Origin of the sequence: Streptomyces sp. NPDC058576, assembly GCF_042718715.1 — a bacterium.
In the GTDB taxonomy this organism is placed as follows: Bacteria; Actinomycetota; Actinomycetes; order Streptomycetales; family Streptomycetaceae; genus Streptomyces.
Window position 1 is genome coordinate 1 of record NZ_JBHXPF010000039.1, and the last position, 57231, is coordinate 57231.

Below are 57231 nucleotides of genomic sequence, written 5' to 3' on the forward strand. Positions count from 1 at the left end.
GGAAGAGGCTCTCTTCCGGAACGCGGCCTTCTCGCCCTGCCGCCTACTTCGTGGCGCCGGCCAGGCCCCGCGCGTACTCCGGCCACCAGGCGCCGGCCTTCGGGCCGCCCTTGCAGTCGCCGTCGGACTCGCCGGGGCGCTTGACCCACAGGTAGGCGTCGACCAGCTCGTCACCGGTCTGCGTGGTGGGGGCCTCGCCCAGCGCGCGGCCGGGCGGATTGCACCAGTTCTCGGCCGGATCGCCGCCCGTGTAGGGGCCGTTGCCGTTGCGGCTGGTGTCGATGACGAAGGGCTTGTCGCCGATCTTCTCCGACAGCTTCCTGCCGAACTGCGTGGAGACGTCCGTCGTCTGGAAGTTGGAGACGTTGAGCGAGAAGCCGTCCGCCTCGGCGATCCCGGCCCGCTGGAGCGGCTGGAACAGCGCGTCGGGCGACTGCCAGCCCGCGTTGCCCGCGTCCAGGTAGACCTTGGTGGCGGGCTGCTGCTTCAGCCGCTGGATCGCGCCCTTGAGAAGGTCGTAGCGCTCCTCGTGGAACTCCTGGGGCGTGCAGCCGTCGACCAGGTGGAGCAGGGCGTCCGGCTCCAGGATCACGGTGGCGCCGCGGTCCCCGATGCCCTTGGCCACGCTGTCGAGCCAGGCGCGGTAGGCGTTGCCGTCGGCGGCGCCGCCCTTGGAGAACTGGCCGCAGTCGCGGTGCGGGATGTTGTAGAGGACCAGCAGGGCGTCCCGGTCGGCCGCGGCGGCGGCCTCGGTGACGCCCCTGACCTCGTTCTCGGGGTTGTCCGGGCCGATCCATTCGCCGACCGGCTGCCGCGCGATCTTCCGGATCAGCTCGGCGTTCTTGTCGTCGCCGTCCTTGCCGTACGCGGCGACCTGACGGGCCGCGTTGCCGTCGGGGTTGACCCAGTACGGATCCTTGTCCTTCGGCTGCTGCTCGACGGTCGGCGCGCTCTCCTTGTCGCCGCCGTCCCCGTCGCCGGAGCACCCCGCCAGCAGCAGGGCTGCCCCGAGCGCCGCCGCCGTACCGGTCGTCCGCAGGCCCGCCGCGCGCCTGCGCGTCCGGGACCGGCCGGTGTAACTGCCGTACATCCACTCCCCCTTGGGTGCACTGCCTGCACTGTTCGTCCTTGGTTGCACCGATGTGCTGCCGGTCCGATCCATCCTGGCACAGCGGCCGGGCGTCCACGCTTTCCCCCGTACAACGGTCACACCGGGGCACCGGTTCCGGACATCCTGTTCGAAAGCCGGTCATCCGACCGGCCGGTCCCCCTACAGTGGCGAGGGCCGGGGCCTTCCCCACCGCACCGACCTCCCGTACCGCGCCGGGCGACTCCCGCGGCCGGGCGCACGCGGTCGAGGACCGGCCCGGCGAGCACGCCCCCTGAGAGGCCGCCCGCCGGGCCGGGTTGAGGATGTTCCGAGGTGCGGCGCTCAGCCGCGGCCGCTGCCGTGGGCCACGGCCTGGGCCCGCTCCCCGCCGTCTCCGGCGTTCTCCGTCGCGCCCCGCGCGTCCCGCGCCCCGGTGAGGTAGGCGGAGACCACCACGTTCGCCGTGTACGAGCGGGTCTTCTGGTCGTACGTCCCGCCGCAGGTGATCAGCCGCAGCTCGGCCCGGCCGTCCTCGCGGGGTCCGTACGCCTGTTGCGCGTCGAAGCGTTCGCGGGTGACGAGCTGGACATCGTCCACGGTGAACTCCGCGACGCTGCCGTCTCTCCGGGCGACCTCGATCCGGGCGCCCGGCTTGACCGCGCTGAGCCCGTAGAACACCGCGGGCTTGGTGTCGGTGTCGACATGGCCGACGAACAGGGCCGTGCCCTTCGCCCCGGGCTGGGTGCCGTCGCCGTACCAGCCGGCGGTCCTCGGCATGCCGTACGGGGGCGGGTCGATGGCCCCGTCCCCGTCGAGGCCGCGGGCGACGACGGGGGCCTCGATCCCCACGGAGGGGACCTCGACCCGCTCGGGGGCCGCCCCGTCGAGCGGGTCGTGGGCCGGGGGCAGCGAGCTTCCGAAGGGGCGGCCGACCGCGGCCACGTCGCCGGTGGTGGGGCCCGACAGTCCGCCGAGCCCGCCACCGGCCTCCTTGCCCCAGAGCCACAGGCCGAGGAGCAGCACGGCCCAGGTCACTCCGGTGAGCAGTCGCCCGTTGCCTGCCGGGCGGTCCGGGGCTCCCATGTCAGCTGCCGGCCGGTTCGCGGCGCCGGCGCGAGGTGCGCAGGGCGACGGCGACGGCCGCGACGGCGGCGAGCACCAGGCCGATCACCGCGTGCCGGGTGCCGGGGCCCGCGGCCTCGGTGGACCGTTCGGCGAGGGTGGCGGTGCCTCCGCCGCCCGCCTTGACGGGTGCGGCGGGCGAGGGCCGGTTGTGGTGGACGACGGTGAGGGTGCCGGTCGCCTTGCCGTCGCTGTCCTCGCACGTCACCCAGACGTCGTAGGAGCGGGGTTCGGCGTCGGACCGGATCCGGGCCTCGGCGAAGAGGCCGTCGTCGTCGGCGGGCCGGAAGTGGGCGACCGAGGCGAAGGCGTCGGAGTTGCCCTTGGCCCGGCGGCCCTTGCCGCAGACGTCGACCCAGAGTTCCACCTGCCCGCCCGGGGCGATCGTGGACGGGGTGATCGAGACGGTGCCGGTGCGCCGGTCGTCGTCGCCGGCCGGGGCGGCCGGGGACGCCAGCGCGGCGGGTGCGGGCACGGCTATGAGCGCGGCCGCCGCTGCGGCACAGAACGTGAGGGGAAGAGAACGCATCGTGAACCTCCTACGGGAAGGTTCACGGCTGTGGCGCCGGCCCGCATCCGCAGTCCTCCGTTCGGGCGACGCCAAGGGCGCCTCCCGGGCGGCTGCGGATGCGGTTAGCGCAGGTCAGCGGCGGTCGGCGGGGGTGGGCTTGTCGGCCTGGTCCGGCAGGTCGATGAGGTCGACCAGGTCGGCGATGGACTCGACGACGTGCGAGGGACCGTAGGGGTAGCGGTCGATGTCGGCGACGGCGGTGAGCCCGGTGAGGACCAGGAAGGTCTGCATACCCGCTTCCAGGCCCGCCAGGACGTCGGTGTCCATCCGGTCGCCGATCATGGCGCTGGTCTCGGAGTGCGCGCCGATGGCGTTCAGCCCGGTCCGCATCATCAGGGGGTTGGGCTTGCCCGCGAAGTACGGGTCCTTGCCGGTGGCCTTGGTGATGAGGGCGGCGACCGAGCCGGTGGCGGGCAGCGGGCCCTCGGCGGACGGGCCCGTCTCGTCGGGGTTGGTGCAGATGAAGCGGGCGCCCGCGTTGATCAGCCGGATCGCCTTGGTGAGCGCCTCGAAGCTGTACGTCCGGGTCTCGCCGAGCACCACGTAGTCCGGGTCGTGGTCGGTGAGGACGTACCCGATGTCGTGCAGGGCGGTGGTGAGACCGGCCTCGCCGATGACGTACGCCGTGCCGCCGGGGCGCTGGTCGTCCAGGAACTGGGCGGTGGCGAGCGCGGAGGTCCAGATGTTCTTCACGGGCACGTCCAGGCCCATGCGCTTGAGCCGGGCGTGCAGGTCGCGCGCGGTGTAGATGGAGTTGTTGGTGAGGACGAGGAAGGGCAGCCCGGAATCCCGCAGCCGCTTGATGAAGGCGTCGGCACCGGGAATGGGGATGCCCTCGTGGATGAGGACGCCGTCCATGTCGGTGAGCCAGGATGAGATGGGCTTGCGCTCTGCCATGTGTCGGGACTCCTGCCGTACGCACTGCGTGCTGGGGGTGCCCGGACCACGCCGTCCCGGCACCCCCAGCATAATTAGCTCGCGGTGACCTTGACCGCGTCGATCACCCAGTACCAGTTGTTGCTGCCGGTGTAGTGGAACCGGAAGCTGACGTTGGCGGCCCCGGAGGGGACGTCCAGGGTCAGGGTCTGGGGCTGCGAGATCACGTCGGCGGTGTAGCGCTTCACCTCGACGGGCGTTCCGCCGTTCCAGGAGGCGAGGATCCGGGCGCTCTGGGCGCCCTCCTGCCGGTAGTGGGTGGTGAGGCCGAGCGTCACGGTGCGCTTGCCGCCGACGGCGTACGCCGGGGTGACGAGGGTGGAGTCGTACGGTCCGGAGGACGCCTTGTCGTCCCACTCGTCGGAGTCGGCGACGGCGGAGATCCCGCGCGAGCGGACGTTCAGCTCGCGGGACTGGTCGCGCTGGCTCCGGCTCCAGAACTCGTCGGTGGCGAAGGACCAGCCGCGCCACTCGCTCACGCCTCCGGTGCCCATCGCGGAGTTCACGACGGACCAGCCGCTGGGCGCGGTGTGGGTCCAGCCGAGGACGCCCGCCGGGATGCCGGTCTCGTCGACACGGGCCTTCAGCTGCGGGTACAGCGCCTCGAACGGGTCGGTGGAGCGCTCCTGGACCGGCTTGCCGTCCAGGCCCCAGGCGGGGTCGGGTGTGATGCCGAGCTGCTTGAAGACGGTGGCGGCGACGTCCACGAGGCGGGTGTCGGCGGGGCGGGCGCCGGCCGCGATGCCGGGGCCCTGGGCGAGGACGAAGGTGCGCCGTTCCTCGATGGCGCTGCCACCGTGGCCGCCGGAGTCGGTGTGGCCGTGGTCGGTGGTGACGATGACGGTCCAGCGTTCGGTGGCGTACGAGGGACGGGCCTTGATCGCGGTGAGGAGGCGGCCGAGGTAGCCGTCCTGGACGTCGATGGCCTGGCGGTACGCGGTACTGGCGGCACCGGAGTTGTGGCCGACGATGTCGGTCTGGCCGAAGTAGACGAAGAGCACGTCCGGGTTCTGGTTCCGGAGGATCGACTCGGTCTCGGCGGCGATGGTGGCGTCGTGGCCGGTGTAGCCGTCCCGGTCGCCGTCGAGGACGAGCTTGGCGTCGGCGCCCGGGGTGACGGTGCCCTGGGCGTCCAGGGGCTTCCAGTCGACGGCGGCGTAGGTGGAGAGCTGGGGGCGGACCTGGGCGAGGCGGGCGAGGAAGCCGGGGTACTTCGCGTAGTCCTTCCCTGCGAAGGAGTTCTCCTTGACGCCGTGCTTGTCGGGCCAGACACCGGTGGAGATGGTCGACCAGCCGGGGCCTGAGGAGGTGGCGGCCATCGGGTTGGCGTACAGCAGCGAGGTGCCGTACGTGCCGCCCGCCATCATCGACTTGAGGTGCGGGGCGTTCGCGGCGGCGATGACGTCGTGGCGCAGCCCGTCCATGCCGACGACGAGCACCTTGTCCTTGCTGGTGCCGTCGGGGAGGGTGGGCGCGGCGTGCGCGGCGGTGGCGGTGGCGAGCGGGCCGACGGCGGCGGCCGTGGCCGCGGCGGCGGTGGTGGCGAGCACGGAGCGTCGGGACAGGGACCGGGACACGTGATCCTCCAGGGAGAGGGGCGGGTCGAGCGGGGCTGGACGTGAACTGCTTTCTGGACCAGACCCGTTACCTTCGCGAGATAACCGGGCCGGGTCCAGACCTTCGCAGGAATCCGTGGCCGAAAGGTGGCCGGTCAGCTTCCGGTGGCCGACTTCCAGGCGTCGATGTACGTGTCCAGGTTGGTCCCGATGTCCGCCCAGTCGGGCTCGAAGATCTCCACGCCCTCCATCAGCCCGGCCAGTTCGACGGCGTTGGCGTCGGTGGCCTTGATGTCCTTGCGGGCGGCGAAGCCCCCGCCGACCGCGCTGACGTCGCGCTGGGCCTGCTCGGAGAGCATGAAGTCGAGCAGCTTCTTGCCGTTCTCGCTGTGCGGGGCCTTCGCGACGAGCCCGGCCGCGTACGGGAGAGCGAAGCTGGTGGGCTTCCCGTCGCCCTTGGCGGGGAACCAGATGCCGAGGTTGGGCATGTCCTTGGACTGGGCGAAGTTCATCTGCACGTCCCCGTTGGCGACGAGGAGTTCGCCCTTGTCGACCTTGGGGGCGAGCTTGCCGGTGGAGGCGGAGGGCCCGACGTTGTTGGTCTGGAGCTTCTTCAGGTACGCCATGGCCTGCTCCTGGCCGCCGAAGTCGTGCATCGCCTTGATGAGGACGGCGGTGCCGTCGCCCGCGACGCCGGGGGTGGAGTACTGGACCTTCTCCTTGTACGCGGGGTCGAGCAGGTCCTCCCAGGTCCGGGGCGGGGTCTTCAGCTCCTTCTTGTTGTGGACGAACCCGAAGTAGTTGTTCACGACGGAGGTCCACTTCCCGTCGGCCGCCCGGTCGGCCCCGTCGACCTGCTCGACGCCCTTCGGCTCGTACGCGGCGAGCAGCCCCTTCTTGTCGGCCTGCTGGATGAAGGGCGGGAGGGTGACGAGGACGTCGGCCTGGGTGTTGGACTTCTCGCGGGTGGCGCGCTGCACCATCTCGCCGGAACCGCCCTCCACGTACTTCACCTTGATGCCGGTCTTCTTCTCGAAGTCCTTGAAGACCTTGTCGTACCAGCCGTCGCCGTTCTCGCCCTTGAGGCCGTCGGCGCTGTAGACGGTGACGGACTTCTCGTCGGAGGCGGCGGAGGAGCCGCCGCAGGCGGTGAGGGTGAGGGCGGTGAGGCCGGCCAGGGGGAGGGCGAGGGTGCGGGCGGGGATGCGCATGGGATATCTCCGGAAGGTCATGGTGGGGATCAGCGGTAGGAGGCGCGGGTACGGATGCGGGAGACGGCGGCCAGGACGAGGAGCGTCGAGGCCATCAGGACCACGGCGAGGGCGGCGCCGGTGAAGAGCGAGCCCCGGTCGGTGGCGGCGAAGATCTGCACCGGCAGCGGGGTCCAGTCCGGCGGGTAGAGCATCATCGTGGCGCTCAACTCGCCCATGGACAGGGCGAAGCAGAGCCCGGCGGCCGAGGTGAGCGACGGCAGCAGGAGGGGCAGTTTCACCCGCCACAGGACCCGGGCGGGGCTTGCCCCGAGGCCGGCGGCGGCCTGTTCGTACATCGGGTCGAGGCGGCGCACGGCGGCGGCGACCGACTGGTAGGCGAAGGCGGTGACGAGGACGGTGTGGGCGAGGATCACGATCCAGCGCGTCCCGTTGAGCAGCACGGGCGGCTGGCTGTAGGCCACCAGCACCGCGAGGCCGACGACCACCGAGGGCACGGCGACCGGCAGGATGAACAGGGCGTCCAGGAACCGCTTGCCGCGCTTGCGGAGGGAGGCGGCGGCGAGGGCGGCCCAGCCGCCGAGGGTGAGGGCCAGCACGCTCGCGGCGAGGGCCGTGACGAGGCTGGTGGTCAGCGCCTGGAGGGAGTCGCCGCTGGTCGCGGCGGCGTAGCGCTCGACGGTGGGTCCGGAGGGGAAGGCCCCGGACCAGTTCGTGGCGAGGGACGCGGCGAGGATGACGAGCAGGGGCACCGCGAACAGCGGGACGAAGAGGAGCAGGAAGACGGCCCAGGTGGCCCACTTCCCGGCCCGGCTATGCACCAGCACGGCGGCTCACCACCCGGTAGAGGCTGTAAAGGCCCACGGAGATCGCGATGTTGACGACGGCGACGACGCAGGCGGCCGGGTAGTCCGACTCCAGGATCGCCTTGCTGTAGACGAGCATCGGCAGCGTCGTGACGTCCTTCGCCCCGGTGAACAGGACGATCCCGAACTCGTTGAGACACATCACCAGCACGAGGCTGCCGCCCGCCGCGAGCGCCGGGAGCGCCTCGGGCAGGATCACCTGCCGGATGATCCGGACGGGCCCGGCGCCGAGTGAGGAGGCCACTTCCAGCTGCCCGGTGTCGAGTTGGGAGAAGGCGGCGAGCAGCGGGCGCATCACGAACGGCGTGAAGTAGGTGATCTCGGCGAGCAGGACGCCCCAGGGGGTGGTCAGGAAGTGGAAGGGTCCGTCGGCCGACCCGGTCACGTCGGTCCAGAGCCCGTTGGCCATCCCGACCGAGCCGTAGATGAACAGCAGGGCGAGCGTGATGAGGAAGGACGGGAAGGAGAGGAAGACGTCGACGAACCGGGCGACCGCCTTCCCGCCGGGGAACGGGACGAACGCGATGACCAGCGCGAGGACGAACCCGAGGACGAGGCATCCCACGGTCGAGCCGACGGCGAGCCACACGGTGGTGGTGAGCGCGTCGCGGAAGACCTCGGAGGCGAAGACGTCGGCGTACGGGTCGAGCGAGACGCCGCCGCCCTCGTCCGGGGTGAAGGACTGCTGGACGACGAGGGCCAGCGGGTAGAGGAACGCGAGCGCGAGGACGGCGACGGGCGGCAGCGCCCAGACCCAGGCGGGGACGGTACGGGACCTGGCGGGGGCGGGGCTCGGTGCGGTGGGGGCCGGTTCGCCGAGAGCCCGGGGGACGGCGGTGGTGGGGGCGGTCATGGGCCGACTCCTCCCGCCTTGCTCGCTTCCGCCGGGAGCAGCACCGCGTCCTCGGGGGCGAAGTGCAGGGTGACGGGGTCGCCGATGGACGGGGGCTCGCGCAGTTCGCGGAGGTCGGCCATGACGCGGTGGCCGTCGACGTCGGCGTGCACGCGGTGGGTGGAGCCGCGCCACTGGACCTCGGTGACGCTGCCGGTCAGCGCGTTGGGCCCGTCGCCGAGGCCGACCAGGTGGGGCCGGACGCAGAGGGTGGCGGTGGCCCCGGGGCCGGCGGTGTCGGTGGGGACGCCGAGGGGGCGGTCACCGAGCCGGACGGCCCCCGCGCCCGTCACGGTGACGGGGAGCAGGTTGGCGTTGCCGACGAACGAGGCGGTGAACTCCGTACGCGGCCGGCGGTAGAGCTCCTGGGGGGTGCCGCAGTCCTGGAGCCGGGAGCGGTCCATGACGGCGATCCGGTCCGCGAGGGTCAGCGCCTCCACCTGGTCGTGGGTGACGTACAGGATGGAGACGTCCGGCAACTCACGGTGCAGCCGGGCCAGTTCGGCGAGCATCCCGGAGCGGAGCCGGGCGTCGAGAGCGGAGAGCGGCTCGTCCAGGAGCAGGACGCCGGGCCGGATGGCCAGCGCGCGGGCGATGGCGACGCGCTGCTGCTGGCCACCGGAGAGTTCGCGCGGGTGACGCTCCGCGTACGCGGCCATGCCGACGAGTTCGAGGGCCTCGGTGACCCGGCCGGGTATCTCGGCCTTGGGGGTGCGGTGGGCCTTGAGCCCGAAGGCCACGTTGTCCTTGACCTTGAGGTGCGGGAAGAGGGCGTAACTCTGGACGACCATGCCGATCCCCCGCCGGTGCGGGGGCAGGGCGGTGACGTCCCGGCCGCCGAGGAACACCCGCCCGGCGGCGGGCCGGACGAACCCGGCGACGGCGCGCAGGGCGGTGGTCTTGCCCGAGCCGGAGGGCCCGAGGAGGGCCATCACCTCGCCGGGTTCGACGGTGAGGTCGAGCCGGTCGAGGACGACGTTCCCGCCGTACGCGACGGTGACGCCCTCGAAGCGGATGCCGCTGGGGGCGGCAGGGGCGGGCCGCTCGCGGGTGGGAGCGCCGGGCACGGCGGGGGCCGGGGCGGGGGCGCTCATGCCTCGTCCCGGGCAGCGGCGGGCAGCCCGGCTGCCTCGGCCCGCGCGATGAGGTCGGGCAGTTCGGCGACGGACCCCAGGACGTGGGTCGCGCCGTGCCGGGTCAGCCGGTCCTTGTCGTGGGCCCCGGTGAGGACCCCGGCGACGATCCCGGCCCCGGAGCGTGCGCCGCTGAGCATGTCGTACGAGGTGTCCCCGGCGACCACGGTCCGCCGGACGTCGTCGACGGCCCCGGTGCGCAGGAAGGCGGCCAGCACCATGTCCGGGTAGGGCCGGCCCCGGCCGCCCGCGTCGGCGGGGCAGAGGGTGAGCGGGACGAGGTCCTGCCAGCCGAGGGCGGCGAGGATGGCGTCCTGGGTGGTGCGGGCGAAGCCGGTGGTCAGGACGACGGTACGGCCTTCGGCGGCGAGGCGTTCGACGGCTTCGCGGGCGCCGGGTATCGGGGCGATGCGGCCGCCGTCGACGAGTTCTCCGTACGCCTCCTCGAAGGCGGTGTTGGCGCGCTGCGCCTTGTCCTCGCCGCCCTCACCCGCGAAGAGGTGCCGGAAGACGGAGATCTTGGACTCCCCCATGGTGGCCCGTACGTAGGCGAGTTGCCGGGCGTGCTCGTCGGATCCGGGTCGCACGCCCAGGCGTTGGGCGGCGGCGGAGAAGGCCTGCTCGACGAGGCCGCCGTCGGCGACGGTGGTGCCGGCCATGTCGAGGACGACGAGGCCGAAGGGGTGATCGGTGGTCGGTGTCGTGGAATTCATGTGGTTCACCAGCCCAGTTGGTCGGCGGTCGTTTCGGCGATGGCGGGCGAGCAGGTCATGCCGCGCCCGCCGGGTCCGGTGACGAGCCAGACCCCGTCGCGCACCTGTTGCCGGTGGACGACGCGTGCGGTGTCGGTGCACTGGGCGTAGACGCCCGCCCAGCGGTGGCGGACGCGCGGCAGCGGCCGGCCGAGGAAGGCCTCGACGACCCGGGTGAGGTGCTCGTACGGCTCCTCGACGGTGTCGAAGGCGAAGGGGTGCTCGTACTCGTGGGTGTCGCCGATGGTCAGCCCGCCGTCGCGGCGCTGGACCATGAGGAGCTGCATGCGGTGCTCGGCGGCGACCGGGTCCTGGGCCTGTCCGGCGTTGAGGGCGTCGAGCGCCTCGCCCCGGTAGGCGGGGTAGTAGCGGAAGCTGTCGGCGTCGGCGACGGAGGTGGTGAGCGGCTCGCCGAGCGGATCGGTCTGCATCATCTGGAGGCGGACGCGGCGCACGGGCAGCTCGGGCCCGGCGAGCTCCCGGACGAGTCCGCCGAGCCAGGCGCCGGTCGCGAGGATCACGGCGTCACCGGTGTGGACGTCGCCGTGGTCGTCGCGCACCGAGGCGGCCCCGACGACCTCGCGGACCTCGCGACCGCCGAGGTAGGTGTACCGCCCGGAGGCCAGCAGCTCCTCCTTCAGGGCGAGCTGTGCGGTGCGGGGTTCGACGGCCGCGTCCCGCTCGCACCACAGGGCTGCGGTGAACGCGCCGCGCAGGGCCGGGTTGACCGCCCGGGCCTCGTCGGCGGTGAGCAGCTTGTAGCCGCGCGCCGCCGCGTCGGGCCGGGCGACGGCCGCCTCGGCGACCGCGACCTCGCGGGCGGTACGCAGCGGGGTGAGCGAACCACAGGCCCGGAAACCGAGCCCCGGCACCCGCTCCCCGATCTCCTCCCACAGCTCACGGGCGCGCAGGGCGGTCTCCAGCTCCTCGCCGCCGGCCCGGCCGCTGATCCATATCTGTCCGAAATTGCGGAGCGATGCTCCGCGCGCCTCACTCTCACGCTCGATCTGTACGACCTCGTGGCCGCGGCTTACTGCGTGCCAGGCGTGCATGGTTCCCACCACGCCGGCTCCTACGACGATGACTCTCACGACGGCCACGCTCCTCGGAGCGGGTGTCCCGGACGCGTCGGGACGCCGACGGGACGGTGAACGGCCTCCCAAACTTGGACCAGACCCGTTATTCATTCGTGACCTAAGAAACAGGGCGCGGAATGCGTCGCGAAACAGCCCGGACCTCGCCATAACGCTGCGCACAGCTGTCGGCTTGGGGTACGAATAGCGGCAGTACGCGCCGACAGTGCGGTCGGTGGGGGAAGGTGCTGCGATGGGGCGTCCCGACGGTGATTCACTACTGTGTCCGGAAATATTCGGGGAGTTCGCGGACGTGCCGATCGCTCTGCGAACGGCTGTCGGCGATCGCCTCGAACAGGTAGCGGTGGCCCGGGGCGGGCTCCTCAACGCATGCGGCGCGTTCAACGCGCTCTATTTCGACTACTCCCCTCAGCTCCGCCGCTACACCGTGGAACCCGAACCGGACACGTTCATCACCGCACCGATCGGCGGCCCACTGCCCGTGTTGCCGGCTGGGGCATACGTCAGGCTGACCCGAGGCACCCGGGAACTGTGGGGTGAAGTGGCCGGGGTGCTGGGTGCCCAGGACGACGTCGACCAGGACGGCTGGGCCGCCGGCGCCCTCTCCGGGGCTCCCGCGACGGACAAGCTCGACCAGCAGCGCATCATCATCGACACCGAGGTATTCGGGCCGCTGAGCACGGCGGAACTGGTGGAACGGGGACGCTGGCTACGTCCCGGCGGCGGTCTGGAGAACGGGCACCTCGTGGGATCCGTCCCGTCCGCCGTCCGCGATGTCTCGGCTCGCGACCAGGCAGGCTCGTTCGCAGCCCACCTCGCAGGTCCGGCGCGCCCCCTCCTCGACCTCGGGCCACTGCCCGGCTGGCTGCTGGAGGAGAACGGCGAGGCCACCGAGGTCGACATCGCCCGTGCGGTCCGGGCCGCCGTCAACTGCCTGGGGCAGATCATGGCCGACGCGACCGGGCTGCGCGTCTGGGGCCTCTACGGCAGGTCAGCCGCCGGAACCGCCGCCTTCGCCGCCTCCGCCACGGCCGCAGAAGTACGCAGTGCGGTCAGTCGGCCCGCTCCGGCCGGCCGGGCACGCTACACGGCCCTGTGGCCCCTCCTCCAAACCCTCGTGCGAAAGTCCGACCGCGCGGATCAGCTCGCCGGTGTCGCCGCTGCGACCCTGGTCATCGACGCGAACCTGACTCTCGCGGATGCCGTGGCCGACCGCACGCTGCCCGCAGACACCGATGTACGGGTCGACGACCGCTGGCAGCAAGGCGGCATATGGCGGGCGCAGCCCCTGCCGGTGGACGGGTTGCTCGCCGGTCTGGACCCGCTCAGTCCCGCCGGCCTCGGGTATGCGGAGAGCGAAGCGCCTTTCGGCGAGCCGAGCCCGGGGCCGGCCCCCGTACGGCACTCGACGGCCGAGGACGCGAGTCACGTCACCGTGGTCCACATGGACGACGAACTCGTCGTGCTGACGGCAGCGCTGAGCAAGGCTGACCTGGAGGCAGGACGGCTGGAGCTGGGTCACGCTGTGCTGGCCCTGCTGCCTCAGGGACCGCTGATTCTTCAACTACACCATGACGGAATCGCGTTACCGGGGAATCTCGCCCCGCAGCGAGTCGGCCGCGCGGGGGCCGGCGTTCGCACGGTCAACTGGCCACAGGACCTCCCGCCCGGTATCCGCCTGACCGTGGCGGCCGCTCGAGCCGGCAGGCGATTGACGGCCACCACCGTACGGCTCGCGTCTCCTGTGGAGATCGACGGCTTCGGGACCGTCTTCTGGGAGTACGACGAGTCCTTGCTCCTCGGCAGCTCGGAACGGAGCACCCTGCCTTCCGCGCTCCTCCGCCAGGCTCAGCAGGCCGGTGAGACGAGTGGGGCCGCAGAGCACACAGCAGGCCGTCCGTCCTGGCGACCGGCCGTGGCCGCCCTGGAACACCTCATCGTGGAGGCGCTCAAACGGGACGGAGAAGAGGGGCCGGCCGACAGCCGTCGACTGAACGGCCCCCGACTGACCGCGGCGCTCTTCGGGTCGGACACCCGTTCTCCCGCGCTGCTCTGGACCGTCATCCACACCTGTGAAGACCTGGCCCTGCTGGGGCTGCTGACCCAGTCTCCCGGCCCGCAGGACGGACCTGACGTGTTCACGTGGTGGCCTTCCACCCCGGAAGCGCTCGAGGCTCGCGCGAACTCCGGCTGGGAGGAGACGGACCATCCTCCGGGACAGCCACTGAGCCGACGTTGGATCAGGCCTCAACGGCGACGGCTTCCGGATGGTCAGCAGGCTTCGCCGGAGTCCCGGCGCGAGTATGCGCGGTGGCGCATCGACGTCGAAGGAGTCGACGCGGAGACCGAGTTGCCGCCCGGAACAACCTTCGTGCACGGACATCTCAAAGGAATCGGACCGGGCAAGCCGTGGCATCGGCATGTGGCCCGGCACCAGGAAAGGTGATTTGAGGACGGATGACGAGAGTCAAGATGACCGCAAAGGCGCGGTCCCGGGAGACCGAGGCGCCGTCCGGGCCCAGGACCGAGGTAGCACAGGGGCTGGACGGGCTCGGAGACCCCTTGGGCGACGTTCTTGCCCTGCTCGATCAGGAGCGGCTGGGGGACCTGCTCAACCGCATGGGCAAGACCCGCCGTACGCGGCTGCTTCAGCGGTTGCGTGTCCCGGCCATGGGGCGGCTCACACCCACCATCTGCACCCATGCGCTGGCCCAGTTGCGGTCCGCCCGGCCCACCGGGCAACGTCAGCAGGACGCGGCGGCACTGGGCGGCCCCCTGAATGAGAGTCTGGCGCAGGCACGTTCGCAATGGCTGCGCGGTGAAGGCGACAACTCCCTCGGCTCTCTCGACGACAGCCTCGCTCAGGCCCCACGCGATGAACTCCTCCTGGCGGGTTTCGCCTTCTGGGACGCCGATCCGGGGCAGGCCTATGTTCTTGCCTGGGCCCTGCGCAACCGGGCCCTGCCCTCGTGGCCTGCCGACCAGGTCGCCACCTTGTCTGAAGCATGTGACCGACTCGCACGAGAATGGGCAGATTTGTACGACGTGCCCGGGCACTCGGCAGCCGGCCACGCATCGGACACCAGCCGCCTCGGGGACCCCGGTGACGTGGACCAGCTTCCCGTCTCGCTGGACACGTCGGCCCGGTGCGACGCGGCCGCCCGGCACCTGGAGCGACTCTTCGACAGCGCGCGCGTCTCCCTGCACCGTGCGGTTGACGATCTGGACAGCGGAGTCTTCCCGGAGCCGAGCGCCTGGAATCCGGTTCAAGAGCTCCTGGAGATGTACGACGCCCTACGCTCGGCTCTGGCCTCCGCCGCAGAAAGCCACGGAGTCATGAGCCCACCGCAGTGGGCCGACCGGCTTCCTGCGGTACAGGATCTGATCCGGGCCCGCGGCAACGAGCTCAGCCTGGAAGAGGATCTGCGCGCAGGCCTTGAGCGCATCGTCGCGGGGCCGGCGCCTCGAGCCCATCAGGCTGCCGAAGCGCTGCACACGCAAGCGCAGGGGCTGCTTTCGTCCGAATCCTGGCAGGAGCACGAGGTACGTCTCGCCGTTCTCCTCGTGAACGTCGTGGAACTCGCCGATTGCGTGCGTCGGGACGATGACCTCGGTGTGGAGGTGTTGGACGCCCGCCTCCGCAGCACGCTGCCGGAAGAGTTGCGAGCGGTCGTACTCCTGGTGGTGCGGGGGAAGGTGAGCTTCCCCGAGGCTTCGCCCACGGGCCTCGTACCGCCTCCTCGCGCCACGGCACCGGACGCGTTGACTTCGCAGACTGAAACCACTGTCAGTGCGCCGGAGCAGGTAGGTGACGCGTCGATGCGGTCCCAGGCGGCCTACCGGGAGGCGACCCCTTGCGGCGAAGAAGCGGCCGGGCCGCCCGCCGTCGAGCGGACCGCCGCCGGTCCGGCGGCCGACGTGGAAGCGCCTGCGGGTCCACGGTCGGTGCCCGGCGACGTGCAGGACCGAGAGGCCACGGGACCCGGTGGGACGCACGTGAGCGCCACGAGCATGAAGCCGGACGTGGGACAGGCCCCGGAACCACGTACGGCGAAGGACACGGAACTGGGCGCAGACCCGGCCGAGACGGCGAATCCCGTAGAGCCGGCCCAGGCCACCGGACCGGAACAAGAGTCGGGCCTGAGCCCTGACGTGCTGCCGCGCGTCGACAGGCTCGCTCCTGGCCTCACCGCCGATGTGACCGCCGGGCCCACATCGGGAACTCCGGTCTCTCCGATGCGGGAGAGCACAGACCAACCGGTTCAGGCCATCGCGGAGTCGCTCCTTCGCGGAGAAGTCGCACTGGCTCACCACGCGGCTCGGGCTGCGGGGAACAAGGAACTGGCCACCACACTGGCCATGTTCGTCCTCGCGGAGGCCATGCGGACCGCCACCGGCCCGTGCGCGGATGCCTTCCGAGCCGAATCAGGCAGTCTGCCGGACAAGGCTGAGACCGTCTCCGAACGTCTGCTGCGCGCCGCCGCCCTGTTGCGGGTCTGCCTGGTCACGGGCGACCCCGGAGCCGGGGAAGCACTGAGCCGACTCAATCTCTCCCTCCACGGGATGCCTGCGCTGCGTGCCACGCTGAGCATCGTGGCCGAAGCCTGTGCCCGCGGCCAGCTCACCATTCAGGCACTGACCTCGGCGACCGTCGCGGCGGACAACAGCGCCGCCCCCGATGTCGACGTGACATCCGTGAGCGCACTGGCGAGGAAGAGCCTGGCCGAGCCGCGAACCCTCCACTTCGCACGAGCCAACGAGATCGTGCGCGCTTGGTGGGCCGAGGACGGACTGATCGGGGCGCTGCTGTTCGCTGTAGCCCGCGACGACCGAGCCAGGCTGGACTCCGTCCGGGCCCAGGTGGTCGACCTTCGCAGATCCGAGTCTCTGGGACGGAGGCTGGCCAAGGCCGATACCAGTCTCAAGGAGAAGTCAGCCGCCCGGCTGCAGGGTGCGGCGCGGCGACGGATTCTGCAGTACGCACAGGAGTCCCTGGAGATCGTGCACGAGTGGCTGACCGCCGTGCAAAATCTGGCACCGTTCACCCCGCCGCCGGTGTTCGCCCACCTTTCCACCCGGCTGGCTCCATACAGCACGGACCTCGCCACCGAACTCAGGGCGCAGAGCATGACGTCGGACACCTCGTCCGATCCGCTTCTCCAGGCGGCCGCGACCCACGCCCTGGAATCGATGCGCGCCAGCGCGGCGGTGCTCGACAGCGGCAGGATCCCGGGGCCGGAGAGCACACCGAACGTCGCTCTCAATGTCGACCTGCTCCGTTGCTGCACGCTGGAATTCGACGCTGACATCAACCCGTTGCGTCCGATCACTGTGGAGGAGGTTGTGCAGGCTCAGCACACCGGCTGGGAGGCGGCGGCACGGGCGCATGCCGCCGCGGCCAACTACGCGACTGCCCGTGTCTCCCTGGAAATGTTCGAATTGCAGGGCGGGAGTGTCGATATCATCGGCAAACTCCGGGAGGAGCACCATCGGCTCCGCGCGAAGAGCCGTCAAGAAGTCACTGCCCTGCTCCAAAAGGTCGCACACCAGGCGGAGCGCGCTGCACGACTGGGGCGGCTGCCCGAACCCGGGCGATCGCGGGTGACTGCACGGTTGGAATCCGCCAAGCAAACGTTCGACGGTGACAATCTGGGGACCATCCGCCGTGAGTGCGAGGAAGTCTTCGAGCAACTCACGCAGTACGGTGAACAGGCCCGCAACAGTTTTCAGACGGTGGCCCGCACGCAGCTCAACAATTCCAGTGCGTCTGCCTCTGTGGCCGACAGGATTTTCGCGCTGATATCCCAGGGAGACCTGGCGACGGCTGAGGAATTCCTCATTGCGGCGCGAGAGGGAGCCGAGCCGCCGAGTGTTGAACCGGCCATGGAGTTCGACGCGTTCTTCCCCGAGGTCTGCCAATCGCTTCAGTCCGGGATCACGCCCGAGCTGATCCGCGAGGCCGCGAACGGCGGAGTCCACCGTGGCCTGGACTTCTCCGCCTTGGCCCCGGCTCAGCGGTCCCAGGCCGCGGAAGCCCTCAGCGCGCTCCAGCAGCTTCACAGCCAGTGGAACACCCTGCGTTCCAAGGAACGCCTCCTGAAGCTGGCCCTGAGGCTGGCGGGCATCGAATACGCGGCGGGTTCTCCGGCCGGACTGACCGCTCCCGCTACGCGGCTGTGGCTCGATGTCGCGGACGTCAAGCTGGTCGGGCCGTGTCGGCTGCCCCAGTTCGGCTCCGGAGCGGGAGGCCGGCTCCGCGTCATGGCGGTCAGGGCCGTCTCGGACGTCAGGACCCTTTTCGGCTGGATCGAACAGGACGTCAGCCAGCTACCGGTGCTGGTGGTGGTCGCCGGAGCGATGAGCGTGGCACAGCGCCGCGCGCTTGCCAGGGAATGTGTGTCACGCCGGGACAAGCCCATTCTGGTGCTCGACGCATCAGCGCTCGCGTTCCTCGCGGCCAGGGGAACGGGCCTGTTCGCGACGACCGAACGCGTCCTCGCACCGTTCAGCGCCGTCACACCGTACTTCCCTGAAGCAAGTGACACCTTGCCCTCGGAGATGTTCTACGGCCGGAGCGACGAACTGTCGGCCGTCCTCGACCCTCAAGGGTCGAGCATCCTCTACGGCGGCCGGCGACTTGGCAAGTCCGCACTTCTCAAAGCGGCGGCCGCACGCTATCGCCGAACACGGCACCACGAGAGCCTCTACATCCCGCTGCCGTCAGGAATGGGACTCACACCGGGCGATATCTGGGATCTTCTCTCCCGCGGTCTGGAGCAGAAAGGCATCGCGGAACGGCGCCGCAGCCGCGCGAACACGATGCACCAGGTCGAGGAGGACATCAGCAACTGGTTGCAGCAGGACCGGGCGCGAAAGCTGCTCATCCTCTTCGACGAGTGCGACGAGTTCTTCGACGGGGACGCCCGTGAGGGCTTCGTGCACACCACTGCCCTGCGCAATCTGATGAGCTCGAACGAGCGGCGGTTCAAGCCGGTCTTCGCGGGTCTGCACCAGGTTCAGCGTTTCGCTTCGCTTCCCAACCAGCCGCTCGCCGGTGCGCACTTCGGCGAACCGCTCGTCATCGGCCCGCTCAGTCCCGGCGCCGCCTACCGGCTGCTGCATGACCCCATGCAGGCCCTGGGCATCAGGTTCCAGAGCGACACCCTGATCCATCGCGCCCTCACGTACGCCAATTACCACCCGAAGATCATTCAGCACATCGGGCTGGCTCTCGTACTGGAGACCCACAGCCATCGCGTCCAGGCCGACGGGCCTCCCTGGACCATCGACGAGGACACGCTTGAGAGGGTGATCGGCTCGGCAACCCTCGACAAGAGCATCCGGGACACCGTCCGGCTGACCCTGCATCTCGACCCTCGCTACAAGCTCATCGCGCTCGTCCTGGCTCTGTACGCCCTACGCCTCGGCGTGGACCAGCCCATCGCAGGACGCGAGTTGCGCTCGGAATGCTGCGAGTGGTGGCCAAAGACGCTGTCCGCCACACCGCCCGACGAGTACCGAGCGCTGCTGGAGGAGATGGTCGGTCTGGGGGTACTGGCAGCCGATGACGCAGGGTGGCGTCTGCGCTCCTCGAATGTGCTGCGCCTTCTCGGGACTCCATCGAGCATTGAGGAAGAACTGTCCTCCCAGGAGAGCGAAGCCGTCACGGCCCTGTCCGTCGCGCACACGCGCAGACCTCTTCCCAACGGTCGCATCAGTCCGCTCACGGAAGCACAGATCGCCGACCTGACGAAACGGCGCAACGGTCTCCGGATCGTGATCGGAACGCCGGCCGCCGGGCTCGACGACGTTCTGACGGCGCTGGCCGGGCAACAAGAGCGCGTACCGGGCAGGATCGATCCCCTCATCATCCCTGGCTCGGCCAGCAACTACCGCAAGGAATTGCAGATCGGGCGTCCCGGCCCCAGTCACCGCATCATCGTCAGTGACACGAGGGAGTTCGGCCCGGGCGCCCTGCGGACCTCACTGGACCAGGCCTTCTCCCTGCAGCCGCCCGAGGGGGTCAGCAGATGTGTGGTGGCGCTGCTGGATCCCTCCCGGATCGAGCATCTGCGCCAACTGACGCCGGCTGACGAGGAAAACACGGTCTATCTCCAACTGGCCACGGCGGACGGCCTGCTCAGCTGGACGTCGAGCCAGGACGCGATGACGCCGTATTCCGACCCGGCACGACGGTCAGAGCTGATGAAGGTCACCGGCGGCTGGCCGAGCACCCTGGGCCGTCTGCTGGAGCTGGCCGTCAAGGGGCTGGCCCCGCGAAAGGCCCTCGCCCAGCTCGCCGACGAGATCGGAAACGCAGAGGGCTCCCGCCTGCTCGCCTCGACCGGACTGGAGGACGCCGTTGAACTCCACCCGGTCGTTCATCAGCTGGTGGACGAGTTCGACGCGGCTCTGCCTCTTGAAGACCTGACCGAGCTGCTCCACCCCGAGCATCCGAACATCCACCTGCTCCTCACCTCCCTGCAACAGATGAACGCCCTCGTCAATCTGGGCCCGCAGGGCCTCGCTGTGGAACCCGTCTTGGCCGCAGCCTGGCGCCGGCACGGTCCACGTTGACACACGGCAAGCGATAGGTGCCGCGCCCCGTCTCCCCTTTCCACCGTGAGGACGGAGGAGACGGGGCGCTCATGCCAGTTGGCCACCCTCTGCGGACGGGGTCACTCCGAAGGCGGAAGGACCTTCAGGAACGGGGAGCGCACCCTTCAACGTTCCTATGTCAAAAAGCTCTTGCGGCCTGGACGGGCCGAGACGAGGTCCGGGCGGGGAACTGGCGGTACGCTCCGCCTACCCCCGCCCCTCACCCCGCAGATGCGCGGAGAAGGAGAACCGGTCCCCCCGGAACAGCGTCCGCACCCGCTCCAGCGGCCGGCCCTCGGTGTCCCGGGAGAGGCGGTGGATCAGGAGCATGGGCAGGGCGGGCGGGGTGCCGATGAGCAGGGCCTCGCGGGGGGTAGCGAGGACGGTCTCGATGCGTTCGTCGGCGTCGCCGAAGGCGATGCCGAGGCGGTCGCGGAGGTGGGCGTAGAAGGAGGAGTCCGGGTCGAACTCCGTGTCCAGGTCCGGGACGCGGGCGACGCCGACGTAGGTGCTCTCCAGGCCGACGCGCTCGTCGTCGGCGAGCAGCACCCGCTCCAGGTGCCAGACGGGCTCGCCCCGCTCGACCCCGACCTCGGCGGCGAGCACCTCGGGGCAGGGGAAGCGGTCCAGCCCGATGAGGTTGCGGCCCGGCCGCCGGCCCTGGCGCCGGACGCCTTCGGTGTAGCTGGCCAGCGAGAGCGGCTGCTCCAGTTTGGGCCCGGCGACGACGGTGCCGCGCCCCTGCCGGCGCAGCCGCCCCTCCAGGAGGAGTTCGCGCAGGGCCTGGCGGACGGTCTCGCGCGAGACCTCGTGCAGTTGGGCGAGCTCCCGCTCGGTGGGCAGGAGTCCTCCCTCGCCCAACTCGTCCAGCAGGACGGCGATTCGGGCCTTCACCGCGTAGTACTTCGGGATGCGGCCGTGCTCGGGAATGCCGGAGCGGATGGGTGCGCCAGGTGCCTGGTCGTTCGGGTAGTCCACCGCCCGATGGTGGCAGACGCGGGTGAACGACCGGTACGGGTCCCGCTCCGGCTGCCGCCGGGGGGCGGGACCCGTGGCGAGGTGCCCCGCCGGGGCGGGGCACCGAACCACGGTGGTGGCGGGGCCGGTCAGTCCCCGGTGCGGCGGGCCCGGCGGGCGTAGCGCAGCAGGACGGCCCCGGCGAGCAGAAGCGCCCCGGCCGCCGCCCCGGTCCAGGGCAGCGACGCCGGTCCGGTGCGGGCGAGTTCGGGGAGCGGGCGGCCCAGTCCGTCGCGGGGCGGGAGGCCGGGGTCCTCCTCGCGGCCGTCGCCGTCCTCGTCCCTGCCCCCGTCCCCGTCGTGGTCCCCCTCCCCGGGGCGGGTCGGCGGGCGGGAGCCGGCGTCGCCGTCCGGGGCGGGGTCCCGGCCCGTACCGGAGTCCGTACGGGGGCCGTCGGGGTAGGCGGGACGTTCGGTTCGGGTGCCGCCATCGGGTGCGGTGTGCTCCGGATCGGACTGTTCCGGCCTGGGGCTCTCCTGCCGGGGGCTCTCCGGCAGGGGGCGCTCGGGCGTGGGGCTTTCCGGCCGGGAGCTCTCCGGCAGGGAGCTCTCCGGTAGGGAGCTCTCCGGTAGGGAGCGCTCGGGCCGGGGCTGTTCCGGCTCGCGGATGCCACCCGTGACGCCGTCGACGATCACGAAGGGGTACTCCGCCGACTCCCCCACCCACTCGCCGTCCTCGCGCCCGCCGCCCTTCGCCTTGTCCTGGTGGCGGCGCTGCACGACGGCGGCGTGGGCGGTGACCGGGCCGGGGGCGGTGTCGGAGGTGAAGGCCATCCGCACGCGTACGGAGACGGTCTTCCCGGTGGGGACGGTGAGGCCGGGGAAGGGTTCGCCGAAGACGCCGATCTGCTCGTCGCGGTCGGTGCTCTCCCAGGTGACCCGGTGTTCGGTCCCGGGGCTGCCGGGCTCGGAGAACTCCAGCTGGATCTGGTCCGACGTCAGCCTGCGGTCGCGGTCGGCGAGCACGAGGACCGGGTGCAGGGCCTGGCAGGACGTGTCGGTGGTGTTGGTGAGGTCGAGGAACCAGGTGCCGTAGCCGCCACCGGAGGCGTACCGGTCCGGGGCGTCCTGGATCCGGGTCTCGATGGGGAAGTCCTTGGCCTCCGGGTCACCGCACACGGGCTGTTCGTCGTCTTCCTTCGCGACGGCGGCTACGTCGGTGGGTGCGGCTAAGAAGGCGGGCGCGGCCGGGCGGGCGGCGGCCTGCGGGCCGCCCAGGAGCGCGGCGTGCACCGTGATCCCGGCGGCCAGCCCGAGGGCGGCCAGCGCACGGGCGTCTCGCAACCGTGCGCAGGAGATGGGGGGCATGGGGGGGTCACCCTTCGCTGCTCGCGGACGACCGGGGGCGGGGGCCGCCGGTGGTGACCTCCGACGCCATCACGCGCGCGCGGACTCAGAGAGTCGACATGCCGACTTGATTAATAGGATCACCCGACTGCACTTCTCGCATCCTCCAGGCCCGTCGCGAAGGCGGGAAGCTGCTGACCGACGCGCAGGCCGTACACCCGGGCAGGGCGACACGCAGGCCCGCACCCCTGGGCAGACCAAGATGAAAACCCGCACACCCGGGCACACCGACACGAGGACCCGCGCGCCTCGGGCAGGGCACGCAGGCCCGACACCCGGGGCAGACCGACGCGCAGGCCGCACACCCCGGGCGGGGCGACACGCAGACACGCAGACCCGCACACCCCGGGCACACCGACACGCAGGCCGCACATCTCAGGCAGGCCAACACGCAGGTCGCACCCTCCACACAGGTCGCACCCCCGGGCAGGCCGCACCCTCCGCGCAGGCCGCGCCCTCCGCGCAGTTCGCATCGCACCTCCTGGCAGGCCGCGCCCGAGCAGGCGGGAACCCGGCCCCTACCCCCGCTCGCCCTCGCCCTCCCCCACCCGCCCGAACACCGGCGCGAGCACCAGTTGCGCCGCGCCCTCCGCGACCGGCCGGTCACCGCCCCCGGCCACCGTGACGGTCACGCCCGCGCCCGCGCCCGGGCCGCCCCGGGCGGCCCGCTCCTCGATCACGGCCCGGACGCCCCGGACGTACGCGTCCTCGTCGGCGGCCACCGTCCGGCCGCCCAGGACCACCCGGCCGATGTCGAGCAGGCCGACCAGGTTCGCCGCGCCCGTTCCCAGGACCCGGGCCGCCTCACCCCGGTCACCGCGCGCCTCGGCCGCCAGGCACAGGGCCTCGATGCAGCCGCGCCCGCCGCACCCGCACAGCGGGCCGTCCAGCTGGAGGGTCTGGTGGCCGAACTCGCCGGCCCCCGTCCGCGCGCCCCGGTGCACCTCGCCGCCGAGGACCAGGCCGGCCCCGAGCCCCGTACCGAGGTGGAGGTAGGCGAAGTCGCCGCCGCCCGCGCCGCCGAGAGCGAGGGCGAGGGCGGCGGCGTTGGTGTCCTTGTCCAGGACCACCGGCAGCCCGGTCCGCTCGGCCAGGGCGGCGCGCAGCGGGTACCCGTCCCACTGCGGGAATCCGGTGACCCGGTGCAGGACGCCGTCCCGGTGGTCGAGCGGGCCGGGCACCGCGACGCCCAGCCCCAGCACCGGCTTGTGCGGCTCGGCCGCGCTCAGGTCCCGTACGGCGTCGGCCGCGTCCGCGAGGACCCGGTCCGCCGGAGCGCCGAGGTCGAGCGGGGCGGTGGTGACCGCGACCGGCCGGCCGGCGAGGTCGACCAGGACGGCGGTGAGCCCGTCGCGGTCCAGGTGCAGGCCGATGGCGAACTGGGCGTCGGGGACCAGTCGCAGCACGGTGCGCGGCTTGCCGCCGGTGGACGGGCGCAGGCCGGCGCCGACGGCAAGGCCGTCCTCCCGCAGCCGGGCGGTGATCTTGCTGACGGCCTGCGGGGTGAGGCCGGTGCCCTCGGCCAGCTCCAGCCGGCTGATGCCCTCCGCCCCGGAGGCCCGCAGCAGGTCCAGCACCAGCGTCGCGTTGTGGTGCCGCAGCGCCGGAAGGTTCACCCCCGCCGGGGCCTTCGTCCTGCTCCTGTTCACGGCTCACTCCTGTTCACCGTCCCATTGTGCCGGTCGCTTGCACTTTGGCAACAGCGTTGCTTAAGTGGAACGCATGAGCTCCGATGCCCCCAACGCCCCCGGCGCCCCGCTCCGCGTCGCCCTCGTCGGCTACGGCCTGGCCGGCTCCGTCTTCCACGCCCCGCTGGTCTCCGCGACCGACGGCCTGGTCCTCGACACGGTCGTCACGTCGAACGAGGAGCGCCGGGCCGAGGCCCGCGCCGCGTTCCCCGACGTCCGCTTCGCCGCCTCGCCGGACGAGCTGTGGGAGCGCGCCGACGAGCTGGACCTCGTCGTGATCGCCACCCCGAACAAGACGCACGTCCCGCTGGCGACGGCCGCGCTGCGGGCCGGGCTGCCGGTGGTCGTGGACAAGCCGGTCGCCGGGACCGCAGCCGAGGCGCGGGAGCTGGCCGCGCTCGCCGAGGAGCGCGGGCTGCTGCTCTCGGTCTTCCAGAACCGCCGCTGGGACAGCGACTTCCGTACCCTCGCCGGACTGATCGCCGACGGCGAGCTGGGCGAGGTGCAGCGCTTCGAGTCCCGTTTCGAGCGCTGGCGGCCGCAGCCGAAGGGCGGCTGGCGCGAGTCGGGCGACCCGGAGGAGATCGGCGGCCTGCTGTACGACCTGGGCAGCCACGTCGTCGACCAGGCGCTGGTGCTGTTCGGCCCGGCGGTCCAGGTGTACGCCGAGTCCGACGTACGGCGTCCCGGTGCGGCGGCGGACGACGACACGTTCATCGCCATCACCCACGCCAACGGGGTGCGCTCGCACCTGTACGTCAGTGCCACCACGGCCCAGCTCGGCCCGCGCTTCCGGGTGCTGGGCTCGACGGCGGGCTATGTGAAGTACGGCCTGGACCCGCAGGAGGCGGCCCTGCGCGAGGGCCTGCGCCCGGTGGCCGGCGCGCCGTGGGGCGAGGAGGGCGAGGAGCTGTGGGGCCGCCTCGGCTCCGGCGAATCCCCGCTGACCGGCGGCGGCACCCCGGTCCGTACGCTGCCGGGCGCCTACCCCGCGTACTACGCAGCCGTGGCCGCCGCCGTACGCGGCACGGGCGACAACCCGGTCACCGCGCTCCAGGCGGCAGCGGCGCTGGACGTCCTGGAGGCCGCCCGCCGCTCGGCGCGCGAGGGCGTCTCGGTCACGCTTCTCCCCCACCACGACGAGGACCGGCAGGCGAAGGAGCAGCACACCTCATGACCACCACCTCCCCCACCATCTCCGAACTGATCGCCCAGGAGCGCCGGCTCACCCTGCCGCACTTCTCCTACGACGACGCGTTCGCGCTCGGCACCCTGCTGGTCGCGCTGGCCCGGGAGCGGCACGCCCCGGTCGCGATCGACATCCGGCGCGGTGCGCAGCAGCTGTTCCACGCGGCGCTGCCGGGTTCGAGCGCGGACAACGACGCGTGGATCGACCGCAAGCGCAAGGTCGTCGAGCGGTACGGCGAGAGCTCGTACCTCGTCGGCACCCGGTTCCGGGCCAAGGGCACGACCTTCGAGGAGTCCTCGCGCCTGGACCCGGACACGTACGCCGCGCACGGTGGTTCCTTCCCGATCGCGGTGGAGGGCGCGGGCGTGATCGGCACGGTCACGGTCTCCGGGCTGCCGCAGGCCGAGGACCACGCGATGGTGGTCGAGGCGCTGGAGCAGTTCGCGGCGAGGCCGACGGCCGGCTAGGACTTCGGTGCTCCACGCGAGGGGGGCGCCGTCACCGTAGGCAGGGTGACGGCGCCCTTTTCGCGCATCCGGGCCGGCGGTCAAGCCCTCTTCGCATCCGGGCTCGCGGTCAAACGCCCTCGCGCACCCGGGCTCGCGGTTCAAGCCCTCTTCGCGCATCCAGGCTCGCGGTTCAGACACCCTTCGCGCACCCGGGCTCGCGGTCAAGCGCCCTCGCGCGCCCGGGCTCGCGGTTCAGGCGCCCTTCAGCTCCTGCCGCTGGCGGCCGAGGCCCTCCACCTCCAGCTCCACCACATCGCCTGCCTTGAGGTACGGCTTCGGCTCGGGCTGTCCCATCGCGACCCCGGCGGGCGTACCGGTGTTGATGACGTCGCCCGGGTAGAGCGTCATGAAGTGGCTGAGGTAGCGGACGACCTCGCCGACCGGGAAGATCTGCTCGGCCGTGGTGCCGTCCTGCTTCAGCTCGCCGTTGACCCAGAGCCGCAGCGGCAGGGCCTGCGGGTCGGGCACCTCGTCGGCGGTGACCATCCAGGGGCCCAGCGGGTTGAACGTCTCGCAGTTCTTGCCCTTGTCCCAGGTGCCGCCGCGCTCGATCTGGAACTCGCGCTCGGAGACGTCGTGCGCGGTGGCGTACCCGGCGACGTGCGCGAGGCCCTCCTCCGCCGTCTCCAGATAGCGGGCGGTTCGCCCGATGACGACGGCGAGCTCGACCTCCCAGTCGGTCTTCCGGCTGCCGCGCGGCACCAGGACCGTGTCGTCGGGCCCGACGACGGTGTCGGGGGCCTTGAAGAACAGGATCGGCTCCGCCGGGATCTCCGCACCCGTCTCGGCCGCGTGGTCGTGGTAGTTCAGCCCGATGCACACGATCTTGCCGATGCGCCCCAGCGGCGGGCCGATCCGCAGCCCCGTCGCGTCCAGGGCGGGCAGCACACCGGGCGCCTCGGCGGCCGCCCGTACCCGGGCGAGCGCGGAGGCGTCGGCGAGCAGCTCGCCGTCGATGTCGGGGACGATCCCCGACAGATCACGCAAAGTCCCGTCGCGGTCGAGAAGTGCGGGGCGCTCGGCGCCCGCCGTACCGACTCGAAGCAGCTTCAACGGTCCAACTCCTCTTGATCGAGGTGGAGAGCCCTCCGGCGGGGTGCGGCCGCCGAGGGGCTTGGCTGATCGTCCAAGAGATCGGATCACTCCGCAAGACCTCGTTCACACACTGGACCGGCGCAACGGCCGCGCCGTTTACGCCGCGGTGGCCATGGCGCCGCCCGCCACCGGCATGTCGCGGTAGAGCCAGGCCCGCTCGATCGCGGTCCAGGTGGTCGTGGTGACGACGTAGAGAGCGGCGGCCAGCGGGACGACGGCCACCGTGATCAGGGTGAAGAAGGACATCAGCGGCATGAGCTTCGTCATCGCGCCCATGCCGGGCACGGCCTGTCCGTCCGGACCGGCGGCGGGCGTCATCGGGTTGGCGGCCAGCTGCCGCTTGGTGCGTCCGTAGTTGAACGTGGCGACGGCGGCGACGATCACGAAGAGCCCCAGGTAGACCAGCCCCTGCGCGCCGAACGGTCCGCCGTGCGCGAGCGCGTCGTGCCAGCGCCCGCCGAGCGGTGCGCCGAGCAGGTCGTGGCTGAGCAGCGCGTTGGGCTCGCCGCCGATCGAGCTGCTGGAGAACAGGTGGTAGAGCAGGAAGAACGCGGGCATCTGGAGCAGGCTCGGCAGGCAGCCGGAGAGCGGCGACACCTTCTCGGCGGCGTGCAGCTCCATGATCGCTTTCTGCATCTTCTCGGGGTTCTTCCCGTGCTTCTTGCGCAGTTCGGCGATCTGCGGCTGGAGCCGGCCGCGGGCCTTCTGCCCCCGCGCGGCGGCCCGGGAGAGCGGGTGGACGGCGAGCCGCACGAGCGCGGTGAACAGGATGATCGCGGCGGCGGTGGACGCGGTCTGGAAGAGCGGCTGGAGCAGGTCGGCGAGGGAGCCGACCAGGCTCGCGAAAGCGGACATGAAGGCGGACATGGGGTGAGCCCTCCGGGGGTCTCGTCGTGCCGGGAGGTACCTGCGAGGAGGTACGGGGTGGTCACTCGGCAGGACGACCGGCGCGGAACGCAGCACCCGTGCGGGACGCACGTACACGCGAGGTACTCAGGAGGTACGTGCGTACGAGCGGGCAGGGCTTGTCTACGCGGCGGCCGTCAGGAGGGCGTGCCCGGGCGCTCGGGGCCTGGTGCGGCCTCGGGCGTCGGGGTCGCGTTGCGGGAGGAACGCGGTGCGCCGCTCCCGGTCCCTGATGGCCGTACGGACCCGGGTGCGGGGCACCGGAGGCGCGCAACGGGCGCTGATGACGGCACAGGCGAGGAGCGCGGAGCCGGCCGCGGCGGTGGCGGCGAGCGCGACGGCGGCGGAGAGGCTGCCGCCCTCGGCGAGGAGGATCTCGGTGAGGAGGAGGACGAGGAGTCCGACGGGCCGGAGCAGCCGGGCGAAGGCGCCGCGCAGGGCGTTTGCGTCCCGCATGATGTGCACCTCCCGTTCCTCGAACCGTTCTCGCGAAGTGCCGCCCATCGGAGTGAGCGGCACTCTCTTCGTTATACACGATGATCGGATGCGCCTTGGGGTTCCCTTTGTCCGGAGGCGCACTAGCCCTGCCGAGGGGCGCTCACCGGGGGCGCGTGCCCGGGGGTGCTTACCGGGGGCGCATCGCGGTGAGCACCCCCCAGACGACGAGCCGGTAGCGGGAGCTGAACTCGGGGGTGCAGGTGGTCAGGGTGAGGTAGTAGCCGGGCGCGCTGTAGCCCGCGGAGGTGGTGATGTTGCTGCGCGGCACGGGCGCGATGACCCCGCTGTCGGAGGGCGCGGTCCGCGCGAGGCGTTTCCCGACGGTGTACGTGTAGACGGCGTCGCGGGTCTCGACGGTGATCCGGTCGCCGCTCCGCAGCCGGTCGATGCGCCGGAAGGGCTCGCCGTGGGTGTTGCGGTGCCCGGCGAGCGCGAAGTTCCCGGCCTGCCCGGCCTGCGCGGTGCGGGTGTAGTGCCCGACGTACCCCCGGTCGAGCACCCCGCCCTTGCTGGTGCCCTCGGCGACGGGGGCGGTGAGCCCGATCCGGGGAATGCGGAGGACGGCGTACGCCTGGTCCCAGCGGGGAGCGGGGCCGCCCTGCCTCACCGCCGGGCCGGCGGACCCACCACCCTCCACACCCCCACGGCCGGAGCCCGAAGGACGGGAACTCCCCTCCCGCGCACCCTCACCACCACCGTCACCGGCCTTGCCCCCACTGTCCTCGTCCGGGACAGACTCATCCCGCTCCCACTCCCGCTGCAGGCTCTGGACGGTACGCCCGGCGTCGGCGCGCGCCTCGCGGTTGGTCCACCACAGCTGATGGGCGACGAGGAGGAGCAGCACGACACCGAGGGTGACGGCGAATTCGGCGGACAGCCACAGCCCCCGGGCGAGGAGACGCGGACCGCCCCCACGGCCACGCACGCCCGACAGCACCCCACGCCCTCCCCCAGCGCCCCGCCTCCGCATCGACGTCACCCTCCCGCACGGTAAGGACACGGAACGCACGGCCGCGCACCGTGAGGCTCGGGGCGCACGGCCGCGCACCGTGAGGCTCGGGGCGCACGGTAGGGGCAAACCTCACAACTCTCCAGACTTCTCCCGCTTCTCATCCCCCGACCTCTCCTCCCCGCCGTCACCGTCCGGCAGTACCGTGTGGTCCATGCGCCCCGACACGCCTGCCGACCACACCACCGAAGCCGAGCGCCTGCTCCGCACCGCGGCGCAGTACCCCGAGGACCACGAACCGCTGATCCTCCAGGCCGCGGCCCACCTGGAACTCGCGGGCGACCGCGCCCGCGCGAGCACGCTCTACGACGACCTGCTCGGGGCCCCCGAGTCCACGGTCGACAACCCGCACCTGATCAAGGCCCTGAAAGCGGCCAACCTCTGGGAGTACGGTCACGAGGCCGAGGCCCGGGCGATCATCGACGGCATCCGCACGGCGGGCCCGCTGAACGCCGCGCCGTGGCAGGTGGCCGCGGAGACGCTGGAGGCGCACGACGAGCTGGAGTCGGCGCACGACTTCCTCTCGACCGCGCTGACCCTGCTGCTGGCCCCCGGCGAGGAGGTCCCGTACGCCACGCAGTCCCTGCTGACCGGCCGCCACCGGGTACGCAGGCTGATGGGCCTGGACCACGACGCCTGGGACGAGCTGGCCGGCGAGCTGCACACGGCCCCGGTCCCCCTGGACGAGCTGCACGATCCGAAGCGCCTGTGGTCGCTGGGCTCGTCGGACCCGGTCGAGCTGAAGGCCGAGATCACCCGCCTCCGCGCGGAACTGGGCACCTACCGCACGGCCCTCTCGCGCCCGTTCCCGGTGGCCGTCCTGCACTGGCCGGCGAACGAACTCCGCGAACTGCTCACGGCGTACCCGGCATTGGCCGAGGAGTACGTGGACCGCGCCACGCACCTGTCCCGCCTGGAGGCCGCACTCCGGGACCTCCACGCGACGGGCACCCCGAACCTGGGCATCGTCACCGGCACGGTCCCCTCGTACGAGGCGTTCGCCGCCTCGGAGGCCGCGTCCCCGTCCGACCCGGGCCTCCTCCCCCAGTACGCCACCACCCTCGCCGCCCGGGGCCGCGCCATCCCGTGGCCCCCGTCGCGCACGGCTGCTTGCTGGTGCGGGTCGGGGGAGGCTTATGGGGGGTGCCACGGGGGGTGACCCTCTCGTCTATGTCCCTCGCAGGGGCCGCCGCCCACGACGTCTCGGGCGGCGGCCCCTGCTGCATGAGTGAGCGAAGGGGCCCAGCTGGCAGACCTCCTTGATACAACTGCACATGCAGTAGCAGCCAAATGAGGGGGACTCGGGGCATGCCCAACGACTTTTCGGATGAAGCGCCAGTTGCTGGGCTCTATGAATCACTGATCACGCATCGGCTCGCCGAGCGGATGAAGCAGCTCGACGCGGCGGGCTGGCACTCCATCGAAGCGTCAGTCGGCACAGAATCGGCACCCCATGTCCTCTCCCGCCATATCGGCGCCACAGTGCGTCGGGTGCTTCAAGGCCTGACCTCTGCCGAGCAGGTGCTTGCGGCCAATCACATCCTGGAATCGCTCAATACGATCGAGGGTGCGACAGAGTGGGTCGACCTCATCACCGATGGGCCGCGCCAGCTGTTGGCCGTCGCGGAGCAGGAAGCGCCCGGTGTGTACGCCATACGCCCCGCGACCCCGCTGTCCGAGACGGCCCTCATCACGAACTCTCCAGAGGACCCCAGTCTCGGCTTCGAGCTGCGCTCCGAGCTCGCCACCGCCGACCGAGTCGACCTCCTCTGCGCATTCGTGAAGTGGCACGGAATCCGCGTATTGGAGAAGTCCCTGTCGTCGGCGCGCGAGCGCGGTATTCCCATCCGAGTACTCACGACGACGTACATAGGCGCTACCGAGCGCCGCGCGCTGGACCGCCTGGTGCGGGACTTCAACGCCGAGGTGAAGGTCAACTACGAGCTTCGCTCGACCCGTCTTCACGCCAAGGCGTGGCTTTTCCGCCGCGACAGTGGCTTCGACACGGCGTACGTCGGTAGCTCGAACCTCTCTAAAGCCGCGCTCCTGGACGGGCTCGAATGGAACGTCCGCCTCTCCTCCGTTGCGACACCCTCGGTGATCCGCAAGTTCGAGGCGACCTTCGACGCCTACTGGAGTGAGCCTGCTTTCGAGTCGTACGACCCCGACAGGGACGCACAGCGGCTGGACGATGCCTTGTCGCGGGCTGGTGGCAACGGCCGCCCCGGATCGACGAGCATCACCCTTTCCGGCCTAGAGGTCCGCCCGCACCCTTACCAGCGGGACATGCTCGAACGCCTCGAAGTAGAACGCACGGTGCACGACAGGCACCGAAATCTCCTCGTCGCAGCAACGGGCACCGGCAAGACCGTCATGGCGGCGCTGGACTACAAGCACCTGCGCCAGACTCTCGGCCGCAACCCACGCCTGCTCTTCGTAGCGCATCGCAAGGAGATCCTGGAGCAATCCTTGCGCGTCTACCAGAACGTCCTCATCGACGCGAACTTCGGTGAGTTGTTGCTCAGTGGTGAGATCCCCAATCGATGGAACCACGTGTTCGCCAGTGTCCAGTCGCTCACTGCGCAGGCTCTGGACCGTATCGCCCCGGATCACTTCGACATCATCGTGATCGACGAGTTCCATCACGGCACGTCGCCCACCTACCGCAAGATCGTCGACCACTTCCAGCCCCGGGAGCTCCTGGGGCTGACAGCAACCCCGGAACGCATGGATGGCTTGAACATCCAGGACGAGTTCTTCGACGGTCGAATCGCTGCAGAGATGAGGCTCTGGGAGGCGCTGGAGAACGAGCTCCTCAGCCCGTTCCACTATTTCGGCGTCACCGACAACACGGACATGAGCGCTGTCACATGGAAGCGTGGAGCCTACGATTCATCAGCGCTGAGCAATCTGTTCACGGGCAACGACGCACGAGCTCGGCTCGTAGTGCAAGCAGTGAAGGACAAGATCACCGACCCTGAATCGATGCGCGCCCTGGGGTTCTGCGTATCGGTCGCGCACGCGCACTTCATGGCGGACTTCTTCCAACGTGCGGGCCTCAAAGCAGTTGCCCTGTCTGGTGAGACTCCAGCACACGACCGCAAGGCAGCACTTGATGACTTGCGGTCGGGGGTACTCCAAGTCATCTTCTCCGTGGACCTGTTCAACGAGGGTCTCGACATCCCAGACGTCGACACCCTGCTCCTTCTGCGCCCCACATCCAGCGCCACAGTCTTCCTTCAGCAGTTGGGCCGCGGATTGCGTCGAACCGAGGACAAGGCAGTCCTCACCGTCCTGGACTTCATTGGCCAGCATCGCAAGGAGTTCCGATTCGAGGAGCAGTTTCGTGCCCTGACGAACCTCACACGCAACCGCCTCCTCGACGGCATCGAGCAGGACTTCCCCCAACTTCCTTCGGGTTGCCAGATCATCCTTGAGACGAAGGCCAAGGATCTGATCATTGACAACATCCGCGCCCAGATCGCGGTGAATGTTACGCAGTTGGCCCGCGAGGTCGCTTCCTACGCGCAACCACGTCTTGCGGACTTCCTCAAGGAGAGTGGCCGCGAGCTCAAGGAGCTCTACCGAGGCAACGGGAACTCATGGACAGGTCTCTTGCGTCGAGCGAAGCTCCTGGACGCGATCGGCCCTGACGGCGAGTCGTCCCTCCTCAAGCGGGTCTCAGCCTTCCTGCATGTCGATGACCCGCTGCGCGTTGCGGCGTATAGCAAGCTGCTTGCCGATGACGCTCCGGTCTACGACGAACTCAGCGAGCAGGAACAGGGGTACGCCCGCATGTTCTTCTTCTCGCTCTGGCCCTTGGGCGAGGACTTCCTCAGTTACCAGGCAGGGCTAGCCTCGCTGCGCCATCAGCACGCATTCCGTGATGAGTTGCGTCAGGTGCTCGCCCATGTCCTTCAGCAGGCCGGCCATGTCCCCGTGCCGCTCCTCGGGACGCACGCCTCCATCCCCCTGACGGTCCACGCTTCGTACAGCCGCGAAGAGATTCTCCCCGCGCTGGGCCAGGCCTCCGTGGACGGCCGCAAGCCGGGGCACTTCCGCGAAGGCGTGAAGTGGTGCGAGAACATCCAGACCGATGCCCTGCTCGTCACGCTGGAGAAGGACGAGAAGGACTTCTCACCCGAGACCCGCTACAGGGACTACGCCCTCAATGACTCCCTCTTCCACTGGGAGTCACAGAACCAGACGTCGGAGCGCTCGCCTACCGGCGTCCGCTACCAGACCCACAAGGAGAAGGGCACGCACGTCCTGCTCTTTGTACGCCGCTACAAGCAGACGGATATCGGCGGGCCTCAGCCATGGATGCTGTTGGGTACCGCTGAGTATATTGAGCACTCGGGCAGCAAGCCCATGGGGATCACGTGGAAGCTCACTCAGCAGATGCCGGCTGACGTGTGGACCTACTCAGCGGTCGCAACAGCTTAGACCCGAACACAAAAAAGGAGACATACGTGACATACCCCGAGACAGAAGATGCGACGGCGTATGACGACCAGGACGGGGAAGAGAGCGAATCCTCAGACGACGTCTCGTCAAGCGACGTGCAGCGAGCAGTTGTAACGGATACCGACTGGACAACCGAAACCATTCTCAGTCAGCTGCGACGAGGAAACATTCAGCTCAATCCACGGTTCCAGCGCCGTGACGCCTGGGATAAGGCGCGCAAGAGCCAGTTCATTGAATCTCTTATTCTCGGGCTACCTATCCCGCAGATCGTACTGGCCGAAGATAAGCGACGCCGCGGAAAGTTCATCGTGCTGGATGGAAAGCAGCGGCTCCTAGCACTGAGGCAATTCTCGGCCGGGTCAAGCTTGGCAGCGTCAGACGAGGAAGATCCATTCGAAGGATTCGCCCTCAGCCGGCTTGACGTGAGAAAAGACCTGAAGACTAAGACGCTCGCCAAAATGGAAGGGGATAGCGACCTGGATGACGATTTGAATGCTTTCCTCAATGAAACCATCCGCACAGTAGTCGTACGCCGTTGGCCGAACGAAGACTTCCTCAACCTAGTCTTCCTCCGCCTCAACACAGGAAGCGTAAAACTCTCCCCTCAGGAATTGCGGCAAGCACTTCACCCGGGCCACTTTACCGACTACCTCGACGATGCCGCATCTGCTAGCGAGCCACTCCGGAAGGCCCTGCGGATCAAGAAGCCAGATTTCCGCATGCGCGACGTGGAAATAATGCTCCGGTTCTTCGCTTTCCGGTATCGGCTCAACGATTACACGGGAAACCTGAAGGCATTCCTCGACGGGACAGTTAACCATCTCAACGACGCATGGGAAACGCAGGAAGAAGAGATTAAGCAGAACGCCGATTTGTGCGAGAAAGCAATTACGGCAACATTTGAGGTATTCGGCTCCAACGCTTTCTTCCGCTGGTCAGACGGCGGATACGAAGGACGCTTCAATCGGGCCGTATTCGACATCATGACCTACTACTTCGCCAACGAAGAGGTCGCTTCGGCTGCTATCGAAAACCAGGAGGAGGTCGAATCGGCATTCAAGCATCTTTGCGAGAATAACAGCCGTTTCGTTGAGTCCATTCAGACCACGACTAAGACCCCCCAGGCGACCCACCGCCGACTCTCCCTCTGGGGTGAGCAGTTGGGTAGCACCCTCGCACGAGATCTACAAATTCCCACCTTCAGCGACAATCGGCTTTTTGCGTAGGAAGGCAGGCTGTCGTGCCATCCGCCCGGTATCGAACCCTGTCCAGAAGAGTCACTGAGCTCAGGAGGAACCTCCTTCCGCGAGAATTCTCCGCTCTAGGGCTTTATTCTGAGAGGATTTATGAGCGGGCTCGGGCATTCCGAGTTCTGACACATGCCGAGTTTGAGGCATTCATAGAAGATCGAGCGATCGAAGTCATTCAGAATGCCCACTCGGCCTGGGACAAGAAGGGAGAGATACGCCCTTCGCTACTATCCCTAATGGCGCACCGTGAGGGCACCACTGGAATTCCTGATTCAATTTCGAACCTCACCGATCGAACTCAGAAATTCCCCACGCTGAATGCTCGAATTGCAGCGGAAAAACAAGCTTACAGCACATACATCAAGAAGAAGAATCACGGAATAAAGGAAAGGAACCTGCTAAGGATTCTACTTCCACTCGGGGTCACAAGAGAACAATTTGATACAGCCTGGCTTAACGCGACAGAAAGCTGGGCTACGGCACGAGGGGAAATCGCGCACACTAGCGCCAGCGGTAAGATGCAGGTTCAAATTAACCCGCGGTCGGAACTCAGCACCGTGCAACAGATACTCACTGGTTTCAAGCACGTTGACAAAGTCTTGAATAGCAAGTAGACGCCCGTCACGTTTTGATGGGTCAGCCGCAAAGGGCCGGGCGGCTGACCCATTGAGGTTAGATAGCGCTGTCGCTCTTAACTCCGGCCACAAACGCCGCCCAAGCAGCAGGCGGGAAAACGAAGGCTCCACGATCGCGGTCCTTGGAGTCACCCACCGCGACACCTCCGTCCGGTACTGCCTGGAACTCGACGCACTGGCCCTGAGTGTCACCGCTATAGGACGACTTGATCCATACTTCGGTGGGGAGGTCGTGCCGCATCATCGTGAGCCTCTTACTCGTTCTCAAGATCCCGCGCAACGCGTGAGATCACATCCATGGACTGTCGCGAAGATAGAGCGGCTGCACGTAGCTGGTCAAAGGCACTGCGGTAGTTCTCTACAGCCCCGCTCTCTTCGAGGTACAGACCGCCGTCGAGATTGTCGAGGCCGACCACGTCCAACTCCATCGGATCTGGATACGAGTACACGGTGAACGGGCCGTCCATGCCTACGTATGCGCCCTGTGCGTACGGGATCACCTGTACTGCGATGCCAGGGCGGTCAGACACTTCGACGAGGTTGCGTAGCTGTGCAGCGGTCACGCCAGGGCCTCCGACCTGGCGATGAAGCACCGACTCGTCCAGTATGCAGAGGTATTGAGGCGCGTCATCGCGGTCAAAGATCGCCTGTCGAGCCAGGCGCAGGTCGACGAGCGTCCGCACCTCTTCGTCACTCATCCGCTTACTGCCCGTGCCGCGAATGACCGCCTCGGCATACGCGTCGATCTGAAGCAGGCCGGGGACCACCACACTCTGGTATGCGTAGATCCGTACGGCGTCCGACTCCAGCGTGAGTCGCTCCTGGAATTCCCCCGCCCGCCTGACCGAGGAAAAGTAGGTCTTAGTCCGATGGTGGTTGTGGCAGGGTGCCCGCATGTCCGACCCCATCGCGTACCCGGTCTTCCGCACTACGGACCTGGCACTGGCCCTGCGCGTGGCACGTCAGCTCGTGGCAGTGGGCGACGTGCAGCACGCGGAGGTGTCGGTGGACGTCGAGCTGCGCACCGTCCCGGAAGTGTTGCGGATAAGCGAAGCGCTGCCGGATGCCTGGTTCCGGAAAGAGGATGTCAAGGACTGGGCGCGGGACCCCTCCGACCCGACGGGTCTGCACGTCGGTGTCCACGCGCCCCAGCTCTCCCGTGATCCGGGCTTCCTCTCATCCCACCTGCCGCTTTGGGCATCCATGGCGTACCAGACCGTCGGCAGCATTGAGGAAGAGTTCGCCGCCTTGGTCGGACCGAACATCGGCGAGATCTGGTGGTCCAGCTTGGTCTGGCCCGACGTACCGGATCGCGAGATCTATCGCGAAGCCACCAACGCCCGGGTTTCGCTGCTGCTCAACTCCCGGAGCCTGGAACTCGACGAACGCTCCGGTGACCACACTGTCCTCGTCCACGTACGCCGGGCGAGTCGCGACGGGTCGGAGCTGCGGCACGCCTCCTGGCTGGCAGAGCAGATCGGCCAGGGCGTCATCGGCCCTCCGCAGCAGTAGGCCCGTTTCGAGTCCCGTCCCTCCGGATCGGGCTCGCGGGTACGGTTCATTCGCCCTCGGCGTCCTCCGCCTCCCAGCGGAGCAGGTCGTCCGGCCGGCACGTGAGCACCTCGGGGGGTGTGGCCGGCGTCGAAGGGTCGGCAACGGTGGGCGAAGGGCGGAGCAAGATCGGAACCCGCTCCCCCCGGTCGTTCGTCCTGTGGAGCGGGGCCGAGCGGATGGGAAGACATGGCGGAGCGGGCAGAACCCGGTGCGGTGGCGGCGGATACGTCGGTGGTGCCTGGTGTGCAGAGTGGGCGGCGGGGAAGGGTGATCGCCGGAGTTGCCGTCGTCCTGGGCGGGGTGCTGGGGTTCCATCGGGGTGTGCCCAACTGGCCCGGGAGAGTTGGGAGTCTGCTGGAGTCTTTTCTGCCCTGGGTTGGCGTCCTCGTCGTCGTGCTGTTGGTCGTCGCCCTCGTGCGGCGGTCCGCCGTCGCCCTCGTCGCTCTGCTGCTGCCGGTGGGCATATGGGTGGACACCTTCGGCGGGTTGCTCCTGCCCGGCGAGGAGAGCAGCGGGCGGGGGCTCGTCGTCGTGCAGCACAACGTCAGCGACGAGAACCGCGATCCCGCGGGGACCGCCCGGGCGTTGATCGAGGCCGGGGCCGATCTCGTCGCTCTGGAGGAGCTGGTGGATCCGCAGTTGGCGGCGTACGAAAAGGCTCTCGCCGCCGACTATCCGCATCACGTCATCCGGGGGACCGTCGGTCTCTGGTCCAAACATCCAATCAGCGGGCAGCAGTTGGTGGATATCAAGCCCCCGGGCATTGAGGAGGGGTGGAGTCGGGGTGTGCGTGCCGTGGTCCACTCCCCGTACGGGGATGTCGCGGCGTACGTCGCCCATCTGCCCTCCGTCCGGATCGGGACGGGCGGGCTCGCGTCCCAACGGCGTTACCAGAGTGCTGCGTTGCTGGGGCGCGCCATTGCGGCCGAGAGCGTCGAGCCGCTGATTCTGCTCGGGGACCTCAACGGTGTTGTGGAAGACCGGGGGTTGAGGCCTCTCACCTCACAGTTGGAAGTCGCCGAGAGCGGGTTCGCCTTCAGCTTCCCCGCCGCCTTCCCGCTGGCCCGGATCGACCAGGTCATGGCCCGCTCCGCCACCGTCGGCCACATCCGCACCCTGCCCGCCACCGGCAGCGACCATCTGCCCGTCGTCGCCCGCGTCGCCCTGGGGTGAGTGCGCGAGCCCGCGGGCATGTGCCGCGACGGAAGCGCCTCCGTAGATCCCGACTCCCGGACCACCTCCGCACCTCCCGTTCACCTTCCCGACCACCTCTGCACGTCTCACGCACGCTTTCATCACAATTCCGCTTCGCTTCCCCCATGCCGCTGATGTCCGCCCGTACGCGCTGCCAGCATCGGCTGCTCCACCGCACGAAGTCCGGCCTTGGGGGCAACACATGCAGACGAGGAAGCAGTCACGGCGGCCGAGGCGCGGGGTCCTCCGGATACGGGTATCGGCGGGCGCGGGCGCGCTCGCCCTGGTTCTGACCGGGTGCGGGAGCGACGACGGCCGTACGGACGGCCGGGGCGGTAAGGACGCCGTCGAGGTCGCCGCGTCGGCCAGTCCGTCGCCCTCCGTGGAGCGGGCGTTGGCGCTCATGGATGACGACGAGCAGAGCGTGGACGCGGGCAGCAGTCTGGACGTGGACGTCCTCGACAACGACTCCGTCACCCTGGAGAGCGGGGCCGGGGCCGCTCTGCTCGACGCCTACGACCCGGCCGAACTGACCCTGCGCATCGACGCCGAACCCAGCAATGGTTCCGCATCGGTGTCCGGGACCACGGTCACGTACACCGCCAGAGACGGATACGCCGGCGAGGACGAACTGACGTACCAGGTAGGCGTGAAGGGCACTGACGTTCCCGCCGCCACCGCCGTCGTCCGCATCACCGTCACCGCAGCCGCTCCTGAACCGAGCCCCACCCCGACCCCGGCGGCCGCGAAACCCGCGCCGAGGACAACCGCCCCGGCACCGGCGTACTACAAGAACTGCGACGCCGTCCGCGCCGCCGGGGCCGCTCCGGTCGAGGAAGGCGACCCCGGCTACGCGCCCCATCTGGACCGCGACGGCGATGGCGTGGGATGCGAGCCGTGGGGCGAGTCCGCGTCTTCCTCCGGCGGCAGTGGCAGCGGAGGGAGCGGGGGCAGTACGAGTGGTGGTGGCGGTGGCGGAGGTACGTCCTACGCGAACTGCACCGCCGTACGGAACGCTGGCGCCGCGCCCATCCGCACCGGCGATCCCGGCTACGGTCGGCACCTGGACCGCGACGGGGACGGCGTCGGCTGCGAGTAAGCGTCGCGCCGCCTCCTGGCGCCTCCGGGCCGTCCACGCAGCCCGTGGAGGAGGCAGTGGGTGAGGCAGTCGGCGTATCTGAGCGCGGCCACTACCAACTCATTGCCTTCTCCGCGTGCGGCTTCCGGCTCGGTTCCTCGCGATGTTCCGTATCTTCTTGCTGCTGCCCGACTCGGCGAGCAGGGCGAGCACCGCCGACGACGTCGCCCCCTCGGCAAGGACGCGCTGCATCCAGGGCGTGACCTTCGCCAGTTCGGCCGACGTCGTCGACACATGACCATCCTTGATGGACAGGTAGAACAGCCAGTCGTGCACGCGGTGGCGAATGAACTCTCGATTCCCTTCGCCCTTGAGCTGGTCGATCTCCGGCAGCAGTTCGGCCGACCACTGCCGGAACTCCTCAGGGCCGGTCAGCTTCATCGCCATCCGGTCCACGAAGTCGACCACCGCCGTCTTGGACACGATCTCGACGGGATCGCGCAGAATCGTGGCCACCGTCGCCCGGTCTCGATCCCAGTCCCGATCCCGGTCGCGGTCCGGGTCCCCATCCCGGTCGCGGTCCGGGTCCCCATCCCGGTCGCGGCTCCGCGAGGAAGCGACTGCCGAGACGACGCGTCGGTACGCGGACGATCGGACGTGCTCGTCCGCGACAGCATCCTCGACGTCCACGTCGAGGATGCCTGCGCCCGCCAGCAACTCCGCGACGTCGGAACGCAAGCTCACTGCCTCATCCTCTCCGGCAGGGTCAGTTCGACCATGCGCACGCCGTTCTTGCCGGGCCGAGGTCAGCGACAGTCGTCCTCATGACGTCCCCACCGACTCCCCCGCCTTCCGCCTGATGCCGTCCCGCCCACCGACACCGTCGCCCCGAACGCTAGCCTCGGGTGAAGGAACGGACCAAGGAAACAGCGGGCCACGGACATGCCGACGGCCTCGACGGGAAGCGATGGTGGCGGCGATGGCGAAGGTTCCGGCAGCGGCGGTGGCGGCGGGCGGGCTCGTCGGGGGCTATGGCGTCGCCCGGTGGACCGGGAAGCGGCCGCTCGGCGGGGTCGCGCTCGGCGCCGCCGGGGCGCTGGCCGCGTACGAGTGGAACCGTGCGGCCGGTCCCCGGGCCGCCACGGGGCTGACCGTCGCCTACGTCGCCGCCTTCGCCGGGTCGCACCCGCTCGCCAAAAAGATCGGCGCGTGGCCCGCTGTGTTCGCCGTCGCGGGCGGTGTGGCCGCCGCGTCCTGGGCCGTCACCCGCCGGACCGGCTGAGGACGGCCGGCGTCCCGGAGGACCGGCAACGGCGTTCTGTAGCGCAAACGTTGTCGCGTCCGGCAGGTCGGGGCCCCGGAAGTGGATACGCTCATTGATTGACTCGCGGCTCGGGCAGGAGCCCAACTGCCGTCAACAGGGGATGATGCGCGATGACCAACACACCTTCCGCCGACCACTTCGCACCGCTCGCCGAAGGAGACCCCGCCGTGGTGGGGGGTTACCGGCTGGCCGCCGTGCTGGGCGCGGGCGGGATGGGCAAGGTGTACCTGTCGTACACGCCTGGGGGCCGGCCTCTCGCGATCAAGGTGATCCGGGCGGAGTTCAGTGAGGATCCGGAGTTCCGGCGGCGTTTCCAGCAGGAGGTGCGGGCCGCGCAGCGGGTGCAGGGTCTGTACACGGCTCCGGTGATCGACTCGGACACCGAAGGGGCGCAGCCCTGGCTGGCGACGGCCTATGTGCCGGGTCCCTCGCTCGCGCACGCGGTGGCCCGGCACGGCGGACTGCCGTTGCGCAGTGTGCTGCTGCTGACGGTCGGGGTGGCCGAGGCGCTCGGGGTCATCCACGGTGCGGGCATCGTCCACCGCGACCTGAAGCCCGCCAATGTGCTGCTGGCCGCCGACGGTCCGCGCGTCATCGACTTCGGCATCGCCCGGGCCGCCGACACGACCGCCCTGACCGGTACCGGTGTCAGCGTGGGAACCCCGGCGTTCATGGCGCCGGAGCAGGCGGCGGCCGGCACCGTCACCCCGGCCACCGACGTCTTCGCCCTCGGCCAGATCGCCGCCTACGCCGCGATCGGCGCACCCGCGTTCGGCGACGGGCCCTCGCACGCGGTCCTCTACCGGATCGTCCACGAGGACCCCGACCTCAGCCGGCTGCCCGACGCACTCCGGCCCCTGGTCGCCCGCTGCCTCAGCCGCGACCCGGCCGACCGCCCGTCCCTGGCCGACATCATCCGCATGTGCCACGACATCTCACCCGAACCGCTCCGCCAGGGCGAGGACTGGCTCCCGCGGGCGGTCGCCGGCTCGATCACCGAGCGGCTGCGGATGCCCGCCCCCGCACCCACCCCGCCGCCCGCACACCCGCCCACCCAGTTCTCCCCGCAGTCGCAGTCGCCGCCCAGCCACGCCACCCCGACCGGACACGCGGTCGCCGCCGCCCCGACGCAGACCGGCCCCCGGGCGCCCGGGGCAGTACCGCCGCCCGGTCCGCCGGGATCCCCGATGCCGCCCCCGCCGGGTTCGTACGGCCCGACGCCCGCCGCTCTCCACCGGCCTCCCTCCGCGCCGCTCCAGCGGGAGAAGCCCAGGCGGACCGGGCTGATCGTCGCCGCCTCGGTCGTGGGCGCGGTCGTCGTCCTGGCAGTCCTCGGCTCCCTGCTGCGGAACTTCGGCGGGCAGGACGACAAAGACCCGTCGCGCGGCAGCAGCGCGAGCAGCGGAAGCGGAAAGGGCGACGGGGGTGGCGGCGGGCAGGAGCAGAAGGACCCCGCGCCGGTGTCGTACAAGGGCCTCGACATCCCCGAGAACCACTTCGTGATGCTGGCGGACAACCCGCCGCGTCCGCAGAAGAGCGGGAACGGGCGGTCCAGCAGCGACGCGGACCTGCAGTTCGAGCCCGAGACGCTCAACGTCGTGGAGAGCGACGAGCTACGCACCCGCAACGGCAACCTGGTCCTGCTGGCCGCCGGGCAGAAGGGCTCGTTGGAGACCTGCCGGTCGGTGACCCGATACACCCGGGAAATCCGGCTCGACCAGCTCACCGAGGGATCGCAGATCTGCGTTCTCAGCAACGCGGGGCACATCGCGGTGGCGGTCTACCGCGGCGCGTCGGGCAGCGGCAGCCCGAGCGCCTACATCAGCCTCGACCTCACCGTCTGGCGCAACGCGGCCGAACCCGTCGACGGGCCGTAGGACGTCCGGCGAGGAAATCCGGCCCCCCGGCCCTGAACACCCGCCGCGCCCCGCCCGTACTACCGGGCAACTCCCCGCACAAGCCGGGTGCGTACCCGTACGACAGGACGGGTACGCACCCGGGACCCGCGCCGGGGCGGGTGGCGCAGGTCAGCCGCCCAGCGCGTGCGACACCGAGTAGATCGCCAGGCCCGCCAGCGCGCCGACCACCGTGCCGTTGATCCGGATGAACTGGAGGTCGCGGCCGATGTGCGCCTCGATCTTCTTCGAGGTCTGGTCCGCGTCCCAGCCCGCGACCGTCTCGCTGATCAGCGAGGTGATCTCCGCGCGGTACGTCGTCACCACGTACACCGCCGCGTCCTCCAGCCAGCCGTCCAGCTTGCCCTGGAGCCGTGCGTCGCTCGCCAGTTTCGCGCCCAGCGACATCAGCGACGCGCGGGCCCGCAGCCGCAGTTCGCTGCGCTCGTCCTCCGCCGCCGAGAGGATCATCGTGCGGACGGAGGACCAGGCCGAGGCGATGACGTCCTGGACCTCGGCGCGGCCCAGGATCTCCGACTTCAGCCGCTCCACGCGGGCCCGGGTGTCGGCGTCGCTCTGGAGATCGGCCGCGAAGTCGGTCAGGAACGTGTCGATGGAGCCGCGCGCCGGGTGCTCCGGCATGTCCCGCATCTCCGTGACGAACCGCAGCAGCTCCTTGTAGACCCGCTCCCCCACCCGCTTGTCCACGAACCGCGGGGTCCAGCCGGGGGCCCCGCCCTGCACCGCGTTCATCACCGAGTCGCCGTGCTCCACCAGCCAGTCGTGCGCCCGTACGCAGACGAGGTCGACGACCTTGCGGTGGCCGCCGTCCGTGACGACCTTCTCCAGCATCTTGCCGAGGCCCGGGCCGATCTCCACCGCGTTGGCCCGGCGGGTGATCGCCTCGCCGACGATCGCCTGGACGTCGGAATCCCGAAGGACCGTCAGCGCCCCGCGCAGCGCGGTCGCCAGCTCGGCGGTGACCCGGTCGGCGTGGGCCGGCTCCGCGAGCCAGACACCGACCCTCCGACCGACCCCGAGAGCGTGAATTCGGTCACGAATGACGTCTCCGGAGAGAAAGTTCTCCCCAACGAAGGAACCGAGGGACTGTCCTAGCTGATCCTTCTTGGTGGGGATGATGGCTGTGTGCGGAATGGGCAGGCCGAGCGGGCGCCGGAAGAGCGCCGTCACGGCGAACCAGTCCGCCAACGCGCCCACCATCCCCGCCTCGGCAGCCGCCGCGACGTAGCCCGGCCAGCCCCCCACACCTGAGTTCTTCGCCCAGGTGGCCAGGACGTAGACGAGCGCGACGAGCAGAAGGAGGCCGGTGGCCGTGAGCTTCATGCGCCGTACGCCGCGCTGTTTCTCCTCGTCGGCTGCGGTGTACGCGAACGAGGCCAGCGGGCCCGCGCCCACCCTCGGCTCCCGTGCCTGCGCCGACGCCTGTGCCTGCGCCGGCGGCAGGGCCGCCCGCTCCGATCCCTCCGGCCCTTGCGCCGCGTCCTTCTGCACCGCGTCCCCGTCCTGCTCCTGCTCGCCGGATCCGGTCCGTTCCATCCGCTCCACCCGTCCGCGTACGCCTCTCCCCCGTGACGTACGCATTGTCCCTACCTCCCCTACTCCCGGGCCGCATGTGGAGTTCCCGAAGGCCTGCCGCATCATGGGACCAGCACGATCATCACAAGGAGAACCACCGCACATGCCAAGGCGCCAGGGGTATGCCCTGCTCATCGCCCTAGTGGCGGGCACCGCCGCGCTCGCCGCCGCCGTCGCCTTCGCCACGACGCTGCTCTCCGGCCCCGGGTCGACGCCGCTCCCGCCGGCCGAGACCCAGGCGGCGGCCCGTAACCCGGTCGCCCCCGCCACCTCGGGCGGCACGTGGACCGCCACCTGGACCGCCGCGCCCGTCGGCGCCGAACCGGGCACCGAGCAGGGGCTCCCCGGGCGCACCATCCGTAACGTCGTACACACCAGCGTCGGCGGGAACGTCGCCCGCATCACGCTGTCGAACCTCTTCGGCACGACACCCCTGGTGGTCGACCAGGCCACCGTCAACACCCGGCCGGTCACCTTCAAGGGCGCCGCCGCCGTCACCGTCGCCGCGGGCGGACGGGTCATCAGCGACCCGGTCGTGGTGCCCGTGGCCCCCGACTCCGACCTCCAGGTCAGCTTCCGGACCCCGCAGGGCGGCGGTCCTGTCACCTACCACCCGTACACCCACCAGACCTCGTTCCTGATCGACGAGCGCGGCACCTTCAGCACCGGCAACTGGCGCTATCTGACCGCCGTGGACGTCCGCAGCGAGCGGGCGCTCGGCGCGGTCGTCGCCCTCGGGGACTCCCTGACCGCGGGCAGCGGCTCCACCACCGACGCCAACGCCCGCTGGACGGACGTCCTCGCCGACCGGCTGGGCGGCCGGTACGGGGTCGCCAACGCGGGCATCGCGGGCAACCGGGCCGTGGGCGCCGGCCGCGGCACCGGGGGCCAGTCGGGCACCGACCGGCTCGACCGGGACGTCCTGGAGGTCGCCGGAGCCCGGACGGTCGTCGTGGCGCTCGGCATCAACGACGTACAGCAGTACCCGCAGGAGCCCGACCCCCAGCGCATCGTGGACAGCCTGCGGGCCCTCACCGACCGGGCGCACGCGCGCGGGCTCCGGGTCGTCGGCGCGACGCTGACCCCGTTCGAGGGCTTCGCGACCTGGACGCCCCAGCGCGACGCCGTACGCCACGCGGTCAACGAGCAGATCCGGGCGGGCACGGTCTTCGACGCGTACGTGGACTTCGACGCGGCGGTACGCGACCCGGCCGCGCCGAACCGGCTCCTCGCCACGTACGACTCCGGCGACCACCTGCACCTCAACGACGACGGATACCGCGCGCTCGGCGACCGGGTGGACCTGAAGTCCCTGGACCGCGCCCGCGCGCCCCGGTCCGACGCGCTGTGAGGAGCATCCGGCTTACGGTGAGGGGCTTCCGGCGCGCCGTGAGGCGCTGAGGAGGCGCTGCTTCGGTCCGGAGGCCGAAGCCCGGGGGGGGCCGGGGCCGCCCCTGCGCCCCCGGCCCCGGTCCCTCAGAGCTCCTTTCGGCGGCCCTCGCCCGGCCCCTCCAGCCCGCTCCGGTGGCGCGCCTCCATTTCGGCTTCCTTCGCCTCCTTCAGGCGGCGGCGCTCCGCCTTCGTCCGCTTGCGGTCCACGCCGACGCCGCCCATCAGGGCGAAGCCGGTGATCCGCACGTGCGGGGCGTCCGGGGCGGGCTCGCCCTCCTCGTTGGAGCCCTCGCCGAAACCGCCCATGATGCCGATGCCGCGGACCTCGACGTTCAGCTCCGGCGGCGCGGTCACATGGATACCGCCCATGATCGTGATGCAGCGGATGACGACCTCACGGTCCTCGAAGTTCGCCTCGCGCAGATCGATCTCACCGCCGCCCCACATCGCGAACCCGGTGAACGTCCGGGCCACCGTCCAGCGGCCCTTGCGGTTGAAGCCGCCCCACAACGCGAACCCGCCCTTGGACGTCGCGGTGCCGCCGATCCGCGCGGGCCAGTTCGCGGCGGAGCCCCGCAGCGGGGCGGGGGCGGACGAGCCCACCGGAGCGACCGCCGAGCCCGGTGCCGGGAGGTCCTGGACCAGCGGCTCCAACTCCCCGTGGGTACGGGCCTTGTAGGCCGTTTCGAGGCGCTGCTCGAACTCGTCCATATCCAGTCGGCCCTCGGCCACGGCCTCGCGCAGCAGTTCCGCGATCCGCTCCCGCTCGGCATCGGAGGCGCGCATGTCCGGACTCTCACTTGTCATACCGCGCAGCCTATTGAACACACCCGTTCCCGGCACAGACCCGCAGGCCCACGACCTGGGCGCGCCGCCCGGCGAACCCCCCGGGAGAGTGCGCGTCAGGGCGCGGACTCGTACATCCTCGCGATGACGGCCTCGATGTCCGGCTCCCGCACCGACAGGTCGACCAGCGGGTAGTCCGCGGCGATCCGCGCCACCAGCGGGGCCGCCGACGCGGCGGCCGGGAACGCCAGCCACTGGCGCGGGCCCTCCACCTTGACCGCCCGCAGCACCGGCGCGTCTCCCGCGCCGGCCGACTCCAGCACGATCGGGGGCAGTTCGCTCTCCAGGTCCACCACGAGCATGCGCTCGCTCTCCCCCACCTCGTGGAGGCCCGCCAGCGAACCGTCGTACATCAGACGGCCGTGGTCGATCACCATCACCCGGTTGCACAACTGCTCGATGTCGGTGAGGTCGTGGGTCGTCAGCAGGACCGTCGTGCCGCGCTCGGCGTTCAGCTCCTTCAGGAACTGCCGCACCTTGGCCTTGGAGATCACGTCCAGGCCGATCGTCGGCTCGTCCAGGTACAGCACCTCGGGATCGTGCAGCAGCGCCGCCGCGATGTCGCCGCGCATCCGCTGCCCCAGGGAGAGTTGCCGTACGGGCACATCCAACAGCTGGCCCAGGTCGAGGAGTTCGATGCAGCGGTCCAGGTTCTCCCGGTAACGCCGGTCGGGGATGCGGTACATGCGGTGCATCAGCCGGTACGAGTCGCGCAGCGGCAGGTCCCACCAGAGGGTCGTCCGCTGGCCGAAGACGACGCCCATGCGGTGCGCCAGGCGGGTGCGTTCGCGGGAGGGGTCGATGCCCGCGACGCGCAGCCGGCCGCCGCTGGGGGTGAGGATGCCCGTCAGCATCTTGATCGTGGTGGACTTCCCGGCCCCGTTCGGGCCGATGTAGCCGACCATCTCGCCGCGCGCGACCTGGAAGCTGATCCCGTCCACGGCCCGCACCTCACGGCGCTCCCGGCGCAGCAGACCCGCCCGGCGGCGGACCTCGAAGACCTTCTCGACGCCGTCGAGGCTGATGAACCCGTCGTCCGCCATGCCCGTGCCCTTCCCCGTAGTCCCGTCCGACCTGGTCGGCTCCTGGCTCCTCAACTGCCCGTGCTCCGGTAGGACCGCAGCCCCGCCCGCCACGCCAGGCCCGCAAGACCGCAAGCGCCCGCCGCGACCAGCGGCGGCAGGAAGGCCACCCACTGCGGCAGATCCACCGGGTACTCCCGCCCCAGCACGTACAGCGCGGGCAGCCAGCTCGCGAAGGCCAGAGGCACCACGAACGTCACGCCGCGCACCAGGTCCTTCGCGAAGACCGTGGGCGGGTACTGGAGCAGCGTCGTCCCGCCGTACGTGAAGGAGTTCTGCACCTCCGAGGCGTCCTGCGCGACGAACTGGAACGCCGCTCCCGCGATGAAGATCGCCCCGAAGATCGCCGCCCCGCTGACCACCGTCATCGGCAGCATCAGCATCTTCACCGGTGTCCAGGCGATGTCGAGGGTGACCAGCGCGTAGCCGAGCACGAGCAGGCCCTGTGTGATCCGGCCCAGCCGGCGCAGCGCGAACCGGTCCGCAGCCACCTGCGCCAGCACCGGCACCGGGCGCACCAGCAGGGTGTCGAACGTCCCGTCCCGGACGCGAGAGCCGACCCGGTCCATCGACCCCAACAGCAGGTCGCACACTCCGAACGCCGTCGCCGACAAGCCGTACAGCAGCGCGACCTCCGGCAGCGAGTAGCCGCCGAGCGCGTCGACGTGCGTGAACATCAGCAGGATCGTGACGAAGTCGAAGGCCGTCACCGCGAGGTTCCCGAACAGGGTCATGGCGAACGAGGCCCGGTACGCCATCGTCGAGCGCACCCACATCGCCATGATCAGCCCGTACGCCCGGAGCCCTTCCAGCGGCCGGGGCCGTTCCTCGAAGGCGAAGCCGGCCGGCACCCGCTCCTCCTCGGTCCGTACCGCCACCGTGTCAGCCACCCTGCACCACCACTCTCCTGGTCGCCACGGTCTGCAGCAGGCGGCCCGCCCCGAGCAGCACGACCGCCCATCCGGCCTGGAACACGTACGCCTCCACCAGCCCCCACCCGGTGTGCTTGCCGAGGAACACATCGGCCGGCACCTGGAGGAGCGAGGACCACGGCAGGGCCCGCGCCACCTCGCCCAGCAGCCCGGGGAACAGGTTCAGCGGCAGCAGCATCCCGGAGAAGAACAGCCCCGCCAGCATGGCCATCTGCATCGCGCCCGCGCCGTCGAGCAGCCAGAAGGCCGACATCGCGACCAGATAGCGCACCGCGAAGCTGACCACGACGCCCAGGAACACCGACATCAGGAACGCCGGCCAGGTCCAGAGCGATCCGGGGAGCGCGAGGTCGAAGGCGAGCGCCCCCAGGAACATCGGCACCACCCCGCGCCCGACCAGGTGGAACGCCGCCCGGCCCAGGTCCGCCGCCAGCCACCACAGCTGGAGGTCGGCCGGCCGGTACAGATCGACGGCGATGTCGCCGGTGCGGATCCGCTCGACCAGCTCGCTCTCGAAGCCCGCGCCCATCATGGCGCTGGCCGCCAACAGGGCCTGGCCGAGCCAGACGTACGTCAGCGCCTGGGAGGTGTCGTAGCCGCCGAGCTGCGGACGTTCGTCCCACAGGGCGATATAGGTGTACGCCATGATGAAGCCGAAGACGGTGTTGGTGAACACCCCCGCCGCCGTCGCCGTCCGGTAGGTGGCGTAGCGCCGGAATCCGCCCGCCGCCACGACTGCGTACAGCCGCATGCCGCCCCCTCTCCCCCGCCGCCACCGGCTCCCGGCACCAAAGCGCACGACCCTAGTACACGCGCGAGGGCCGCCGCGAACCGTTTTCTCACGGCCGGAGAGCGGCGGGACGACGACCGGAGGAGGGAACAAGACGATAAGAAACGCAGATTTCCTGACGAAACGGGCACTATGGGAGAACTGACCACGTCTCAGGAGCCCCCACCGACATGAGCGACGAGCCACAGAGCTGGGCCCCCCGCGACTCCTCAGGCGCGGCGGCCTCCACCGGAAACCACGGGCCGACGTCCGGGAAGAAGCCCGGAAAGAAGCCGGGAAAGAAGACGCGGCCCCGGCGCACCGGCTGGCGGCGGGCCGTCCCCACCTGGCGGCTGACCCTCGGCACCGTCCTCGGCCTCGCCCTCCTCCTGGGCGCCGGGGTCTTCGCCGCCTACCAGCTCGTCGGCATCCCGGCCGCCAACGCCGCCGCCACCGCCCAGTCCAACGTGTACCTCTACAACGACGGCAGTGTCATCGCCCGGGACGGCGACGTGAACCGGGAGAAGGTCAGGCTCAACCAGGTCCCCCCGTCCGTCCGGCACGCGGTCCTGGCCGCCGAGGACCGGGACTTCTACTCCGACGACCGCGCCGTGGACGTGAAGGCGATGATCCGGGCCGGCTGGAACACCGTCACCGGCAAGGGCAAGCAGGGCGGCTCGACGATCACCCAGCAGTACGTGAAGAACTACTACCTCGGCCAGGAACGCACCGTCCTGCGCAAGGCCAAGGAAGCCATCATCGCGGTCAAGCTCAACCGCGAGGAGACCAAGGACCAGATCTTCGAGGGCTACCTCAACACCAGCTACTTCGGGCGCAACGCGTACGGCATCCAGGCCGCCGCCCAGGCGTACTACGGCAAGAACGTCGAGGACCTCACCACCGCCGAAGGGGCGTACCTCTCCGCCCTCCTGAACGCCCCCAGCGCCTACGACGTCGTCGCCCACCCCGACAACAGGGCCGCGGCCCAGCGCCGCTGGAACTACGTCCTGAACGGCATGGTCAAGGAGGGCTGGCTCGATGCGGCCGAACGGGCGACGACACCGTTCCCCACCCTCGGAAAGGCCAGACCGTCGACCGGGCTCTCGGGGCAGCGCGGTTACATCGTGCAGGCCGTCGAGGACTACCTGAACCGGCGCGGCATCCTCGACGCGAAGACCCTCGCCACCGGCGGCTACCGGATCACCACCACCCTCGACAAAGCCAAGCAGGACGCCTTCGTCAAGGCCGTCGACGAGAACGTGACGTCCAGGACCAGCGCCGAACGCGAGGCCGACCGCAACGTCCGCGTCGGCGGCGCCTCGATCGTCCCGGACACCGGCGAGGTCGTCGCCCTGTACGGGGGCATCGACTACACGAAGCAGTACGTCAGCAACGCGACCCGCCGCGACTACCAGGTCGGCTCCATCTTCAAGCCGTTCGTCCTCACCTCCGCCGTCGTCAACGACTCCACCACCCAGGACGGCCGGCCCATCACCGCCAACACCGTCTACGACGGCACCAACAAGCGCACGGTCGTCGGCGTGCAGGGGTCCACCGACTACGCCCCCGCCAACGAGGACGACGTCGACTACGGCGACATCACCGTGCGCGTCGCCACCGACAAGTCCGTCAACTCCGTCTACGCCCAGATGGCGCAGGACGTCGGCCCCGGAAAGGTCCGGGACACCGCGGTCGCCCTCGGCATCCCCACCGACACCCCCGACCTCACCGCCTCCCCCTCCATCGCGCTCGGCACCGCCAACGCCAGCGTCCTGGACATGGCCGAGGCGTACGCCACCCTCGCCGACCACGGCCGGCACGGCGACTACGTCCTCGTCGAGAAGGTCACCAAGGACGGCGCGGAGATCGAGCTGCCCGAACGCACGACCGAGCAGGCCGTCAGCCGCGAGGCCGCCGACACCACCACCGCCGTCCTGCGCAGCGTCGTCGAGGGCGGCACCGGCACGGCCGCCCAGGCGGTGGGCCGCCCCGCCGTGGGCAAGACCGGCACCGCGGAGGAGGACCGGGCCGCCTGGTTCGCCGGGTACACCCCGGACCTCGCGAGCGTCGTCGCCGTGATGGGCCAGAACCCCGACACCGGCGCCCAGACCCCGCTGTACGGAGCCCTCGGCCTGTCCCGTGTCAACGGCGGCGGCGCCCCGGCCGAGACCTGGGCCGCCTATACGGAAGCGGCGCTGCGCTCCTCCCCGGCCCAGGAGTTCGACCTGCGGCCGGCCCCGGGTTCCGCCGAGGGGGACGAAATCCTGGTCGACGAGGACTCCGACGGGAGCACGGACCCGTCCTCCTCGTCGGAGCCCGACACCACCCCCTCCGGCAGCTCGCCGCCCTCACCCGGCACGGACACCGGCGAGAACACCACCGGGGACACGACGGACGGGACGGACGGCGAAGCGGACGGCGGCACGGGCAGCGACGGCGGACCCAGCGGAACGGACGGCGGGGCGGACAGCGAGGCGGACAGCGGATCGGGTTCGGGGGGATCGGGGTCGGGCGGATCGGCCGGATCCACCGGCGGCGCGACAGCCGGAAACGGCGGGTAGGCCGAACCGCCGGCCCCGAGCGCCCCGGCCCCAGTGCCCCGGCCTCAGCGCCCCGGTCTCAGTGCCCCGGTCTCAGTGCCCGGAGGTCGCCTTCAGGCCGACCACGGCCACCAACAGCAGACAGACGAAGAAGATCCGGGCGGCGGTCACCGGCTCGTTCAGTACGACCATGCCCAGGATCGCCGCACCGGCAGCGCCGATACCGACCCACACGCCGTACGCCGTACCGATCGGCAGCGTCTTCGCCGCATGCGACAGCAGCACCATGCTCGCCGCGATCCCGAGGCCGGTGAACACGCTCGGCCACAGCCGGGTGAACCCCTCGGTGTACTTCATCCCGATCGACCAGCCCACTTCGAGCAGACCAGCGATGATCAACAGAACCCACGCCATGACAGGCACCTCCGACGAAACCGCGAACAGAACGGGTGCGTCGTCTTTGCCAACCCGGTACGGCGCGTCTCGTCGGGGTGCTTCCACCGTAGCAAAAATCGGCGAAAGGGCCTGGTGACACCGGTCACCAGGCCCTCAGGGCCCTCATCAGGGGCCCACAGAGCTCCAGGGGGCCCACAGATCGACAGGGGGCCTTACAGGATCTACAGATACAGCCCGGTCGAATCCACCGACCCCTCGAACCGGTCGGCGGCCACCGCGTGCAGATCACGCTCCCGCATCAGGACGTACGCCACGCCCCGCACCTCGACCTCGGCACGGTCCTCGGGGTCGTACAGCACCCGGTCGCCGGGCTCCACCGTGCGTACGTTCTGCCCGACCGCGACGACGACGGCCCAGGCGAGACGCCGTCCCACCGCGGCCGTCGCCGGGATCAGGATGCCGCCGCCGGAGCGCCGCTCGCCCTCGGACGCGTCGTTGCGCACCAGAACCCGGTCGTGCAGCATCCGGATCGGCAGCTTGTCGTCGTGGGTGGTGCCGTGGGTGTTCTCGCTCACGCCCGCAACCTACCTGCCGTGCGCCGGACCGTACGCCTCCGGGTTCCGCATCACGCGCGGCGGTACTTCGACATGGTGAGCAGCCCCACCACGCCGACCACCAGCAGCGCCGCGGGGATCACCCGCTCCAGCCGCGGAGAGCCGTCCTCCGCGACGAACTGGGCCTTCACCTCCGACACCGAGCGATTCACCGCGACGAAGGCGCGGCCGGCCGTCCGGTCCACCGACTGGGCCGCCTTCGCCTTGGCATCTCCGATGATCGTCTTCGGGTGTACGCGCACCCCGATCTCGTCGAGCACCACAGCGAGCTGCTCGCGCCTGCTGATGATGTCCGCCTCGATCTGCGCAGGGGTCCTGGCATCCGACACTGCGCCGCCTCCGTGATCGTCGTCCGTTGAACCTTCGTCTGAAACCTTCGTCGACAGTCTGTCAGCTCGAACCCCCGCACACCCGGCGGCACCCCTATTACCCTCGGTCCCGTCCGACCCGCGCACCACCCGAGGAGAACCACATGAGCGAGCGACTGAAGCCCGGCGACACCGCTCCCGCCTTCACCCTTCCCGACGCCGACGGCAACGAGGTGTCGCTCGCGGACCACAAGGGCCGCAAGGTCATCGTGTACTTCTACCCGGCCGCTCTTACCCCCGGATGCACCAAGCAGGCCTGCGACTTCACGGACAACCTCGACCTCCTCGCGAACGCCGGCTACGACGTCATCGGCGTCTCCCCCGACAAGCCGGAGAAGCTCGCGAAGTTCCGCGACGCGGAGAACCTCAAGGTCACCCTGGTGGGCGACCCGGCGAAGGAGACCCTGGAGGCATACGGCGCCTTCGGTGAGAAGAAGCTCTACGGCAAGGTGGTGACGGGCGTGATCCGTTCCACCGTCGTCGTCGACGAGGACGGCAAGGTCGAACATGCGTTCTACAACGTGAAGGCGACCGGTCACGTGGCGAAGATCATCAGGGACTTGGGCGTCTGACGCCCACGGCCCGGGGCCACGGCCCCGGGCCACCCCGACCAACCCGCCCCCCTCACACGATTCCGGCAATACCGGCGATTTCGACCGGCGCGCGACCGGGGAACGTGTTCAGATCATGTGAGGGAGATCGCATCGGCCCACGAAGTCGGTTTGCGACCGCCATGACTGCGCAGAAGCTTTTCCTGGAACACACTCCGAGGAAAGGACCCGGCCATGGCGGCCCCCGACCCCCACCAGGCGGCCGACCCTCTAGCGGTCAAGCGCCACCCCACGCTCTTCCGGGCCATCCGGAAGCGGCGGAACCCGCGGCTGCGCCGGACGGACATCACCGTCACGGACGACGCCGCGGTCAAGCGGGCCGTGAAAGCGGCCTCGCTGGGCAACGCCATGGAGTGGTTCGACTTCGGGATCTACTCCTACCTGGCCGTGACGATCGGGCAGGTCTTCTTCCCGTCCGGGAACGAGACCACCCAGCTCCTCTCCTCCTTCGCGACCTTCGCGGTGGCCTTCCTCGTCCGGCCACTGGGCGGCATGTTCTTCGGCCCGATGGGCGACAAGGTCGGCCGCAAGAAGGTCCTCGCGCTGACGATGATCCTGATGGCCGTCGGCACGTTCGCGATCGGCCTGATCCCCTCGCACGCCACGATCGGCGTCTGGGCCGCGGTCCTGCTGATCTTCTTCCGGATGCTCCAGGGCTTCTCGACGGGCGGTGAGTACGGCGGTGCGTCCACGTTCATCGCGGAGTACGCCCCCGACAAGCGGCGCGGGTTCTTCGGCAGCTTCCTGGAGTTCGGCACCCTGGCCGGCTACGTCGGCGCGGCGGGCCTCGTCACGGCCCTGTACGCCCTGCTGAACGACGCGCAGATGGAGGCCTGGGGGTGGAGGATCCCGTTCCTCGTCGCGGGCCCGCTGGGCCTGGTCGGCCTCTACCTGCGACTGCGCCTGGACGAGACCCCGGCCTTCCAGAAGCTGGAGGGCGGCACGGCGCACGCGAGCGAGGCGGCGGACGGCGTCGAGGCCACGGCCAAGGGCGACCTCGCGAAGATCTTCCGGCAGTACTGGCCGACGCTGATCCTCTGCATCTGCCTGGTCGGCGCGTACAACATCACCGACTACATGCTGCTGTCGTACATGCCGACGTACCTCTCGGACGAGCTCGGCTACAGCGAGACGCACGGCCTGCTGATCCTGCTGGCGGTGATGGTGTTCCTGATGCTGATCATCAGCCAGGTAGGCAAGCTCTCCGACCGCTTCGGCCGTAAGCCGCTGCTGATGGCCGGCATGCTGGGCTTCCTCTTCCTCTCCCTCCCCGCCTTCCTCCTCATCCGGGTGGACGGCATCCTCCCGATCACCATCGGCATGCTGATGCTGGGCCTGTCCCTGGTCTGCATGCTCGGCACGATGTCGGCGGCGCTGCCGGCCCTGTTCCCGACGAACGTCCGCTACGGGTCCCTGTCGGTCGGCTACAACCTCTCCGCGTCGATCTTCGGCGGCACGACCCCGCTGGTGATCACGGCCCTGATCAGCTGGACCGGCTCCAACCTGATGCCGGCGTACTACGCGATGGCGGCGGCCCTGGTCGGCCTGATCGCGGTCGCCTGCATGAAGGAGACCGCCCAACAGCCGCTGATCGGCTCGCCGCCGTCGGTCGAGACGGACGAGGAGGCGGCGGAACTGGTCCAGGCGCAGGCGCCCGAGCCGAAGTTCTGAGCCCCTTCGCTTCTTTGCAGACCCCCTCTTCGGAGGAACGGCCCGTACCGCTCGCGTCGAGCGGTACGGGCCGTTCTCGTTCATCACCGGAATTCGGGCGTGACTGTCCGATAAACGGTTCGTTACTCCGTACGAGGCCGCGAACGTACTCGCGGCCGGGATCGGAGGGGACATGGGGAACAGCCCGTACACACGGGAGCGGCTGGCGGAGGCGGCCTCGTCGTCGCGGACGCTCTCGGAGGCGTTGACGAAGCTGGGGGTCGATCCGAAGAGTCCGACGCGGCGGTATCTCCTCGACCGCATGCGGAAACTCGGTGTGGACACTCGCCACTTCGAACGTGAAGGCGCGCGCTGGACGGAGGAAGTACTTCAGGCGGCCGTCGCGTCCTCGACCACGATGTGCGAAGTGCTGCGTCGCCTCGATCTTGAGGTGGTAGGGGGCCAGCACACCCACATCAGCCGCCGCGTCATGGCTCTGGGGATCGACACGTCGCACTTCTCGGCGCCTCCGAGGAAGGGCGAGATACGGCGCCGGCGTCCGGAGGAACTGCTGGTGGACCAGAGCCAGAGCCTCGCACGCCGCGTACCTGGCGAGCGGCTGAAGCGGGCCATGATCGCCATGGGTGCCACGGAGCGCTGCGCCCTCTGCGGCACGGGACGGACGTGGCGGGACCGGCCTTTGCCTCTTGAGGTCGATCACATCGACGGCAACTGGCGGAACAACCGGCCGCAGAATCTTCGGCTCCTCTGCCCCAACTGCCACTCGACGACCGACACGTATCGCGGTCGCGGCAAGGGACGTCGCGCCTCGGCACGAGGTGAGGGCTGATGAGCACCCGCCGCGGCTATACACAGGAGCGGCTGGCCGAGGCAGCCCGTCAGTGTGCCGACATCGAGGAGGCCATCGCCTTTCTGGGCACCCGCCCTTACGGCAAGCTCAGCCGCTACCTGTTCGCTCGCTTCAAGCATTTCGGGATCGATGTGTCCCACTTCTCCCGCCGCAACTACCGCAGAACCGGAGAACGCCCCTCCACCATCGAACTCGCAGAGGCCGTCACCGCCGCCGTCTCCATCGCCGACGCCCTCAGGCGACTGGGCCGGACGGACACCACGAGCCAGCGACAGCACCTACGCCAGTGGATCGCCGAAGACGGGCTCCCCACCTCGCACATTCTGGGCCAGGGGCACCCACGAGGAAACGTCGGACCAACCCCGCTCAAGACCGCTGAAGAGATCTTGGTGAAGCACGAGGGCAAGCGCCGCACAAGAACGGCGCTACTGCGCCGCGCGCTGAGGGACGTCGGCCTCTCGGAGCAATGCGCCGGATGCGGAACCGCAGCAGTGTGGCTGGGCAGGCCCATGACGCTGGAGGTGGATCACATCAACGGTGACTGGAGCGACGACCGCAGGGAGAATCTCCAACTCCTCTGCCCCAACTGCCACGCGGTGACCCGCACCTGGTGCAGGGGCGGCAAGGTCGCGAAGTGCTGAACCTCTCTCCCCACATAATCCGCCGCACGCCCTCCCCGGAGGGCAGTAAGCTGAGATCTGCTGCGCGGCCGTGGCCAAACTGGTATCGGCGGGTGTTTTAGGGGCATCTGGGAGAAATCCTGTGTGGGTTCGAATCCCACCGGCCGCACGCCACGAAAAGGGGCCGTCCCGATCGGGACGGCCCCTTTTCACATTTCACCCCGCCAACTCCCGCACCACCGGCACCAGCGCCCGGAACGCCTTCCCCCGGTGGCTGATCGCGTTCTTCTCCGCCGGGGTCAGCTCCGCGCAGGTGCGGGTCTCGCCCTCCGGCTGGAGGATCGGGTCGTAGCCGAAGCCGTGTTCGCCCGACGGGGTGTGGCGCAGGATGCCGTTCAGGCGGCCCTCGACCACGCGTTCCGTGCCGTCGGGGAGGGCCAGGGCCGCGGCGCAGGCGAAGTAGGCGCCG

At 70.1% G+C, this 57231-nt stretch carries 49 protein-coding genes, 1 tRNA gene and 1 riboswitch (1 of these 51 only partly in view); of the genes, 20 read left to right on the forward strand and 30 right to left on the reverse strand.

All coding sequences use genetic code 11. The annotated features are described in order from the left end of the window. Positions 1-43 precede the first annotated feature (43 nt). From ACFWRV_RS24635 to ACFWRV_RS24685, 11 genes are all read right to left on the reverse strand, one after another. A complete protein-coding gene (locus tag ACFWRV_RS24635; RefSeq protein ID WP_384337907.1) occupies positions 44-1090 on the reverse strand; it encodes a glycoside hydrolase family 6 protein in 1047 nt (348 codons plus the stop codon). A 342-nt stretch (positions 1091-1432) separates the two neighbouring features. Then, positions 1433-2173 (reverse strand): class F sortase, encoded by a 741-nt coding sequence (locus tag ACFWRV_RS24640; protein ID WP_384337908.1) that lies wholly within the window; start codon positions 2171-2173, stop codon positions 1433-1435. 1 nt (position 2174) lies between these two features. Beyond that, positions 2175-2741, reverse strand: coding sequence for a hypothetical protein (locus ACFWRV_RS24645; RefSeq protein WP_384337909.1), 567 nt, complete (start codon positions 2739-2741; stop codon positions 2175-2177). Positions 2742-2855: 114 nt separating this feature from the next. Next, entirely contained in the window at positions 2856-3680 is an 825-nt protein-coding gene (locus ACFWRV_RS24650) for an HAD-IIA family hydrolase (protein WP_384337910.1), read from the reverse strand. A 74-nt stretch (positions 3681-3754) separates the two neighbouring features. Beyond that, positions 3755-5296, reverse strand: a complete 1542-nt coding sequence (locus ACFWRV_RS24655; protein ID WP_384337911.1) for an alkaline phosphatase family protein — start codon at positions 5294-5296, stop codon at positions 3755-3757. Between the two features lie 134 nt (positions 5297-5430). Then, positions 5431-6486, reverse strand: coding sequence for a 2-aminoethylphosphonate ABC transporter substrate-binding protein (locus ACFWRV_RS24660; protein ID WP_384337912.1), 1056 nt, complete (start codon positions 6484-6486; stop codon positions 5431-5433). 29 nt (positions 6487-6515) lie between these two features. Next, complete coding sequence (locus tag ACFWRV_RS24665) at positions 6516-7313, reverse strand: ABC transporter permease (RefSeq protein WP_384337913.1); 798 nt, start codon at positions 7311-7313, stop codon at positions 6516-6518. Continuing rightward, complete coding sequence (locus ACFWRV_RS24670; protein ID WP_384337914.1) at positions 7300-8205, reverse strand: 2-aminoethylphosphonate ABC transporter permease subunit; 906 nt, start codon at positions 8203-8205, stop codon at positions 7300-7302. The genes ACFWRV_RS24665 and ACFWRV_RS24670 overlap by 14 nt, the downstream gene beginning before the upstream one ends. Next, positions 8202-9338 carry an ABC transporter ATP-binding protein gene (locus tag ACFWRV_RS24675; protein WP_384337915.1) on the reverse strand — a complete coding sequence of 379 codons (1137 nt, stop codon included), beginning with the start codon at positions 9336-9338 and terminating at the stop codon, positions 8202-8204. The genes ACFWRV_RS24670 and ACFWRV_RS24675 overlap by 4 nt, the downstream gene beginning before the upstream one ends. Beyond that, positions 9335-10090: a phosphonatase-like hydrolase gene (locus ACFWRV_RS24680; RefSeq protein WP_384337916.1), complete on the reverse strand. Its 756-nt coding sequence runs from the start codon at positions 10088-10090 to the stop codon at positions 9335-9337. Before ACFWRV_RS24680 ends, ACFWRV_RS24675 begins: the two co-directional genes overlap by 4 nt. A gap of 5 nt (positions 10091-10095) precedes the next feature. Next, positions 10096-11220, reverse strand: coding sequence for a TIGR03364 family FAD-dependent oxidoreductase (locus ACFWRV_RS24685; protein ID WP_384337917.1), 1125 nt, complete (start codon positions 11218-11220; stop codon positions 10096-10098). 235 nt (positions 11221-11455) lie between these two features. Here ACFWRV_RS24685 and ACFWRV_RS24690 point away from each other — a divergent pair, with 235 nt between their 5' ends. Together ACFWRV_RS24690 and ACFWRV_RS24695 are read left to right on the forward strand one after the other, a co-directional pair. Next, entirely contained in the window at positions 11456-13669 is a 2214-nt protein-coding gene (locus ACFWRV_RS24690) for a hypothetical protein (protein ID WP_384337918.1), read from the forward strand. Between the two features lie 116 nt (positions 13670-13785). Next, positions 13786-19800, forward strand: a complete 6015-nt coding sequence (locus ACFWRV_RS24695; RefSeq protein ID WP_384337919.1) for a hypothetical protein — start codon at positions 13786-13788, stop codon at positions 19798-19800. A 228-nt stretch (positions 19801-20028) separates the two neighbouring features. On the opposite strand, the gene ACFWRV_RS24700 is transcribed toward ACFWRV_RS24695, so the two are convergent. The 3 genes from ACFWRV_RS24700 to ACFWRV_RS24710 form a co-directional block, all read right to left on the reverse strand. Next, a complete protein-coding gene (locus tag ACFWRV_RS24700) occupies positions 20029-20799 on the reverse strand; it encodes a GntR family transcriptional regulator (RefSeq protein WP_384337920.1) in 771 nt (256 codons plus the stop codon). 128 nt (positions 20800-20927) lie between these two features. Beyond that, complete coding sequence (locus ACFWRV_RS24705) at positions 20928-22145, reverse strand: peptidase (RefSeq protein ID WP_384337921.1); 1218 nt, start codon at positions 22143-22145, stop codon at positions 20928-20930. A 557-nt stretch (positions 22146-22702) separates the two neighbouring features. Continuing rightward, complete coding sequence (locus ACFWRV_RS24710) at positions 22703-23833, reverse strand: ROK family protein (protein ID WP_384337922.1); 1131 nt, start codon at positions 23831-23833, stop codon at positions 22703-22705. A 73-nt stretch (positions 23834-23906) separates the two neighbouring features. Between ACFWRV_RS24710 and ACFWRV_RS24715 the strand changes: the two genes are divergently transcribed. Together ACFWRV_RS24715 and ACFWRV_RS24720 are read left to right on the forward strand one after the other, a co-directional pair. Continuing rightward, positions 23907-25049 (forward strand): Gfo/Idh/MocA family oxidoreductase, encoded by a 1143-nt coding sequence (locus ACFWRV_RS24715; protein ID WP_384337923.1) that lies wholly within the window; start codon positions 23907-23909, stop codon positions 25047-25049. Next, positions 25046-25528, forward strand: a complete 483-nt coding sequence (locus ACFWRV_RS24720) for a heme-degrading domain-containing protein (RefSeq protein WP_384337924.1) — start codon at positions 25046-25048, stop codon at positions 25526-25528. The genes ACFWRV_RS24715 and ACFWRV_RS24720 overlap by 4 nt, the downstream gene beginning before the upstream one ends. Before the next feature lie 234 nt (positions 25529-25762). On the opposite strand, the gene ACFWRV_RS24725 is transcribed toward ACFWRV_RS24720, so the two are convergent. The 4 genes from ACFWRV_RS24725 to ACFWRV_RS24740 form a co-directional block, all read right to left on the reverse strand. Beyond that, positions 25763-26623 (reverse strand): fumarylacetoacetate hydrolase family protein, encoded by an 861-nt coding sequence (locus tag ACFWRV_RS24725; RefSeq protein ID WP_384337925.1) that lies wholly within the window; start codon positions 26621-26623, stop codon positions 25763-25765. Between the two features lie 138 nt (positions 26624-26761). After that, positions 26762-27532 (reverse strand): YidC/Oxa1 family membrane protein insertase, encoded by a 771-nt coding sequence (locus ACFWRV_RS24730; RefSeq protein WP_384337926.1) that lies wholly within the window; start codon positions 27530-27532, stop codon positions 26762-26764. 162 nt (positions 27533-27694) lie between these two features. Continuing rightward, a complete protein-coding gene (locus tag ACFWRV_RS24735; RefSeq protein WP_384337927.1) occupies positions 27695-28027 on the reverse strand; it encodes a DUF6412 domain-containing protein in 333 nt (110 codons plus the stop codon). Between the two features lie 169 nt (positions 28028-28196). After that, positions 28197-28994 (reverse strand): class E sortase, encoded by a 798-nt coding sequence (locus tag ACFWRV_RS24740; protein WP_384337928.1) that lies wholly within the window; start codon positions 28992-28994, stop codon positions 28197-28199. A gap of 238 nt (positions 28995-29232) precedes the next feature. On the opposite strand from ACFWRV_RS24740, the gene ACFWRV_RS24745 reads away from it, so the two are divergent. From ACFWRV_RS24745 to ACFWRV_RS24760, 4 genes are all read left to right on the forward strand, one after another. Beyond that, entirely contained in the window at positions 29233-30237 is a 1005-nt protein-coding gene (locus ACFWRV_RS24745) for an SEC-C domain-containing protein (protein WP_384337929.1), read from the forward strand. A 149-nt stretch (positions 30238-30386) separates the two neighbouring features. Then, the gene (locus ACFWRV_RS24750) at positions 30387-33524 is read left to right on the forward strand and encodes a DUF3427 domain-containing protein (RefSeq protein WP_384337930.1); all 3138 of its coding nucleotides are present in this window, start codon (positions 30387-30389) and stop codon (positions 33522-33524) included. Between the two features lie 26 nt (positions 33525-33550). Further along, the gene (locus ACFWRV_RS24755; RefSeq protein ID WP_384337931.1) at positions 33551-34771 is read left to right on the forward strand and encodes a DUF262 domain-containing protein; all 1221 of its coding nucleotides are present in this window, start codon (positions 33551-33553) and stop codon (positions 34769-34771) included. A gap of 14 nt (positions 34772-34785) precedes the next feature. Beyond that, complete coding sequence (locus ACFWRV_RS24760; RefSeq protein WP_384337932.1) at positions 34786-35409, forward strand: HEPN domain-containing protein; 624 nt, start codon at positions 34786-34788, stop codon at positions 35407-35409. A gap of 58 nt (positions 35410-35467) precedes the next feature. Here the strand turns inward: ACFWRV_RS24760 and ACFWRV_RS24765 are convergent, their stop codons facing one another. Together ACFWRV_RS24765 and ACFWRV_RS24770 are read right to left on the reverse strand one after the other, a co-directional pair. Further along, on the reverse strand, positions 35468-35674 hold the full coding sequence (locus ACFWRV_RS24765) for a DUF397 domain-containing protein (RefSeq protein WP_384337933.1): 207 nt from the start codon (positions 35672-35674) through the stop codon (positions 35468-35470). Positions 35675-35684: 10 nt separating this feature from the next. Continuing rightward, complete coding sequence (locus ACFWRV_RS24770) at positions 35685-36326, reverse strand: DUF5753 domain-containing protein (RefSeq protein ID WP_384337934.1); 642 nt, start codon at positions 36324-36326, stop codon at positions 35685-35687. Here ACFWRV_RS24770 and ACFWRV_RS24775 point away from each other — a divergent pair. The 3 genes from ACFWRV_RS24775 to ACFWRV_RS24785 all read left to right on the forward strand — a co-directional run bounded on the left by ACFWRV_RS24775 (position 36325) and on the right by ACFWRV_RS24785 (position 39277). Then, positions 36325-36942, forward strand: a complete 618-nt coding sequence (locus ACFWRV_RS24775) for a hypothetical protein (RefSeq protein WP_384337935.1) — start codon at positions 36325-36327, stop codon at positions 36940-36942. The genes ACFWRV_RS24770 and ACFWRV_RS24775 overlap by 2 nt on opposite strands. 309 nt (positions 36943-37251) lie before the next feature. Then, positions 37252-38157 (forward strand): endonuclease/exonuclease/phosphatase family protein, encoded by a 906-nt coding sequence (locus ACFWRV_RS24780; RefSeq protein ID WP_384337936.1) that lies wholly within the window; start codon positions 37252-37254, stop codon positions 38155-38157. A gap of 223 nt (positions 38158-38380) precedes the next feature. Beyond that, positions 38381-39277: an excalibur calcium-binding domain-containing protein gene (locus tag ACFWRV_RS24785; protein ID WP_384337937.1), complete on the forward strand. Its 897-nt coding sequence runs from the start codon at positions 38381-38383 to the stop codon at positions 39275-39277. 99 nt (positions 39278-39376) lie between these two features. On the opposite strand, the gene ACFWRV_RS24790 is transcribed toward ACFWRV_RS24785, so the two are convergent. Continuing rightward, a complete protein-coding gene (locus tag ACFWRV_RS24790; protein ID WP_384337938.1) occupies positions 39377-40000 on the reverse strand; it encodes a hypothetical protein in 624 nt (207 codons plus the stop codon). Between the two features lie 235 nt (positions 40001-40235). Between ACFWRV_RS24790 and ACFWRV_RS24795 the strand changes: the two genes are divergently transcribed. Then, the gene (locus ACFWRV_RS24795; RefSeq protein ID WP_384337939.1) at positions 40236-40538 is read left to right on the forward strand and encodes a hypothetical protein; all 303 of its coding nucleotides are present in this window, start codon (positions 40236-40238) and stop codon (positions 40536-40538) included. Positions 40539-40690: 152 nt separating this feature from the next. Beyond that, positions 40691-42457: a serine/threonine-protein kinase gene (locus ACFWRV_RS24800; RefSeq protein ID WP_384337940.1), complete on the forward strand. Its 1767-nt coding sequence runs from the start codon at positions 40691-40693 to the stop codon at positions 42455-42457. A 150-nt stretch (positions 42458-42607) separates the two neighbouring features. On the opposite strand, the gene ACFWRV_RS24805 is transcribed toward ACFWRV_RS24800, so the two are convergent. Then, positions 42608-44032 carry a DUF445 domain-containing protein gene (locus ACFWRV_RS24805; RefSeq protein WP_384337941.1) on the reverse strand — a complete coding sequence of 475 codons (1425 nt, stop codon included), beginning with the start codon at positions 44030-44032 and terminating at the stop codon, positions 42608-42610. 142 nt (positions 44033-44174) lie between these two features. Between ACFWRV_RS24805 and ACFWRV_RS24810 the strand changes: the two genes are divergently transcribed. After that, on the forward strand, positions 44175-45422 hold the full coding sequence (locus ACFWRV_RS24810) for an SGNH/GDSL hydrolase family protein (protein WP_384337942.1): 1248 nt from the start codon (positions 44175-44177) through the stop codon (positions 45420-45422). Between the two features lie 125 nt (positions 45423-45547). On the opposite strand, the gene ACFWRV_RS24815 is transcribed toward ACFWRV_RS24810, so the two are convergent. The 4 genes from ACFWRV_RS24815 to ACFWRV_RS24830 form a co-directional block, all read right to left on the reverse strand. Next, on the reverse strand, positions 45548-46249 hold the full coding sequence (locus ACFWRV_RS24815; protein ID WP_384337967.1) for a DUF1707 domain-containing protein: 702 nt from the start codon (positions 46247-46249) through the stop codon (positions 45548-45550). Between the two features lie 116 nt (positions 46250-46365). Beyond that, positions 46366-47352 carry an ATP-binding cassette domain-containing protein gene (locus ACFWRV_RS24820; RefSeq protein ID WP_384337943.1) on the reverse strand — a complete coding sequence of 329 codons (987 nt, stop codon included), beginning with the start codon at positions 47350-47352 and terminating at the stop codon, positions 46366-46368. 50 nt (positions 47353-47402) lie between these two features. Continuing rightward, positions 47403-48281 carry an ABC transporter permease gene (locus ACFWRV_RS24825; RefSeq protein ID WP_384337944.1) on the reverse strand — a complete coding sequence of 293 codons (879 nt, stop codon included), beginning with the start codon at positions 48279-48281 and terminating at the stop codon, positions 47403-47405. Then, positions 48274-49074 (reverse strand): ABC transporter permease, encoded by an 801-nt coding sequence (locus ACFWRV_RS24830; RefSeq protein WP_384337945.1) that lies wholly within the window; start codon positions 49072-49074, stop codon positions 48274-48276. Before ACFWRV_RS24830 ends, ACFWRV_RS24825 begins: the two co-directional genes overlap by 8 nt. A gap of 209 nt (positions 49075-49283) precedes the next feature. On the opposite strand from ACFWRV_RS24830, the gene ACFWRV_RS24835 reads away from it, so the two are divergent. Next, positions 49284-51653 (forward strand): transglycosylase domain-containing protein, encoded by a 2370-nt coding sequence (locus tag ACFWRV_RS24835; RefSeq protein ID WP_384337946.1) that lies wholly within the window; start codon positions 49284-49286, stop codon positions 51651-51653. 72 nt (positions 51654-51725) lie between these two features. On the opposite strand, the gene ACFWRV_RS24840 is transcribed toward ACFWRV_RS24835, so the two are convergent. From ACFWRV_RS24840 to ACFWRV_RS24850, 3 genes are all read right to left on the reverse strand, one after another. Continuing rightward, the gene (locus ACFWRV_RS24840; RefSeq protein ID WP_384337947.1) at positions 51726-52046 is read right to left on the reverse strand and encodes a DMT family transporter; all 321 of its coding nucleotides are present in this window, start codon (positions 52044-52046) and stop codon (positions 51726-51728) included. Positions 52047-52080: 34 nt separating this feature from the next. Then, positions 52081-52144, reverse strand: a riboswitch (guanidine-III (ykkC-III) riboswitch). A 105-nt stretch (positions 52145-52249) separates the two neighbouring features. Next, positions 52250-52603 carry a GroES family chaperonin gene (locus ACFWRV_RS24845; protein ID WP_384337948.1) on the reverse strand — a complete coding sequence of 118 codons (354 nt, stop codon included), beginning with the start codon at positions 52601-52603 and terminating at the stop codon, positions 52250-52252. A 50-nt stretch (positions 52604-52653) separates the two neighbouring features. Beyond that, entirely contained in the window at positions 52654-52971 is a 318-nt protein-coding gene (locus ACFWRV_RS24850; RefSeq protein ID WP_384337949.1) for a DUF3618 domain-containing protein, read from the reverse strand. Positions 52972-53114: 143 nt separating this feature from the next. On the opposite strand from ACFWRV_RS24850, the gene bcp reads away from it, so the two are divergent. The 5 genes from bcp (at position 53115) to ACFWRV_RS24875 (ending at position 56931) form a co-directional block, all read left to right on the forward strand. Beyond that, on the forward strand, positions 53115-53582 hold the full coding sequence (bcp, locus tag ACFWRV_RS24855) for a thioredoxin-dependent thiol peroxidase (RefSeq protein ID WP_384337950.1): 468 nt from the start codon (positions 53115-53117) through the stop codon (positions 53580-53582). Between the two features lie 213 nt (positions 53583-53795). Beyond that, positions 53796-55292, forward strand: coding sequence for a glycine betaine/L-proline transporter ProP (gene proP, locus ACFWRV_RS24860; RefSeq protein ID WP_384337951.1), 1497 nt, complete (start codon positions 53796-53798; stop codon positions 55290-55292). Positions 55293-55464: 172 nt separating this feature from the next. Continuing rightward, positions 55465-56121 (forward strand): HNH endonuclease signature motif containing protein, encoded by a 657-nt coding sequence (locus ACFWRV_RS24865; protein ID WP_384337952.1) that lies wholly within the window; start codon positions 55465-55467, stop codon positions 56119-56121. Next, positions 56121-56783 carry an HNH endonuclease gene (locus tag ACFWRV_RS24870; protein WP_384337953.1) on the forward strand — a complete coding sequence of 221 codons (663 nt, stop codon included), beginning with the start codon at positions 56121-56123 and terminating at the stop codon, positions 56781-56783. Before ACFWRV_RS24865 ends, ACFWRV_RS24870 begins: the two co-directional genes overlap by 1 nt. Positions 56784-56847: 64 nt before the next feature. Then, positions 56848-56931: transfer RNA gene (locus ACFWRV_RS24875), tRNA-Leu, on the forward strand. A gap of 47 nt (positions 56932-56978) precedes the next feature. On the opposite strand, the gene rdgB is transcribed toward ACFWRV_RS24875, so the two are convergent. Then, positions 56979-57231 carry the end of an RdgB/HAM1 family non-canonical purine NTP pyrophosphatase gene (gene rdgB / locus ACFWRV_RS24880; protein WP_384337954.1) on the reverse strand. Its footprint extends 350 nt past the window's final position, so the window shows 253 of its 603 coding nt (coding positions 351-603); the start codon falls outside the window, past its right edge — the gene reads right to left on this strand; it ends in the stop codon at positions 56979-56981.

Coding starts and splice junctions, on each gene's coding strand:
- ACFWRV_RS24810 (WP_384337942.1), top strand. CDS start 44,175: ATGCCAAGGCGCCAGGGGTATGCCCTGCTCATCGCCCTAGTGGCGGGC.
- ACFWRV_RS24730 (WP_384337926.1), bottom strand. CDS start 27,532: ATGTCCGCCTTCATGTCCGCTTTCGCGAGCCTGGTCGGCTCCCTCGCC.
- ACFWRV_RS24820 (WP_384337943.1), bottom strand. CDS start 47,352: ATGGCGGACGACGGGTTCATCAGCCTCGACGGCGTCGAGAAGGTCTTC.
- ACFWRV_RS24735 (WP_384337927.1), bottom strand. CDS start 28,027: ATGCGGGACGCAAACGCCCTGCGCGGCGCCTTCGCCCGGCTGCTCCGG.
- ACFWRV_RS24770 (WP_384337934.1), bottom strand. CDS start 36,326: ATGCGGGCACCCTGCCACAACCACCATCGGACTAAGACCTACTTTTCC.
- ACFWRV_RS24635 (WP_384337907.1), bottom strand. CDS start 1,090: ATGTACGGCAGTTACACCGGCCGGTCCCGGACGCGCAGGCGCGCGGCG.
- ACFWRV_RS24650 (WP_384337910.1), bottom strand. CDS start 3,680: ATGGCAGAGCGCAAGCCCATCTCATCCTGGCTCACCGACATGGACGGC.
- ACFWRV_RS24675 (WP_384337915.1), bottom strand. CDS start 9,338: ATGAGCGCCCCCGCCCCGGCCCCCGCCGTGCCCGGCGCTCCCACCCGC.
- ACFWRV_RS24795 (WP_384337939.1), top strand. CDS start 40,236: ATGGCGAAGGTTCCGGCAGCGGCGGTGGCGGCGGGCGGGCTCGTCGGG.
- ACFWRV_RS24660 (WP_384337912.1), bottom strand. CDS start 6,486: ATGCGCATCCCCGCCCGCACCCTCGCCCTCCCCCTGGCCGGCCTCACC.
- ACFWRV_RS24750 (WP_384337930.1), top strand. CDS start 30,387: ATGCCCAACGACTTTTCGGATGAAGCGCCAGTTGCTGGGCTCTATGAA.
- ACFWRV_RS24805 (WP_384337941.1), bottom strand. CDS start 44,032: ATGGAACGGACCGGATCCGGCGAGCAGGAGCAGGACGGGGACGCGGTG.
- ACFWRV_RS24720 (WP_384337924.1), top strand. CDS start 25,046: ATGACCACCACCTCCCCCACCATCTCCGAACTGATCGCCCAGGAGCGC.
- ACFWRV_RS24785 (WP_384337937.1), top strand. CDS start 38,381: ATGCAGACGAGGAAGCAGTCACGGCGGCCGAGGCGCGGGGTCCTCCGG.
- proP (WP_384337951.1), top strand. CDS start 53,796: ATGGCGGCCCCCGACCCCCACCAGGCGGCCGACCCTCTAGCGGTCAAG.
- ACFWRV_RS24840 (WP_384337947.1), bottom strand. CDS start 52,046: ATGGCGTGGGTTCTGTTGATCATCGCTGGTCTGCTCGAAGTGGGCTGG.
- ACFWRV_RS24645 (WP_384337909.1), bottom strand. CDS start 2,741: ATGCGTTCTCTTCCCCTCACGTTCTGTGCCGCAGCGGCGGCCGCGCTC.
- ACFWRV_RS24715 (WP_384337923.1), top strand. CDS start 23,907: ATGAGCTCCGATGCCCCCAACGCCCCCGGCGCCCCGCTCCGCGTCGCC.
- ACFWRV_RS24745 (WP_384337929.1), top strand. CDS start 29,233: ATGCGCCCCGACACGCCTGCCGACCACACCACCGAAGCCGAGCGCCTG.
- ACFWRV_RS24670 (WP_384337914.1), bottom strand. CDS start 8,205: ATGACCGCCCCCACCACCGCCGTCCCCCGGGCTCTCGGCGAACCGGCC.
- ACFWRV_RS24830 (WP_384337945.1), bottom strand. CDS start 49,074: ATGCGGCTGTACGCAGTCGTGGCGGCGGGCGGATTCCGGCGCTACGCC.
- ACFWRV_RS24690 (WP_384337918.1), top strand. CDS start 11,456: ATGGGGCGTCCCGACGGTGATTCACTACTGTGTCCGGAAATATTCGGG.
- ACFWRV_RS24705 (WP_384337921.1), bottom strand. CDS start 22,145: ATGCCCCCCATCTCCTGCGCACGGTTGCGAGACGCCCGTGCGCTGGCC.
- ACFWRV_RS24775 (WP_384337935.1), top strand. CDS start 36,325: ATGTCCGACCCCATCGCGTACCCGGTCTTCCGCACTACGGACCTGGCA.
- ACFWRV_RS24680 (WP_384337916.1), bottom strand. CDS start 10,090: ATGAATTCCACGACACCGACCACCGATCACCCCTTCGGCCTCGTCGTC.
- ACFWRV_RS24835 (WP_384337946.1), top strand. CDS start 49,284: ATGAGCGACGAGCCACAGAGCTGGGCCCCCCGCGACTCCTCAGGCGCG.
- bcp (WP_384337950.1), top strand. CDS start 53,115: ATGAGCGAGCGACTGAAGCCCGGCGACACCGCTCCCGCCTTCACCCTT.
- ACFWRV_RS24870 (WP_384337953.1), top strand. CDS start 56,121: ATGAGCACCCGCCGCGGCTATACACAGGAGCGGCTGGCCGAGGCAGCC.
- ACFWRV_RS24815 (WP_384337967.1), bottom strand. CDS start 46,249: ATGCGCGCCTCCGATGCCGAGCGGGAGCGGATCGCGGAACTGCTGCGC.
- ACFWRV_RS24800 (WP_384337940.1), top strand. CDS start 40,691: ATGACCAACACACCTTCCGCCGACCACTTCGCACCGCTCGCCGAAGGA.
- ACFWRV_RS24865 (WP_384337952.1), top strand. CDS start 55,465: ATGGGGAACAGCCCGTACACACGGGAGCGGCTGGCGGAGGCGGCCTCG.
- ACFWRV_RS24640 (WP_384337908.1), bottom strand. CDS start 2,173: ATGGGAGCCCCGGACCGCCCGGCAGGCAACGGGCGACTGCTCACCGGA.
- ACFWRV_RS24765 (WP_384337933.1), bottom strand. CDS start 35,674: ATGATGCGGCACGACCTCCCCACCGAAGTATGGATCAAGTCGTCCTAT.